Raw genomic sequence first — 57671 nt, forward strand, 5'->3', positions numbered from 1 at the left:
GGAAGTGGGCGTAGTAAAGGGATTAGTTCATAAAAGCAGGGATCTTGCTTTCATAATCCCTGATTTGGTCAACATGTTGCAATGTCAGACCAATACTGTCTAATCCATTCATCATGCAGTGGCGACGGAAACTATCAATATCAAAATGATAGGTTTTATCACCCGCTGTGACTGTTTGGGTTTCTAAATCAACAGTAAACTGGCAACCTTCATGGCTGTTAACATAGTTAAACATCTCATCCACTTCTTGTTCGCTTAATTTGATTGGCAACAATTGGTTATTAAACGAGTTACCATAAAAAATATCAGCGAAACTTGGAGCGATAACCACCCGAATACCAAAGTCCGTCAAGGCCCATGGTGCGTGTTCTCGAGACGAACCGCAACCAAAGTTTTCACGAGCTAATAAAATACTCGCCCCTTTGAAAACAGGCTTGTTCAGCACGAAATCAGGGTTAGGTTGCTGACCATTTTCATCTAAAAAACGCCAGTCATTGAATAAATGTTGCCCAAAACCTGTGCGCGTTACCTTCTGTAAAAATTGCTTGGGAATAATCGCGTCTGTATCCACATTCGCGGCGTCTAAAGGAGCAACAATGCCCACATGGGTAATCAATTTTTCCATTTTTCTCTCCTTTAAATCTGAATATCGCGAACATCAGCAAAATGACCATTAATCGCTGCCGCAGCGGCCATTGCTGGGCTGACCAAATGGGTGCGACCCGCACGGCCTTGGCGTCCTTCAAAATTACGATTACTGGTGGATGCGCAGCGCTCACCTGGGTTTAAACGGTCGTTATTCATGGCTAAACACATGGAGCAGCCGGGTAAACGCCATTCAAAACCGGCATCAATAAAGATTTTATCTAAACCTTCTTGCTCGGCTTGGGCTTTTACTGGACCAGATCCCGGAACGACAATAGCTTGTACACCATCAGCCACTTTTTTGCCTTTAGCAATTGCCGCTGCGGCACGTAAATCTTCAATGCGTGAGTTAGTGCATGAACCGATAAATACTTTATCAATTTTGACATCAGATAATTTAATGCCAGATTTTAACCCCATATAGGCTAAAGCTTTTTCAGCGGATGCGCGTTCAACAGGGTCCGCAAAAGATTCGGGGGCAGGGATTGGCTGATTAATCGCAATGACTTGTCCTGGGTTGGTTCCCCAAGTGACTTGTGGCGCAATGCTACTGGCTTGAATAGTTACAACTTTATCAAACTTAGCATCATCATCCGTTTTCAATGTTTTCCAATACGCAACCGCCTCATCCCACAACTGACCTTTTGGTGCAAATTGGCGACCTTTCATGTAATTAAATGTGGTGTCATCGGGTGCGATAATCCCCGCTTTCGCGCCCAATTCGATAGCCATATTACAGACTGTCATGCGCCCTTCCATGCTCAGGTTTTCAATAGCTTCACCACAGAATTCCACAATATAACCTGTTCCCCCCGCGCTGCCTGTGGTGCCAATGATCGCCAGAACGATATCTTTTGCAGTAATACCGGCAGGGGCTTTACCGACCACTTCAATTTTCATGGTTTTTGCACGAGCTTGTTTTAACGTTTGGGTTGCCATAACATGCTCAACCTCTGATGTACCAATACCAAACGCTAATGCACCGAAAGCACCATGGGTTGCGGTATGTGAGTCCCCACACACAATGGTCATACCGGGTAAAGTAATCCCTTGCTCTGGCCCCATCACGTGGACAATGCCTTGGTATGGGTGATTCAAATCATACAGAGTGACACCAAACTCTTTGCAGTTTTTCATTAACTCTTGCATTTGAATACGGGCCATATCGCCGCAGGCATTGATGTCTTTAGTTTGTGTGGATACGTTATGATCCATGGTGGCAAATGTTTTGCTTGGCTGATGCAATGGGCGTTTTTTGGTTCTTAACCCATCAAACGCTTGTGGAGAAGTGACTTCATGCACTAAATGGCGGTCGATATAAATCAAAGGGATTTCGTTTTCCACTTCACGCACTACGTGAGCATCATATAATTTTTGATATAAAGTCTTGCCCATGTTAAACCCCTTCTGCAATATAGCGAGCGATAATATCGCCCATTTCACTAGTACTGATTGATTTGCCTGTACCCGCTAAATCGGATGTTCTGTGGCCATCTTCTAATGCTTTATTTACCGCGCGCTCAATTGCATCCGCAGCATCGCCTTGGTTTAAGCTAAATCTTAATAACATTGATGCAGATAAAATTTGTGCAATTGGATTTGCAATATTTTTACCTGCGATATCCGGCGCGGAGCCGCCAGCTGGTTCGTATAAACCAAAACCGTCCGCATTTAAGCTTGCAGAAGGTAACATCCCCATGGAGCCAGTGATCATCGCACACTCATCGGAAATAATGTCGCCGAATAAGTTAGAGCATAAAACGACATCAAACTGAGAGGGAGCTTTAATCATTTGCATGGCTGCGTTGTCGATATACATATGATTAACTTCAACATCTGGGTATTCTTTGGCGATTTGGTTCACCACTTCACGCCATAATACCGAACTTTGTAACACGTTCGCTTTATCGATTGAGGTTACTTTATGTGAACGTTTACGGGCAGACTCAAATGCAATACGTGCGATACGCTCAATTTCATAACGGTGATACACTTCGGTATCAAAAGCGTATTCTTCGTTGCCTTCACCTTTGCGACCTTTCGGCTGACCAAAATAAATACCGCCAGTTAATTCACGAACACACAGAATATCAAAGCCTTGAGCTGCAATATCTGCACGTAAGGGACAAAATGCCTCTAATGCTTGGTATAAGCGAGCAGGGCGCAAGTTGCTGAATAATTTAAAATGTTTACGCAATGGTAATAATGCGCCGCGTTCAGGTTGGCTATCAGGTGGTAAATGTTCCCATTTTGGGCCACCTACAGATCCGAACAACACGGCATCCGCTTCTTCACAGCCTGTTACGGTTGCTTGCGGCAGTGGTTCGCCGTGATTATCGATGGCCGCACCGCCGACATCATATTCTTTGGTGTGAATTGTAATGGCAAAGCGTTTGCTCACAGCATCCAATACTTTGTAAGCTTGCGCCATCACTTCTGGGCCGATGCCATCTCCCGGTAATACGGCAATTTGATAACTAGACATGGTTACACTGCTTCCTTTGTGTTTGATTGTGATTCTTGGTTTATTTTTTGTTTTTCGATTTCGACTTGCTCAGCGCGCCAAATGCTATTTAAAACGTGAACCATAGCTTTTGCAGAGGACTCTACGATATCTGTTGCTAAGCCCATACCGTGGAACTTACGGTTATGACATTCCACAACGATATCCACTTGCCCTAAGGCGTTTTCCCCATGGCCTTTTGCAGATAATTGATAAGAAACTAATTTCATTGGATAGTTGGTAATATTGCTAAACGCTTGATAGATGGCATCAACAGGACCATTGCCGGTTGCGGCTTCAGATTTAACCTCATCACCACATTTCATTTTGACAGTTGCCGTTGCCACAATACTTGAACCAGACTGTGTACTAAAATATTCCATCACAAAATGGTCAGTTTCATCTTGCTGCTTCGTAAAGAAAGCCAAGGCTTCTAAATCATAATCAAATACTTGGCCTTTTTTATCCGCTAAATTCAAAAATGCGGTATACAATTCGTCCAATTTGAAGTCTTTACCTTCTTGGTAGCCCATTTCTTCCATACGGTGTTTCACCGCAGCGCGACCAGAACGAGAGGTTAAATTTAATTTCTCTGCTTTCAAACCAATTGACTCAGGGGTCATGATTTCGTAGGTTTCGCGATTTTTCAGTACGCCGTCTTGGTGGATCCCAGAAGAGTGGCAGAACGCATTGCTACCCACCACGGCTTTATTAGCTGGGATTGGAGTATTACATAATTGGCTTACTAATTGGCTGGTACGGTAAATTTCTTTGTGGTTTATATTGGTATGGACATTTAACATTTGCTCGCGCAATTTAATTGCCATGATCACTTCTTCTAATGCCGTATTTCCTGCGCGTTCACCTAATCCGTTGATTGTTCCTTCCACTTGGCGTGCGCCTGCTTGTACGGCACTAATGGAATTAGCCACTGACATGCCTAAGTCATCGTGGCAGTGTACAGAAATAATCGCTTTATCAATATTAGGTACACGGTTAAATAAGTCTTTAATGATCCCACCGAATTGATATGGAGTAGTGTAACCAACGGTATCAGGAATATTCACTGTGGTTGCACCTGCATTAATCGCCGCTTCAACAATGCGACATAAGTTGTCTGGATCGGTACGTCCAGCATCTTCACAAGAAAATTCAACATCATCAGTAAAACGGCGTGCATGTTTGATAGAGCCGACCGCCATATCAACAATATCATCGAATGTTTTACGTAATTTTTGTTCCACATGCAGCGCTGAAGTCGCTAACACCATGTGCAAACGGAAAGCTTCAGCCACTTTTAATGATTCGGCTGCAACATCAATATCATTGATCACGCAACGAGACAGCGCACAAATACGGCTATTTTTAATTTCACGTGCAATAGTTTGCACTGATTCAAAGTCCCCCGGGGAGGAGACAGGGAAACCAGCTTCAATAATATCAACACCTAAACGTTCTAAAGCAAAGGCGATTTGTAATTTTTCTTTGACGGATAAACTTGCCTGTAATGCCTGCTCGCCATCACGTAATGTGGTATCGAAGATAATGACTTGGTCGCTCATATTGTGTTCCTCATATTGAATTTTGTTTTATTGAATCGAGTGTTATGTTCTTCCAAAGCCGCAGGCATAAAAAAACCCGCGGGCTGCGCGGGTTCTTAATGTTTGTGGACAGTACCTTTCTATTTTCCGTCCATAAGCATACCGCGCAAATTTAATGCGAGTAGTAGTAGGCTTAGTAGGCGGATAGAAAATGTCATTTTACACTGTCTCTCATTGGTTTCTAAATTTAACTGTATTTATAGATACGTGATCTTAAAGTTAATGTCAATCATCGATTTCTTACTGTTTTTTACTAATTATGAATTAAGTTGTCGAGCTAGGAAATGTGACTATTTTCACTAATTTTCATGATGTTTTTACCTATATTTTAAGGTTAAATGCAGGGTAAAATTCTTTTGATGAATTTATTAGCTGTTTCTATTTGTGTAACATATTGTTTTTATTTCATTTTTATTTTTCTGCCAATTTATGAAAGGATAACTTGTATTAGATGAATCATTAAAATCAATATTTATTAATTAACTTAGTTATCTAATAAATGAACAGGTAAAAATGAATCTGATAATGAGAAGATTTACGGGTTCAAAATACGATTTATTATGATTTCTTCGGAAATTTGTTTTATTATTTTTGCTGAGAGTAATTGTGATTCTAATAAAAGATAATCACTCATTACTTTGGTGAATATTTGCGTTTGATAATGATCTCTATTCTGTGAATCTAATTAATGAGTAAAGTAATAGAAACGTCGTTTTAATAAATGCAGGGAAAGCGAAATAGCTTACTATCTATAAGTTGTTTCAACAATAATATTTAACGAGTTTATATATCCGTCGGTATTTGAAAGATGAATAAGCCTTTTCGTTAATGAAAAATGATAAATATATTTAGTGGAGAAAAAATGACTGATTTTGATACGATTTTAACAGGTAAAAAAGAAAGCAGTGATATTCACCTACGTAATGTTGATTTAAATTTATTAACTGTGTTTGATGTCGTTATGCAGATGCAAAATGTCACAAAAGCGGCTCAAGTTTTAGGTATGTCACAACCTGCTGTAAGTAATGCGGTATCGCGTTTAAAATCAATGTTTAATGATGAATTATTTGTTCGCTATGGCAGGGGGATCCAGCCTACGTCGCGAGCAAAGCAGCTTTTTGGACCTGTAAGGCAAGCACTGCAATTAGTGCATAATGAGTTACCCGGTGCGGGTTTTGATCCGCAAGATAGTGAGCGGTCATTTAATTTATCGATTTGTTCTCCATTAGATATTCGCTTGGCAGCCATGATCGTTGCGAAGTTTAAAATGGTTTCACCTAATATTAATTTATGCATTCATTCATTTTTAGATAATAACATTGCACATCAATTAAAGTATCAAGAAATAGATTTCTTTATCGGATACAACCAATTCGAAAAAGCCGAATATCAACATCAGGTTTTATTTGATGATGAACTTGTATTAGTCACGGCGAATAATCATCCGCGAATGACTAATTCAATTTCAGAAAATGACCTAATGAATGAACGCCACGCTATTGTATCAATGGATAATATTGGTTCATTTAGTAAGCCTTATTATTATAATACTGAATTATCACATACGATTCGCTATCAAGGAACGGATCTGAGTAGTGTACTCAATATTGTTGCACAAACCGATTTAGTGGCTATTGTGCCTAAATGGTTAGTTAATCATTATTCGGGGCAACTGAAATTACGCATATTGCCGTTGCCTTTAGAAAATCGGTCTCGTCCTTGTTACCTAACATGGCATGAATCGACAGCGAGGGATAAAGGACATCAATGGATGAAATCACAATTTAATCAAATGATTGCTGAACTACTGGAGCCTGCTGTCGCGGCTTAATATCTTCTTTAAGATACATTTTTATGGGGCCTTGAATGAAAAAATTCATGGCTCCAAAACCAGTAAATTAACTCATTATAGTGAGCGCTATGATGAGTTTTGCAGCAGACATAACATTTGCAGAAAATTTACATATAAACGCTTTCCTCTTAGGTTATTAGTCGATACACTGCCGATATTCAGCTAACACTTGTAAGCTGAAATAATGAAATGGTTAAGTTCTTGTGAAGATACCGAGTGACTTATATCTATAATGACCAATAGGGAATTAACTTTGATTACTGAAAATCTATATCCATACCATTTAGTGAATCGCTTACGTAGCAGAATCAACGCACACGGAGCAGCGAGTCGGATAGCTTTCAGTCAATGGAGTAATGGGCAACAAAGCTCATTAACATGGAAAGAAGTGGGTGAGCGAACATCGGCAATCTCTCGTCACCTTTTAGCATTAGAGGTCTCAGTACAGGAAAATATCGGGTTATTTGCCCATAATAGCATGAACTGGTCGTTGATTGACTTAGCGTCATTGCAGATCAGAGCAGTGACGGTTCCGCTTTATGCTACCAGCAGTGTTGAACAAGCCGCTTACATTATTAACGATGCCAACATTAAGGTGTTATTTGTCGGTGAACAAGCGCAATATGACATCGCGTGTCAATTGCCCGCGTTGTGTGCACAATTAAAAATGATTGTTGTCATGGATGAACGTGTTGAGTTGAGTGATAACTCAGTGAAAACTCTGCATCTATCTACATTTATGGCACAAGCACAAACAGAATACCAAATGGAGCTGGATGCACGAATTGCAGCCCATAATCTCAGTGATTTATTTACGATTATCTATACATCAGGAACCACAGGTGAGCCAAAAGGGGTTATGTTGGATTACTACAACATGGCGGCTCAACTGTATTTGCATGACGAACGGCTTCAACTTACTGAGAACGATATTTCGTTAAGTTTCTTACCCCTTTCCCATGTTTTCGAACGTGCTTGGAGTTTCTATGTTATGCACGTGGGGGCACTTAATGTCTATTTAACGGATACCAATTTAGTTCGAGAAGCTCTGGCTGATGTTAAGCCTACCGTGATGTGTGCAGTGCCGCGTTTTTATGAAAAAGTCTATAGTGCGGTGCAAGGTAAAGTCTCTAAAGCATCATGGGCACGCAGAACATTGTTTAAACTAGCAATTTCCCTTGGTAAGCAACGCGTCAAAGCGATGTCAAAAGGTCGTCAACCGTCATTAATCAATCGGGCTCTCTTCCCATTAGCGGATAAACTGGTTTTAAGTCAGATCCGTGCAGGTTTAGGGGGGCGTATCCGCTTTATGCCAGCAGCAGGTGCCCGTTTAGATGATGACGTTATTGCCTTCTTTTTATCTGCGGGGGTCGATATTAAATATGGTTATGGCATGTCAGAAACCTGTGCGACGGTTTCATGTTGGGAAAAGGGGAAATATCCTCTAGGTTCAATTGGAACACCATTACCTTCTGTGGAAGTCCGTATCGGTAAAGATGATGAAATCCAAGTGAAAGGCCCTGTGGTAATGAAGGGGTATTATAATCGCCCGAATGAAACATTGGACACATTTACCGCTGATGGTTGGCTAAAAACTGGCGATGCCGGGAAAATTGACGAGCAAGGTAACTTATATATTACCGATAGGCTGAAGGACTTAATGAAAACGTCCAACGGGAAATATATCGCCCCTCAAATGATTGAAGGGGTGTTAGGGCAAGATAAATTTATTGAGCACATTGCGGTGATTGCCGATGCTCGTAAGTTTGTTTCTGCGCTGATTGTGCCTTGTTATGACAGCTTAGAAGAATATGCTCATTCGATTAACTTAAAATATCGTGATCGCCTTGAGTTACTAAAAGACTCTAATATTGTGGCACTTTTTGAATCAAGGTTAAAAGAGCTACAGAAAAATATAGAGAACTTTCATCAAGTTAAACGTTTCACTTTATTGCCAACCACCTTTTCAATGGAAAAGGGAGAATTAACCCCAACCTTGAAATTACGCCGTAAAATTATTTCTGAGCGCTATCAATTAGAAATTGAATCTATGTACCAAGAGTAATTTTCGTTTTCATTATCAGGCTCATCTCTCTTTATAGGTGAGCCTGATCTTTATCCGAGTCCACTTTATTTATCGCCTCTCTTCTGTCCTTGTGCATACTCGTTATCAGGGAAAAATATTTCAAGTTGCGAGTTGACTGAAAAAAAGTCAATTTTTCTCCCATCTTTTTCATAGGCAGTCATTCACTCTGTCAAGTGCAAAGGTTCAAGACAATGTGAAAGTTTCGCTATTTTTGTGCTGAAATGATGTTTGCTTCGTTTCAGCCGGAGCGATATGTTAATAGCACGCATTAACCTGTTTGAATGATAAAAATAAAGGGGTAATTGATACCTCTTAACTTGCAAATAATGTCTGGGGGCAAACTCATGGAGATGTTGTCGGGAGCTGAAATGGTCGTCAAGTCATTGATTGACCAAGGCGTAAAGCACGTGTTTGGATATCCAGGCGGTGCAGTATTAGATATTTACGATGCACTGCACACCGTTGGTGGTGTTGAACATATCCTTGTGCGTCATGAACAAGCAGCGGTGCATATGGCGGATGGTTATGCTCGCTCAACGGGGGATGTTGGGGTGGTTCTGGTCACGTCTGGTCCAGGAGCAACCAATGCAATTACTGGCATTGCAACGGCATATATGGACTCAGTGCCGATGGTCGTTCTGTCAGGGCAAGTTGCCAGCTCTTTAATTGGTAATGATGCATTCCAAGAATGTGACATGGTGGGGATATCACGCCCGATTGTGAAACACAGTTTCTTGATTAAAAGCGCTGAAGAAATTCCAGAAACCATTAAAAAAGCGTTTTATATTGCGGCGAGTGGTCGACCTGGACCTGTGGTTATTGACTTCCCAAAAGACACGGTGAACCCAGCGCTTAAATTTCCCTATCGTTACCCTGAATCTGTTTCCTTGCGGTCGTACAACCCAACATTGCAAGGGCACAAAGGGCAGATTAAAAAAGCACTTTCTAAATTAATTGCCGCGAAAAAGCCGGTTTTTTATATTGGTGGTGGTGCTATCAATGCCAATTGCTCCGCTGAAATCATCGAATTAGCAGAAGCATTAAAACTCCCTGTCGTTTCTACGTTGATGGGCTTAGGGGCTTTCCCTGAAACCCATCAGCAATCCGTTGGTATGCTAGGCATGCACGGGACTTATGAAGCCAATAAAGTGATGCATAATTCGGATGTGATTTTTGCTGTTGGGGTACGCTTTGATGACCGTACAACCAATAATTTAGAAAAATATTGTCCGAATGCGACAGTGATCCAAATTGATGTTGACCCAACCTCAATTTCAAAAACGGTTAATGCAGATATTCCGATTGTGGGTGATGCAAAATTGACCTTAAAACAGATGTTAGGACAATTAGATCAAGCATCTGCGACACAAGATGAAAATGCGTTAAAAGCGTGGTGGAAAGACATTGAAGAGTGGCGCAAAAAACAGTGTTTACGCTATGAAACCAATCCAACGAAAGTAAAACCACAACAAGCAATTGAAATGATTTACCGCTTAACAAATGGCGAAGCTTACGTCACATCGGATGTGGGTCAACACCAAATGTTTGCTGCACTGTATTACCCTTTTGATAAGCCTCGCCATTGGATTAATTCAGGTGGGCTAGGCACAATGGGCTTTGGTTTACCTGCCGCTTTAGGCGTGAAGTTAGCACATCCAAATGCAACGGTGGTTTGCGTGACAGGTGATGGCAGTATTCAAATGAATATTCAAGAGCTATCAACGGCATTGCAATATGGTCTGCCAGTGTTAGTGCTGAATCTCAATAATGGTTTCTTAGGAATGGTGAAACAGTGGCAGGACATGATTTATCAAGGTCGCCATTCTCAATCCTACATGCAGTCGCTGCCTGATTTTATTAAATTAGCACAGGCGTATGGTCATGTTGGGATTTCTATCGCTTCCCCGGATGAACTGGAAGAAAAACTTAAGCAAGCTCTTGTTGAAGTGAATGAAAACCAACGCTTAGTATTTGTTGATATCAATATTGATGAAACCGAACATGTTTATCCAATGCAAATTCGTGGTGGCGCAATGGACGAAATGTGGTTGAGTAAAACAGAGAGGACCTGATCATGCGTCGTATTTTATCCGTTTTATTAGAAAATGAATCTGGTGCCTTATCCCGTGTCATCGGTCTGTTCTCTCAGCGCGGTTATAATATTGAAAGTTTGACTGTTGCACCGACTGATGATCCTACGCTATCCCGTATGACCATCCAAACCAAAGGTGATGCAAAGGTTCTTGAACAAATTGAGAAACAGTTGCACAAGCTAGTGGATGTTTTACGTGTGAGTGAGCTGACGGCTTCAGCACATATTGAACGTGAGATCATGTTAGTGAAGCTACAAGCTTCTGGTTATGGGCGTGATGAAGTGAAGCGTTGCGCGGATATTTTCCGTGGGCAAATCGTTGATGTTACACCGACGCTTTATACCGTTCAGCTTGCAGGAACAAGCGATAAACTGGATGCTTTTATTGAATCAGTACGTGGTGTTGCTGAAATTGTTGAAGTTGTGCGTTCCGGTATCGTTGGTGTTTCACGTGGCGATAAAATTATGCGATGAAAAATTTATCATCCAAAGGTAGAATACTCGGATATAAGGTCTCGAATGACTCGGGACTATTTCCGAAATTAAAAAGAGGTTAACGTGAAACTGGATGAGATAGCCCGTTTAGCGGGTGTTTCCCGCACAACGGCTAGTTATGTGATCAACGGCAAAGCCAAGCAGTATCGAGTCAGCGATAAAACTGTTGAAAAAGTGATGGCAGTCGTCAGAGAGCACAATTACCATCCAAATGCAGTTGCTGCGGGGCTACGTGCAGGGCGCACCCGTTCCATTGGGTTGGTGATCCCTGATCTGGAAAATACCAGCTATACACGTATAGCGAATTATTTAGAAAGGCAGGCACGTCAACGTGGTTACCAACTGTTAATCGCTTGCTCTGAAGATCAACCCGATAACGAAATTCGTTGTGTTGAACACCTGTTACAGCGCCAAGTTGATGCCATTATTGTGTCTACAGCACTCCCACCAGAACACCCTTTTTACCAACGCTGGGCAAATCGGTCGCTCCCTATCATTGCATTAGATAGAGCGCTTGAAAAAGAGCACTTTATTAGCGTTGTAGGGGACGACCAAGAAGATGCTTTCATGATTTCAGCAGAATTGCGTAAGTTCAAAGCTGAATCGGTATTGTATTTAGGGGCGTTACCTGAACTGTCTGTCAGTTATTTGCGTGAACAAGGTTTTCGCAAAGCATGGAATGGCGATACACGTGAAGTTGACTATTTGTATGCTAATAGCTATGAGCGTGATTCCGCAGCAGAAGTGTTTGCAAATTGGTTAGACAGTGGTAATGAAATGCCTGATGCGTTATTTACGACATCTTTTTCATTACTCCAAGGTGTACTGGATGTGGCATTAAAACGCAGTGGTCGCTTACCTGAGCACATGGTCATCGCCACCTTTGGGGATAACGAATTATTGGATTTCCTCGGTTGCCCTGTGTTGTCACTTGCTCAGCGTCATCGGGATATTGCAGAACGTATTTTAGAGCTCGTATTAGCAAGCCTTGACGAGAAACAAAAACCGGATACCGGTATAACTCGAATTCGTCGTGATCTCTGTCGTCGCGGAAGTTTAGGCCGTAAGCAATAAAAATAGCCTTAACTTTGGGCAATCAGTGTAAAGCCTCGCAATAATGAGTGATGTTGATCACTATTATGAGTAATATAAGGGCCCCTATATACTAGGGGCCCTTTTTTGTAGGCTTAAAATCAGCAAATATTTCACTTTAGGAATTATCCTAATCGGTTTTTTTGCTTATTTTGTAACAAAAGCTAAATGTGGCAAAAATAAAAAAACAGTCACTATTGTGAATAGCGGTATCGACCGAGTCAGTTTTTTCTTGATAAGAGTACTGTTTATTAAAACAGTTATTTAGTTATTTGAAATATAAAGATTTTATTTTGCTAGCGTGGTGTTTTTATTTTGAGTGGCTTCTAACATTATTTTGAGAACAGATTAAAAGTAAAGAATTGGTACGAAATACACTGATGAAAAATGAGATATAGATTGGATTTAGCGTAATTTGTATAATTTCGCAGCAACAAATAACGTTTTTGCGGTTTTGTGTGAAATTTATAAAATATGCTAATTATATCAATTTGTTATTTCTTATTTTCTTTCCAAGTCAGATTTTATCCATCCTTATATTTTCTGAATTGTTCTGTAAATAAACCTAAAGCTGGACGTGACTGGCTTGACAAGGTTTTCATACCATTCGTAAACTTTATATGTGGAGAATTGTGGGGTAAAGTGGGAGACAAGGAAATAAAAGGGGTTTAATCGGGTATGTTTCGTGGGGCAACACTGGTTAATCTCGACAGCAAAGGGCGGCTAACCGTGCCTACTCGTTATCGAGGAATGCTGATTGAGGAAGCGAAAGGGCAAATGGTGTGTACCATTGACCTTCACCAGCCATGTCTGCTGCTTTATACCTTGCCTGAATGGGAGATCATTGAAGAGAAACTTTCGCGCTTATCCACGATGAACGAAGCAGAGCGACGCGTTCAACGGCTTTTACTCGGTCATGCCAGCGAATGCCAGATGGATAATGCAGGACGTCTTTTGTTAGCCAATACATTGCGACAACACGCAGGGCTAACCAAAGAGGTCATGTTGGTTGGCCAAATAAATAAATTTGAACTTTGGGATGAGCAAACTTGGTACAAACAAGTGGAAAATGATATCGCTGCTGAGCGTCTCACCACAGAACCACTCTCAGCCCGTTTACAGGATTTGTCACTATAACAATGACGCAACAGCAATTTAAGCACGTAACCGTATTATTGGATGAAGCCGTTAATGGTTTGAATATTAAGCCAAATGGTATTTATATCGACGGCACATTTGGTCGTGGTGGTCATTCTCGCTTAATTTTAAGTCAACTGGGTGAAAATGGACGTTTAATTGCCATTGACCGCGACCCAGAGGCAATTAAAGCGGCCCAATCCATTGATGATCCGCGTTTTACCATTAAACACGGGCCATTCTCTGAAATAGCAAAGTATGTGGAAGAAGAAGGGCTGGTGGGGCAAATCGATGGTGTTTTACTCGATTTAGGCGTGTCTTCACCGCAATTGGACGACCCAGAAAGAGGGTTTTCGTTTATGCGTGACGGGCCATTAGATATGCGTATGGATCCCACAAAAGGTCAATCGGCACAGCAGTGGTTAATGAATGCCGACGCTGACGATATTGCGTGGGTGCTAAAAACCTTTGGTGAAGAGCGTTTTTCAAAGCGAATCGCAAGGGCGATAGTCGAACGTAATCATAATCCTGAAGAAGAGCCATTAACTCGTACACGTCATCTGGCTGAATTAATTTCAAAAGTCAGCCCGATGAAAGACCGACATAAGCACCCTGCGACTCGGAGCTTTCAGGCGATCCGCATCTATATAAATAGCGAGCTGGAAGAGATTGAGCAAGCCTTGAACGGTGCGATGGCGGTTTTAGCGCCGCAAGGGCGTTTGTCAGTGATCAGTTTTCACTCTTTAGAAGACAGATTAGTGAAACAATTTATTCGTAAAAATAGTAAAGGGCCGAGTGTCCCCGCAGGGATCCCTCTGACGGAAACGCAAATTAAAGCGTTAGGGGCGGCACAGTTACGTGATTTAGGCAAAATGAAGCCTTCCGATAACGAAATTGATGAAAATCCACGGGCACGTAGTTCGGTGCTGCGTTTTGCAGAAAAGGCGACACAATAATGATCCCTGAAAGGCACAGCCTAGCACGCGTGATTGGACGTGACTTATTTCGCTACGGTATCGTTCCTTTGATTTTATTGGCTGCAATTATTATTAGCGCGGTGTTTGTGGTGACGACAGCTCACGAAACGCGTTTATTAACTGCAACAAAAGACAAATTATATGAAGAGAAAGATTCTCTGGATATTGAATGGCGCAATCTGATCCTTGAGGAAAATGCCTTAGGGAGCCATAGCCGGATTGAACGTTTGTCCGTTGATAAATTACAGATGGTTCAAGTTGAGCCATCGCAAGAAAAAATTATTGTTTCTCAACAATAAAAAGGGTTCCAATGAAAGCACCAAAAGCAGCAAGAAATAAGAAACAAGAAGAAAGTACCAGCTTTGTCCGCTGGCGCTTTATTTTGCTGTGCGGGTGCATTGTCTTGGCATTAGTGGGGTTACTAACGCGCGTTGCCTACTTACAAATTATTGCCCCTGAAAAGCTTGTCAAAGAGGGGGACTTGCGCTCTTTACGCGTTCAGGAAGTGGCGACGGCTCGGGGTATGATTAGCGACCGTGAAGGGCGGCAGCTTGCTGTTAGTGTTCCCGTCAATGCGATTTGGGCTGATCCAAAAGAAGTGTTTGAGAAAGGTGGGGTTAGCAACGATGAGCACTGGAAAGCACTTGCAGATGCACTCGAAATTCCACTGGAACAAATTACCAAAAAAATATCGGCCAACCCGCGTGGCCGTTTTGTGTATTTAGCCCGCCAAGTTAACCCGTCTATTGGTGATTATGTTAAAAAATTAAAAATTCCGGGTATTTATCTGCGTAAAGAATCCCGCCGTTATTATCCTTCAGGCCCAGTGACTGCGCATTTACTTGGTGTGACGAATATTGATGGGGAAGGTATTGAAGGCGTTGAAAAAAGCTTTGACCGCTGGCTAAAAGGTTCTCCGGGAGAACGTACTGTTCGTAAAGACCGCAATGGCCGAGTGATTGAAACGATTTCGTCTGTTGATAGCCAAGCGGCGCATAACTTAACGTTGAGTATCGATGAACGTATTCAATCGATCGTTTACCGAGAACTTACTCGCGGCGTGCAAGAAAACAAAGCTGAATCAGGTGTGGCGATTTTGGTGGATGTGCACACAGGTGAAATTTTGGCGATGGCAAACAGCCCATCTTATAACCCAAATAATCTTGCCGGTACCTCTATGGATGCCATGCGTAACCGTGCGATAACCGATATTTTTGAACCGGGCTCAACGGTAAAACCCATGGTGGTAATGAGTGCACTGCACAATAAAATTATTAAAGAAAACTCAGTAATTAATACATATCCGTATCGTATTAGCGGTCATGAAATCAAAGACGTTGCGCGCTATGCGGAATTAACCATTACTGGGATTTTACAGAAGTCGAGTAACGTGGGTGTTTCTAAACTGGCGTTAGCGATGCCTGCTACAGAGCTGGTGGATGTGTATAGCCGCTTTGGGTTTGGCAAGCCGACTAATCTGGGGTTAGTCGGGGAAAGTAGTGGCATCTTTCCAAGTAAAAAAACACGGTGGTCTGATTTAGATAGGGCCACCTTTTCTTTTGGCTACGGGCAAATGGTAACACCGTTACAATTAGCGCGAGCTTACGCAACAATCGGTAGTTTTGGTATCTACAGACCATTATCCATCACAAAAGTGGATCCACCGGTTCCGGGGACGCGAGTTTTCCCAGAGCCAATTATGCGCACCGTGGTACATATGATGGAAAGTGTGGCATTACCCGGCGGTGGTGGTGCTCGAGCCGCTATTAAAGGCTACCGAATCGCAATTAAAACGGGAACGGCGAAAAAAGTCGGTCCTGAAGGGCGCTATGTTGAAAAATACCTCGCTTATGCCGCGGGGGTCGCGCCTGCGAGTAATCCACGCTATGCGCTTGTTGTACTGATCAACGAGCCAAGCGGCGGTAAATATTACGGAGGGGCAGTTTCTGCTCCCGTGTTTGGCTCAATTATGGGTGGTGTTTTACGACTGATGAATGTTGAGCCAGATGCATTACAACCTAACGATAAAAATGAAATTGTGAACAGTCAAAAAGAGGTTAAAAGTGGCAGATCGTAATCTTTGTGATCTCCTCGCACCGTTTGGTGTGAGCACAACTCCTATCTCACTACGTGAGATGACGCTAGACAGCCGAAAGGCTGCCGCGGGCGATCTGTTTATTGCCATAAAAGGCCATCAGTCGGATGGTCGGCACTATATTCCTCAAGCGATTGCACAAGGGGTTAGTGCTGTGATTGCAGAGGCACAAGGTGAAGCCGAAGAAGGCGAAATTCGTTTTGTTCACGGTGTGCCAGTTATTTATCTTAATGACTTAAACAACCGATTATCGGCACTGGCTGGTGAGTTTTATCAGCAGCCTTCTAGCCAAATGAAATTAGTGGGTGTGACAGGAACGAACGGCAAAACCACGACAACTCAACTTATCGCACAGTGGGCTCAAGGTCTTGGTGAGACCAGTGCTGTGATGGGAACTGTTGGGAATGGTTTATTAGGTCAGGTTTCGCCAACGGAAAATACCACGGGATCTGCGGTGGATATTCAGCTCGAATTGACGCAATTATTAAATAAAAAAGCCACGCTGACGGCCATGGAAGTTTCTTCCCACGGTTTAGTACAAGGTCGTGTGGCAGCATTGCAATTTGAAGCGGCGGTATTTACTAACCTAAGTCGCGATCACCTTGATTATCATGGTGATATGGAAAACTACGAAGCGGCTAAGTGGCTATTGTTCTCGACACATCAAACAAAAAATCAAATTATTAATGCCGATGATCAAGTAGGACTGAAATGGTTGCTGCGCTTACCACAAGCGTGTGCCGTGACGATGGAAAACCGGATCCCAGCAAATTGGCAAGGTCCATGGTTAAAAGCCACAAACGTGGAATACCACGACAAAGGTGCCACCATTCATTTTGATTCCTCGTGGGGTAATGGTTCATTTGAAAGCCCATTGATGGGGGCATTCAACGTCAGTAACTTATTAGTTGCGATGGCGACCTTGTTAATGATGGATTATCCACTTGAGAAATTATTAGCATCGACATCTTCCCTTTCCCCAGTGTGTGGTCGAATGGAAGTCTTTAGCGCACCGAACAAACCGACCGTTGTTGTCGACTATGCACATACACCGGATGCCTTAGAAAAAGCCCTCTCGGCGGCTCGTTTACATTGTAAAGGACGCCTTTGGTGTGTGTTTGGTTGCGGTGGGGATCGTGACAAGGGTAAGCGCCCACTGATGGGCGCAGCTGCTGAAGAGTGGGCAGATAAAATTGTGATCACTGACGATAACCCACGTAGTGAAGACCCGAACGATATTATTAACGATATTTTGGCCGGGTTGTTAGATCCTAGCCGCGCTTTAGCGATACCGGGACGCCCAGAAGCGGTTACCAATACGATTTTGCAAGCGTCGCCAGATGATGTGATTGTCCTTGCAGGTAAAGGTCATGAAGATTACCAAATCATTGGCAATCGCAAGTTGGACTACTCAGACCGTTTAACGGTGGCACGGCTATTGGGGGTGATCGCATGATCCCATTAACCCTCACACAACTTGCAAAATTGACCTCTGGAGAGATTGAATTCTCACCTACCAGTGAGTTACTGCTTGAAACTGTCAGTACAGACAGTCGTAAAATTGGCGAAAACAGCCTGTTTATTGCGCTTAAAGGTGAGCGCTTTGATGCCCACGATTTTGCTGAGCAAGTGGTGGCAGACGGTGCGAAAGCATTATTAGTTGAGCGCAAATTGGCGGTCAACTGTCCTCAAGTCATTGTGGAAAATACTCGTATTGCGATGGGGCAATTGGCGGCTTGGGTTCGCCAGCAAGTGAGTGCTCGCATTGTCGGTTTAACAGGGTCATCAGGTAAAACCTCCGTGAAGGAAATGACCGCATCCATTTTGGCTCAACGTGGTAAAACTTTATATACCGCCGGTAACCTAAATAATGATATTGGCGTGCCATTAACGCTATTTCGTTTGACTCCAGAGTATGAGTTCGCTGTGATTGAAATGGGGGCTAACCATCCACATGAAATCGCGTATACCACCAATATTGTGAAGCCCGAAAGCGCATTAGTTAACAATTTATTTGGCGCACATTTAGCGGGGTTTGGGTCTCCTGAAGGTGTTGCTCAAGCCAAGGGTGAAATTTATCAAGGGCTCCCTGAAGAAGGGACCGCGATTGTGAACTTGGATAGCTACAGTGAAAAATGGCAGTTCCAACCACGCCAAACTGTGTGGTATTACTCACTGACACCGCAATCTAAAGCTGATTTTTACCCGACCGATATTCAAATCAATCAGTTGACGACCGATTTTGTATTACATACCCCAGTCGGGCGTGCTGATCTCACATTACCGTTACCGGGCATACACAATATTGCCAACGTACTTGCGGCGAGTGCATTAGCCATTTCGGTTGGGGCGAGCCTTGAAGACATCAAAAATGGCATAGCAAATACGAAAGCGGTACCGGGACGCTTATATCCTATTCGCTTAGCAGAACAGAAAGTGGTGTTAGATGACACTTATAATGCTAATGATGGCTCCATGATTGCGGCCATAAAGGTGCTAGAAAAAATGCCGGGCTACCGCATTTTAGTGGTGGGGGATATGGGGGAACTGGGCGATTACGCACAAGAGTGCCATCAGCGTGTTGGCCTAGCGGCAAAACAGGCTGGTTTAGACAAAGTATTAAGCGTTGGTCAACTGAGTGAGTTGATCAGTGAATTAAGTGAGTGTGGTGAGCACTTCACGGTGAAAACCGATTTATTAACCCGACTAATTCCGCTAGCACAGCAGAATGATGTTGTTTCCATTTTAGTTAAAGGTTCACGCAGCGCCGCGATGGAAGATGTCGTGAATGCATTGAAGGAGTGCTTTGAATGTTAGTCTGGCTTGCCGAAATGTTAGTCCACAAGTTTTCTGTTTTTAACGTCTTTTCGTACCTGACGTTCAGAGCCATTGTCGGTTTGCTGACTGCACTTTCGATTGCGTTATGGATGGGACCGCATCTAATTACTTACCTGCAAAAAATGCAAATTGGGCAAGTGGTACGTAACGAGGGGCCAGAATCACACTTTAGTAAACGCGGCACCCCAACAATGGGGGGATTATTGATCCTATTTTCCATCACCGTGTCTGTTCTACTGTGGGCGCGTTTAGATAATCCGTACGTTTGGTGTGTATTGCTGGTGTTAATCGGTTACGGCATCGTTGGCTTTGTGGATGATTACCGCAAAGTGGTGAGAAAAGACACTCGTGGCTTAATTGCTCGTTGGAAGTATTTCTGGCAGTCCATCATCGCGCTAATCGTTGCATTTTCCATGTATGCCATTGGGAAGGATACGCCAGCGACACAATTGGTTGTGCCATTTTTCAAAGATGTGATGCCACAACTGGGGATGTTGTACATTTTACTGACGTACTTTGTGATTGTCGGTACCAGTAACGCAGTAAATTTGACAGATGGTCTTGATGGTTTGGCTATCATGCCAACGGTATTTGTTGCTGCCGGTTTTGCCTTAGTCGCATGGGCGACAGGTAACGTTAATTTTGCGAGTTACCTACACATTCCGTTTTTACCACATGCGGGTGAATTGGTGATTGTCTGTACTGCCATTGTAGGGGCAGGTTTAGGTTTTCTTTGGTTTAACACTTATCCTGCGCAAGTTTTTATGGGCGATGTTGGTTCACTGGCTCTTGGTGGCGCATTAGGCACTATTGCTGTTTTGTTACGCCAAGAATTCTTATTAGTCGTGATGGGCGGGGTGTTTGTGGTTGAAACCTTGTCCGTTATTTTACAGGTTGGTTCGTTTAAATTACGCGGTCAACGGATCTTCCGCATGGCACCAATTCACCACCATTATGAATTGAAAGGCTGGCCAGAACCTCGAGTGATCGTGCGTTTTTGGATTATTTCCTTGATGCTAGTGCTGATTGGCCTGGCAACGTTAAAGGTGCGTTAATATGGTTGAATATCTGGGTAAGAACGTTGTGATTATCGGTCTGGGGATAACCGGCCTATCTTGCGTTCAATTTTTCATTGAGCGTGGTGTTGTGCCACGAGTGATGGATACCCGAGCAACACCGCCCGGCGTGGATAAATTGCCTGATAATGTGCAGTGCCACAGTGGGAGTTTAAATAATGCATGGCTACAAGAAGCTGATTTGATCGTTGCAAGTCCTGGGATCGCGTTAGCCACACCACAATTACAGCAAGCGGCACAAAATGGGATTGAAATTGTTGGTGATATCGAACTGTTTTGCCGCGAAGCAGATGCACCGATTGTGGCCATTACAGGGTCAAATGGTAAAAGCACAGTGACCTCATTAGTGGGCGAAATGGCAAAAGCGGCGGGAATTTCTGTTGGTGTGGGCGGTAATATCGGTACGCCGGCACTCACTTTGCTTAATTCAGGTCATGAATTGTACGTTTTAGAGTTATCCAGTTTTCAGCTCGAAACCACTTCAAGCTTAAAAGCGGCGGCCGCGACGGTACTGAATATCAGCGAAGATCATATGGATCGATATCCGCTGGGGTTAGCGCAATATCGTCGTGCGAAATTAAAAATTTATCACCAAGCACAACATTGCATTGTAAATAGGCAAGACGCGTTAACACTGCCTGAAGAACAATCCGCTGATGAATGCATTAGTTTTGGGGTGAACAGCGGTGATTATTGTTTTGATACTAAAAATCGTGTGCTGATGGTCAACGGTGAAACACTGTTGGATGTCAATGAGATGCGCCTAACGGGGCAACATAACTATTTGAATGCATTGGCAGCGTTAGCCCTTGCTGATGCGGTGAATATTCCTCGTCAAGCTTGTATTAACGTACTGAAAACCTATGCAGGATTAGCACATCGATTCGAATTGGTATTATTTAACAAAGGGGTACGTTGGATTAATGACTCCAAAGCAACCAATGTAGGCAGCACAGAAGCCGCATTAAATGGGTTACATGTCGATGGTTCCGTGTATTTATTATTAGGTGGTGATGGTAAGTCAGCTGATTTTTCACCGTTAAAACAATATATTGCAGCGGATAACTACCATTTATATTGCTTTGGGCGTGATGGTAAAGTATTGGCATCATTAGCACCTGAAAAATCGGTGTTAACTGACACAATGGAACAAAGTATGCGCCAAATTGCACCGCAGTTAAAAGCTGGGGACATGGTGTTACTATCACCAGCCTGTGCCAGTTTGGATCAGTTTAAAAACTTTGAGCAGCGTGGTGCTATCTTTGCTCAATTAGCGAAGGAGCTTGGGTAATGGGCATACCGGGTGCGATGCGTTTAAAAAATTGGGTCATTGGCGAAAAAAATGGCGTGATTTCAGGCTCAACGCTGTACGACCGTACATTAGTGTGGTTGGCATTCGGTTTAGCGGCGATAGGTTTCATTATGGTGACTTCCGCCTCAATGCCCGTGGGGCAGCGTCTCACCGAAGATCCGTTTTATTTTGCAAAACGCGATATGGTCTATCTCATTATTGCTTTCGCCTTATCATTAGGGGTCATGCGTATCCCGATGGCTTTTTGGGAAAAGTATAATTTCCTATTTTTGATGGGCTCATTGGCCATGTTAGTGGTGGTATTAGTTGCAGGGAGCTCGGTTAACGGAGCTTCCCGCTGGATTGACGTAGGGTTAGTGAAAATTCAGCCTGCTGAAATTTCTAAATTCACCTTATTTTGCTATGTTTCCAGTTACTTAGTTCGTAAGTCCGAAGAGGTTCGCACGCGTTTTCTCGGTTTTATTAAACCGATGTGTATTTTGATTGTGATGGCGTCATTACTGCTTTTACAACCTGACTTAGGTACGGTAATAGTGTTAGTTGTCACCACGTTAGGCTTATTATTTTTAGCAGGTGCAAGGTTAGCGCCATTTATTATCGGTATTGCCGCCTGTGTGGTGGGTGTGCTAGCGCTGATTTGGTTTGAACCTTATCGTTTACGCCGTGTGACGTCATTTTTAAATCCGTGGGATGACCCATTCGGTAGTGGTTATCAGTTAACCCAGTCATTAATGGCGTTTGGCCGAGGGGAAATGTTTGGGCAAGGGTTAGGCAATTCCGTACAGAAACTCGAGTATCTGCCGGAAGCCCATACAGACTTTATTTTCTCTGTCTTAGCGGAAGAGCTTGGCTATGTTGGGGTTGTATTGGTTCTATTAATGGTGTTTATGCTGGCATTTAGGGCGATGATGATTGGTCGCCGTGCATTGATGTCTAACCAGTTATTTAGTGGCTACATGGCTTGCTCCATCGGTATTTGGTTTACTTTCCAAGCCTTGGTTAACGTCGGTGCCGCATCCGGCATGTTACCAACAAAAGGATTAACATTACCTCTTATTAGTTATGGTGGTTCCAGTTTATTGGTGATGGCTGCGGCGATAGCGGTATTACTGCGAATTGATTTTGAAACACGTCTTGAAAAAGCGCAGGCGTTTGTAAGGAGTACCAAATGAGTCAGCAAAAAAAATTACTGGTCATGGCAGGCGGCACTGGAGGACATGTTTTCCCCGGTTTAGCTGTGGCGCATTATTTGCAGGCTCAAGGCTGGGAAATTCGTTGGTTAGGAACTGCGGATAGAATGGAAGCAACTTTAGTGCCTAAACATGGCATTGATATTGAATTTATACAGATTTCTGGTTTAAGAGGCAAAGGAATTGCAGCCCAACTTGGCGCACCATGGCGTATTTATAAAGCGATCCGCCAAGCGAAAGCGATCATTAAACGCTACCAACCTGATGCGGTATTAGGTATGGGGGGATATGTTTCAGGTCCCGGTGGTATTGCGGCTTGGCAGTGTGGTGTACCTGTTGTTTTGCATGAACAAAATGGCATTGCGGGGTTAACAAACAAATGGTTATCGCGCATCGCAAAACGGGTTTTGCAAGCGTTTCCTGGGGCATTTCCAGATGCGCCCGTTGTCGGCAACCCAGTTCGCGAAGACGTTTTGGCGCTTCCTGAGCCAGCGGTGCGTTTAGCGGGGCGTGAAGGTGCAATACGCGTCTTAGTTGTCGGGGGCAGCCAAGGTGCCCGTATTTTGAATCAGGTGATGCCGAAAGTTGCTGCAAAAGTAGGCAAACAGTTAAATATCTGGCATCAAGCAGGAAAAGGCAGTCAGGGATCCACAGAAGCGTTGTATAATGAACAACTGCAAGTTTCAGGCAATTCCGAGTATAAAGTTACTGAATTTATTGACGATATGGCGCAAGCTTATGCATGGGCAGATATTGTTGTCTGTCGTTCAGGTGCATTGACTGTTAGCGAAATTGCAGCCGCAGGCTTACCGGCTATTTTCGTTCCTTTCCAGCATAAAGATCGCCAGCAATATTGGAATGCGCTGCCACTGGAAAAAGCGGGTGCGGCTAAAATTCTCGAACAGCCACAATTTACGGCTGATGCTGTGGCTGAATTGTTAGAGCAATGGGACAGAGCAGAATTATTGTCGATGGCAAAAAAAGCCCATGATTGTGCAATCGGTGATGCAACTGAACGTGTTGCCGCTGTGATTTGCGAAGTGGCTAAATAATTTTAGCCACATTTGATACTGATTTTACAAGAAGCGAAGAAATAGAGTGAATACACAACAATTAGCGAAATTAAGAACATCCGTGCCAGAAATGAGACGAGTTAGGCACATCCATTTTGTCGGCATCGGCGGTGCTGGCATGGGAGGTATCGCTGAAGTGTTGGCAAATGAAGGCTATGAAATTAGTGGTTCAGACTTGGCGCCCAATGCAGTGACTCAACAATTAACCGAATTAGGTGCAACCATTTATTTTAATCACCGTCCGGAAAATGTTGAAAATGCGAGTGTTGTCGTTGTTTCCACCGCGATTTCAAATGAAAACCCTGAAATTCAAGCGGCAAAAGAATTACGTATTCCTGTTATTCGTCGAGCAGAAATGTTAGCTGAATTAATGCGTTATCGTCATGGTATCGCCGTTGCGGGGACACACGGTAAAACCACTACCACCGCAATGATTTCCAGTATTTATGCACAAGCAGGTTTAGATCCCACGTTTGTTAACGGTGGGTTAGTAAAATCAGCGGGAACCCATGCACGTTTAGGTACCAGCCGTTACTTGATAGCGGAAGCCGATGAAAGTGATGCCTCGTTCTTGCATTTGCAACCATTAGTGGCCGTGGTGACAAATATCGAAGCTGATCACATGGATACTTACCAAGGCAACTTTGATAATTTGACGGATACGTTCATTAACTTCCTGCACAACTTACCATTTTATGGTCGTGCAGTGATGTGTATCGATGATCCCGTTATCCGCTCATTATTGCCAAAAATTGGTCGCTACATTACCACTTATGGTTTCAGTGAAGGCGCCGATGTGCGTATCACGAAATATGAACAAAAAGGTAATCAAGGCTTTTTCACGATAGCACGTGAAGGTCTACCAGAATTGACAGTCGTATTAAATGCACCGGGTCGCCATAATGCGTTAAATGCAACGGCTGCGGTTGCAGTTGCAACAGAAGAAGGCATTGATGACTTACACATTTTGTCTGCATTAGTGGAATTCCAAGGTACGGGTCGCCGTTTTGACTTTCTTGGTAATTTTTCATTACGCAATGTGAATGGCAAAGAAGGGGAAGTCATGTTAGTGGATGACTATGGTCACCATCCAACCGAGGTTGATGCCACTATCAAAGCAGCAAGAGCAGGTTGGCCAGACAAACGCATCGTGATGATCTTTCAACCGCATCGCTATACACGTACCCGTGATTTATATGACGATTTTGTCAATGTATTGGGGCAGGTGGATGTGTTGCTGATGTTAGATGTGTATTCAGCGGGTGAAAAACATGTCGCAGGGGCTGATAGTCGCTCGTTATGCAGGACAATTCGTGGTCGTGGTCAAATTGACCCAATTTACGTTGCGGAGCCGGAACAAATTCCACACCTGTTAGCTCAAACTCTTGATGAAAATGATTTAATTTTAGTTCAAGGCGCAGGAAATATTGGTAAAATAGCGAAAACACTCGCGGAAACGAAATTGCAACCGCCGATGGTTGAGGAATAAACATGGCAGAGAAAATTGCGGTGCTATTTGGTGGAACATCAGCTGAACGTGAAGTATCACTTCAGTCAGGAAATGCCGTGCTAGCGGGACTTCGCGCTAGTGGGGTTGATGCACATCCTATTGATACCAAAACTTTCCCTGTGATTACCCTAAAAGAAGCCAGTTTTGATAAAGTTTTCATCGCATTACATGGTCGCGGCGGTGAAGATGGCACTGTCCAAGGGATGCTTGAATACCTTGGCCTGCCATACACGGGGAGTGGTGTAATGGCTTCTGCGCTGAGCATGGATAAGCTTAGAACAAAACAATTATGGCAAGGTGCGGGACTAAGTGTATCTCCTTATATATACTTAACTAAACAGCAACATTTGCAGATGACCTGTGAACAAATCACGGCAAAAGTTAACACGCTGGGTTTGCCATTAATTGTAAAACCAAGTTTAGAAGGCTCAAGTGTTGGCATGAGCAAAGTTGATAGCTTAGACGCGTTACCTGCTGCACTTGAACTCGCGTTTCGTTTTGACGAAACCGTATTAGTTGAGAAGTGGCTCAGTGGTCCTGAATACACCATCGCGGTATTAGGTGATAAAACACTACCGTCGATTCGCATCCAACCACCGGGCATATTTTATGACTACGAAGCAAAGTATTTGTCTGATGAGACACAATATTTTTGCCCAAGTGGTTTAGATGCACAGCGTGAGACTGAGCTTGCTGAGTTAGCCATGAATGCGTATTTAGCCGTTGGTTGTGAGGGTTGGGGGCGTGTTGATGTGATGCAAGATAGCGATGGGCAGTTTTACTTGTTGGAAGTTAACACTTCACCGGGTATGACAAGCCATAGCTTAGTGCCGATGGCAGCACGCCAAGCAGGTTTAGATTTTTCGCAGTTAGTCGTGCGAATTTTGGAATTGGCGCGTTAATATGTCACAAGCAGCGTTAAACGTCAGACATTCTAATCATCACAACGATGATGACCCGCGTTCAGGGCCAAGTAACGGTGCATTTTTAGGTGGGTTGTTCTTCTTTCTCATCGTTGTGGGCACCATCGTTTGGAGTGGCTGGATGGTGATGACATGGATGAAAGACGCGGACAGATTACCGATGTCAAAGTTAGTCTTAACCGGTGAGCGTCATTACACCAAAAACGATGATGTAAGAAAGGCAATTTTATCGTTAGGGCAGCCGGGGACATTTATGACTGTTGATGTCAACGCTATCCAAAACCAAATAAGTATGATGCCATGGATACGCCAAGTTACCGTGCGTAAACAATGGCCAGATGAATTAAAGATCCATATTGTTGAGTACCAACCGTTCGCCAGATGGAATGATCAAAGCATGGTGGATGTGGAGGGTCGGGTGTTTAACTTACCCGCAAGTGAAAATGGTAAAGGTGATTATGTCTTGCTTTATGGTCCGCAAGGCAGCCAAAAAGAAGTACTGAAAGAACTTGCCAATTTTAAAAATACGCTTGCGACTAATAAGTTAAAACTTAAATCGTTATCAATGACAGCCCGCCATGCGTGGCAAATTATTTTGGATAACGATGTCCGAATTGAACTTGGCAAAAAAGATGTTTCAGAGCGGTTAAATCGGTTCCTTGAACTTTATCCGCTTTTGCAGCAAACAACGGACAAACGAGTCGACTATGTCGATTTACGTTATACCAGTGGTGCTGCGGTGGGTTGGGCACCAGTTTTGGTCGATGCACCACCGGGGTTACAATAAATAATATTGCTAATAACTCAAACTAGGCAGAAGAAATGATTAAAGCAACGGACAGAAAATTAGTGGTAGGCCTTGAAATTGGAACTTCCAAGGTATCGGCCCTTGTTGGCGAAATTCTGCCCGATGGTATGGTTAATATTATCGGGGTGGGAAGCTGTCCATCTCGTGGAATGGATAAAGGCGGCGTAAACGACTTAGAGTCTGTCGTAAAATGTGTTCAAAGGGCTATCGACCAAGCAGAACTGATGGCGGATTGCCAAATTTCCTCTGTCTATCTGGCGTTATCAGGTAAGCATGTCAGTTGCCAAAATGAAATTGGCATGGTGCCAATATCTGAAGAAGAAGTGACACAAGAGGATGTTGATAGCGTTGTGCACACGGCGAAATCTGTGCGTGTTCGTGATGAACATCGAATTTTGCACGTGATCCCGCAAGAGTTTGCGATTGACTACCAAGAAGGGATTAAAAACCCGGTTGGTTTGTCTGGTGTACGCATGCAAGCAAAAGTTCATTTGATTACTTGCCATAATGATATGGCGAAAAACATTGTGAAAGCAGTTGAGCGCTGTGGCCTAAAAGTTGACCAGCTCATTTTTGCAGGTCTCGCAGCAAGCTATAGCGTATTAACCGAAGATGAACGTGAATTAGGTGTGTGCGTGGTTGATATCGGTGGTGGTACCATGGATATGGCCGTTTATACGGGTGGCGCGTTACGTCATACCAAAGTTATTCCTTATGCAGGGAATGTTGTTACCAGTGACATCGCTTATGCATTCGGTACACCACCAAGTGATGCAGAAGCAATTAAAGTTCGCCACGGTTGTGCTGTCGGTTCGATAGTGAGTAAAGATGAAACGGTGGAAGTGCCGAGTGTAGGTGGTCGACCACCGAGAAGTTTACAACGTCAAACCTTAGCAGAAGTCATCGAGCCGCGGTATACTGAGCTGTTAAACTTAGTCAATGAAGAAATTTTAAATTTACAGGAACAGTTACGCCAACAAGGTGTCAAACACCATTTAGCGGCGGGTATTGTCTTAACAGGCGGCGCTGCACAAATTGACGGTTTAGTGGAGTGCGCACAAAAAGTGTTCCATACGCAGGTCCGTATTGGTACGCCGCTAAACATTACTGGGTTAACGGATTACGCGCAGGAGCCATATTATTCTACAGCAGTAGGGCTTCTGCATTACGGTAAAGAAAGCCATCTTGGCGATGATACCGAGACAGAAAAGCGTGCCTCAGTCACTGGTTGGTTTAGTAAAATCACCAGTTGGTTGAGAAAGGAATTCTAATTTTAATAAAGAAGCCTATTATTAGCTTCGAAAGTAGTAAGCACAAAACGGAGAGACATTATGTTTGAACCAATGGAGCTGACTAACGATGCGGTGATTAAAGTCATCGGCGTTGGTGGCGGCGGCGGTAATGCCGTTGAACACATGGTGCGTGAACGTATTGAAGGCGTTGAATTTTTCGCCGTTAACACTGACGCACAGGCACTGCGTAAAACCGCAGTCGGACAAACTATCCAGATCGGTACAGGTATTACAAAAGGTCTGGGTGCGGGTGCAAATCCGGAAGTCGGCCGTAATGCCGCAGAAGAAGATCGTGAAGCGCTACGTAATGCTTTAGATGGCGCGGACATGGTCTTTATCGCAGCAGGTATGGGCGGTGGTACAGGCACAGGTGCAGCGCCAGTCGTTGCCGAAGTGGCTAAAGAATTGGGTATTCTGACTGTTGCTGTTGTGACTAAGCCTTTTAATTTTGAAGGCAAAAAGCGCATGGCATTTGCAGAAGCGGGCATCACTGAGTTATCAAAACATGTTGACTCACTGATCACCATCCCAAATGACAAATTATTAAAAGTTCTTGGTCGTGGTATCTCATTACTGGATGCTTTTGGTGCGGCAAACGACGTACTAAAAGGCGCTGTACAAGGTATTGCAGAACTGATTACTCGCCCAGGTTTAATGAACGTGGACTTTGCTGACGTACGCACTGTTATGTCAGAAATGGGCTACGCAATGATGGGTTCTGGTGTGGCACGCGGTGAAGATAGAGCCGAAGAAGCTGCTGAAATGGCAATTTCTAGCCCATTACTGGAAGATATCGACCTGTCAGGCGCTCGTGGTGTGTTAGTCAACATCACTGCTGGTTTCGACCTGCGTTTGGATGAGTTTGAAACGGTAGGTAACACTATTCGTGCATTCGCATCTGATAATGCGACTGTGGTAATTGGTACTTCTCTCGACCCAGAAATGCATGAAGAGCTGCGTGTGACTGTAGTTGCAACGGGTATTGGTATGGACAAACGTCCTGAAATTACTTTAGTTAGCAACAAAATGTCACAGCAAGCGTCAATGGAACAGCGCTATCAGCAAATGCAAAATAGCATGTCTTCATTAACCGAAGAGAAACCAGCAGCGGCTAAAGCGGTCAATGACCAAAATACGCAAACAAATAAAGAACCTGATTATCTTGATATTCCAGCGTTCTTGCGTAAACAGGCCGATTAATTTTATTTATATTGGATTCTCCGCTTTTTGTGCTAAAATTTCCTACTGATTATCTTGTATGATGATCAGTAGGACTTATAACATTGCGAGAAATAAACGATGATCAAACAACGGACATTAAAACGTATTATTACAGCGACTGGTGTTGGTTTACATACCGGCAAAAAAGTTACGCTGACTTTACGTCCAGCGCCGGCAAATACCGGGGTCATCTACCGTCGTACTGACCTTAATCCACCGGTTGATTTTCCGGCAGATGCGAAATCCGTTCGCGATACGATGTTATGTACTTGTTTAGTCAATGAAGATAACGTACGTATTTCGACCGTTGAGCATTTGAATGCTGCTTTAGCAGGGTTAGGTATCGATAACATTGTTATTGAAGTCAATGCGCCTGAAATCCCAATTATGGATGGCAGTGCAGCACCATTTGTTTTCTTACTGCTTGATGGCGGTATTGAAGAATTAAACAGTGCAAAGAAATTTTTACGTATTAAAGAAACTGTTCGTGTTGAAGATGGCGATAAGTGGGCAGAAATGAGACCTTATAATGGCTTCAGTCTGGATTTCACTATCGATTTCCAACACCCGGCGATTGATAGCAGCACTCAGCGCTATTCACTTGATTTCTCAGCGGAATCATTTGTGAACCAAATTAGCCGCGCACGTACTTTTGGTTTTATGCGTGATATTGAATATCTGCAATCCCAAGGCTTATGCTTAGGCGGTAGTTTCGACTGTGCTATCGTTGTTGATGACTATAAAGTCCTCAATGAAGATGGCTTACGTTTTGAAGATGAATTCGTTCGTCACAAAATGTTGGATGCAATTGGTGACCTATTCATGTGTGGGCATAATATTATTGGCGCATTTACTGCGTTCAAATCTGGCCACGCGTTGAATAACAAACTTCTACAAGCCGTTCTTGCGAAAGAATCTGCTTGGGATCTGGTTACCTTTGAGGATGAAGCACAATTGCCAGTGGCATTCAAAGCCCCTTCAGCTGTATACGCATAATTATAATGCGGCTAACCTAAATCAGGGTTAGCGCTTTCTGTTGGTTGCACTAGTACTCTCTCCGGCTAGTGCAGCCAGCCGCTCAAACCTTTCTCTTAATCCTTTCGGGCTATTCTCTGCTAATTTCAATAGTGCTTGCGCTGTTTGTGCGCTTATCTGTCTTTCGTTTGTTTTTTGTACTGACGTGACTGTTCGGTTAGTTAGTGAACTATTTTGCTTTGGTTTTCGCATTAAATCGGGATTGATTCTGATGTCGATAGACGATAATGATGGTAGAATAGTCGTTCTTAATGCAGAAAGCAGATTCGATTTTTCATAATTAAGACGGGTCATCCAACTGGCATTTGCCACTTCAATGACCATAATATTATTACGATAGTTTGCAACACGGCACATTGGTTTAATTTCAGTCGGTAGTAAGCCCTTAACAGCGCGGTTCAGCTTGATAATCGCTTTTGCATTTCGCTGAATGGTTTGTAAAGTATTTGATGAGTTTGCCAATGATCCCTCAAGAACATCGAAAAGTGCTTGTGGATGACTATCTCTCATTTGTGGCTCCGGCTAACAAAGATGAAAACGAATGTGCAGATAATAATATTGTCACTAATTCATTATATAAGAGTTTAATGGGCATTTTAAATTTTTGGCGACAACTTGGTAGAAAATACTTTTGGTCTCACCTGTTATTAGGTGTAGTTGCCACGGGTGTCGGCTTACCTACAATTTTAAATGCGCTTTCTGAATCTCAACTTACGCAAGTCAATTCGTCACCCGCGAATCGCCAAAACCAAGCGATTAATGCATTTGATAACTTATTTGCGCAGCAGAATTCTCAACGTTCTTCTTCCTCTTCATCATACTCGGTTAATTATTGGCAGCAACATGCGGTGCGTAATGTTATTCGCCAACTCACATTTGCTTTTTCTGCAAATGAGGACGATGACGTAAGTAGTGCAAAAGAAGAAGCTGAACAGCTTATTGCACCACAATTGATGTTGGATACGCTATATGCCATGTTGGCACAGCGTTCACTTCAGACACACGAAAGCACGGTGCTACTCACCAGTCATTATATTTATCCTCACTTTATTACCTATCAGCCTGCGATTTGGGTTGCACAGGTCCATGGCATTCGTGCAGGTCCGTTAACTGCTTAATCTCTTATCCGATTTATCAACAAATGTTGGCAAATCCACATCTTGAAATTTTTACAATAGTAAAATAACTTATTGATTTAATGAGATTAAATGTATGTTAACTAAAATTTTGACCAAAGTATTTGGTAGTCGTAATGATCGTACTTTACGTAGACTGCGTAAAGAAGTGGAAAAAATTAATCGCTTAGAACCAGATTTTGAAAAATTGTCGGACGACGAGTTAAAAGCAAAAACCACCGAATTTCGTGAGCGCTTAGCAAAAGGTGAAAGCTTAGAAAGTATTATTCCTGAAGCATTTGCAACCGTACGTGAGGCCAGCCGCCGCGTTTTCGGTATGCGTCACTTTGATGTGCAGCTCATTGGTGGGATGGTACTGAATGAACGTTGCATTGCAGAGATGCGTACTGGTGAAGGTAAAACATTAACAGCAACATTACCTGCATATATCAATGCGTTAAGTGGTAAAGGCGTTCATGTTGTCACTGTGAACGACTACTTAGCAAAACGCGATGCGGAAAATAACCGTCCATTATTTGAATTCTTAGGTTTAACGGTAGGGATCAATTTACCGGGTATGGCTCCACCTGCTAAACGCGAAGCTTATGCCGCAGACATTACTTATGGTACCAACAACGAATTTGGCTTTGACTACTTACGTGACAACATGGCGTTCAGCCCAGAAGAACGCGTACAACGTAAACTTCACTATGCATTAGTGGATGAAGTCGACTCAATCCTAATCGATGAAGCACGTACCCCGCTGATCATTTCAGGCCCAGCAGAAGATAGCTCAGAACTTTATCAAAAAGTGGATAAGCTAATTCCGCACCTGAAACGCCAAGAAAAAGAAGACTCTGATACTTTCCAAGGGGAAGGGCACTTCTCTGTCGATGAGAAATCACGTCAAGTTACCATTACGGAACGTGGTCTGGTATTAATTGAAGAGCTTCTGGCGAAAGAAGGTTTAATGGATGAAGGTGAGTCCTTATATTCTCCATCAAACATTATGTTAATGCACCATGTGATGGCAGGTTTACGCGCACATGCACTGTTCACCTTAGATGTAGATTATATCGTTAAAGATGGCCAAATCGTTATCGTTGACGAACACACGGGTCGTACAATGGAAGGCCGTCGTTGGTCAGATGGCTTACACCAAGCAGTAGAAGCGAAAGAAGGCGTTGAAATTCAAAATGAAAACCAAACCTTAGCTTCAATTACATTCCAGAACTATTTCCGCTTATACGAAAAACTGGCGGGTATGACAGGTACAGCGGATACAGAAGCATTTGAATTTAGCTCAATTTATAAGTTAGATACGATTGTTATCCCAACGAACCGCCCAATGATACGTAAAGATTTACCTGACCTCGTATATATGAATGAAGCAGATAAATTTGCAGCTATTATTGAAGATATCCGTGAAAGAACCTCGAATGGTCAGCCAGTGCTGGTTGGTACAATTTCAATTGAGAAGTCAGAGCTGATTTCTAATGCACTGAAGAAAGCCAAAATTAACCATAATGTACTGAATGCGAAATTCCACGCAATGGAAGCAGATATTATCGCAAATGCGGGGCTTCCAGGTGCAGTCACTATCGCAACCAACATGGCGGGTCGTGGTACCGATATCATGTTAGGGGGAAGCTGGCAGACAGAAGTGGCTGCGTTAGAAAATCCTACACAAGAACAAATTGATGAAATCAAAGCAAATTGGAAAGAACGCCATGATGCTGTTTTAGCATCAGGTGGTTTGCATATCATTGGTACAGAGCGCCATGAATCACGCCGTATTGATAACCAGTTACGTGGTCGTGCAGGGCGTCAAGGGGATGCAGGTTCGTCTCGTTTCTACCTATCAATGGAAGATGCGTTGATGCGCATTTTTGCCTCTGACCGTGTTACAGGCATGATGAAAAAACTGGGTATGAAACCAGGCGAAGCGATTGAACATCCATGGGTGACTAAAGCCATTGCTAATGCACAGCGTAAAGTGGAAAGCCGTAACTTTGATATTCGTAAACAGCTACTTGAATATGATGATGTTGCTAGTGATCAGCGCCGTGCTATTTATACTCAACGCAATGAACTGCTCGACGGTGGCGATATTAAAGAAACCGTTGATAGCATTCGCGAGGATGTGTTTACCAGTACAATGGATGCTTATATTCCGCCTCAATCATTAGAGGAAATGTGGGATATAGAAGGCTTACATCAGCGTTTAGTGAATGATTTTGACCTTGATCTACCAATGAAAGAGTGGCTAGATAAAGAACCTGAATTGCATGAAGAGACGTTACGTGAGCGTGTCTTGCAAAAGGCTGTTGAAATCTATGCGCGCAAAGAGGAAATTGTTGGCGCAGAAGCGATGCGTAACTTTGAAAAAGGTGTTATGTTGCAAACATTAGACACCTTATGGAAAGAGCATTTGGCCTCAATGGATTATTTACGTCAGGGTATTCACTTGCGTGGCTATGCGCAAAAAGATCCAAAACAAGAATACAAACGCGAATCCTTCAGTATGTTTGCCAATATGCTTGAAGCCTTGAAATATGAAGTGATCAGTACCTTATCTAAGGTTCAAGTTCGCTTGCCAGAGGAAGTTGAAGCATTAGAGCAGCAGCGTCGTGAAGAAGCGGAACGTTTAGCGAAGAGACAACAACTGAGCCACGAAGCGGCCGCAGAGTCTTTAATGACTAAAACCGAAGCTAAAATAGCAACAGAAGGTCATAAAATTGGTCGTAATGAGCCATGCCCTTGTGGTTCAGGCAAAAAATATAAACAATGCCATGGTCGTTTAAACTGACAGCACATAATTTAATTGATAACTCTATAATAGGCGGGGTAACCCGCCTGAGGTTGTTGACAAAGTGGGATAAAAGCGTGGTTTTTCCCACTTTGTGTTATCAGGCGAAAATCAATATATTGATTTTCCTTGTTTATTTTCAAAACCTATCCAACCTGCTGCCAAACATGTTATGTTTGTCAGCAGTCTGAAGCGGGGTAACCCGCCTTTTTAACGAAAAAATTATGGAAAAAAAACATCTGCATATTGCTGCTGGAATTATTCGTAATTCACAGCAACATATTTTTATTACTAAACGTCCTAAAGGTACCCATATGGCGGGCTTTTGGGAATTTCCAGGCGGAAAATTAGAACAAGGTGAGTTACCTGAAGCCGCTTTAATCCGTGAACTTGAGGAAGAAGTGGGGATTATCGTTACTGAGTACCAGCGTTTTCACCGCGAAGATCATGAGTTTGAAGATAGAATTATTACACTCTATTTCTTTATTGTTTCTGCTTGGGATAATGAACCGTATGGGAAAGAAGGGCAGGATTCACGTTGGGTAGAACAAAAAACATTAGTTGCGGATGAATTCCCACCGGCAAATCGCATTATTGTTGATATGCTTACGCAATAATAGATGAACTAGTCATTGCTTAAAATAAAGTGGAAAATATAAATATGGTTTTTATTTAACTATTTTCCACTTTATAAAACGTAACGTTAGTTATCGGGCTGCTCACTCCAATCATCACTTTCAGAGATATCACTCTGGCTAGCAATGCGTTTTTCTTCATTTGCCCATTCACCAAGATCGATTAATTGGCAGCGTTTACTGCAAAAAGGCCTAAAAGGGCTGCTTTCATCCCAGATAACCGTTTTTTGACATGTTGGGCAATTAACTTCAATGATTTCACTCATAAGACATTTCTCTATTTAACAGCAAGACAATTCAAAACGGATTATTTCAGGGAGTATACCATTCTCGCTATCTATATGTAGAAAACGTAGAGCAAAGCGTGTTTTGTGACCCGAAATTTGTGGATAAATAAAGTGGTCGGCTGATAATTTGATACGTAAAAGTTCTTTACCTTCAACGCTGTCTTGGTAAAAACCATTATAAGATTCTTTAATTTCAAATTTCCCCGATTGGCGAATTAAAGATAGCACTGTTTTTAAAGCATCATTAAGTGGGTCGAGGCTTTGTAGCCAACCAGAAATAGCTTTGTCACGCTCGATTTGCGGTAAATGCAACCATAATTGTAATGTGGGCAAGTCAAAACTGCAGCAACCGCCAGGTATGCTTAACCGTTGGCGAACCATACTGATAATTTTGTCAGTTCGTAGATGATGACCAAATCGAGGTGCGGACATTAAACGAGATATTTTGTTGGATAAATCAGTTAATAGCGAATTAATCAATTGACTGTCTGCATTTGGATCACCCGCCCAATTAGCTAAACGAGTACGCTGTTTTTCAAGCTCTTTGATCAGATCTGAGCGAACCTCCCCCCTATCAAGAATTTCAATCAGTTCGGAGACTGAACGGAAAAAAGCAATACCTGAGGAATAGGAGGTTATATTGCTAAGTTCATAAATTTGAGACAAAAGAGTTTCAAGGCGCAACCAAGAACGGATTTTTTCGTTCATTGGATATTCATAAGTGATAAAATTTGTCGCTGTGAGTTCGCCCATTTTAATTCCTATGTTTTTATTTTTGCTAATGTCAAATATTGCTTGTGAAGATTGGCTACCTTGTCTTGAATGTCGGTGTCTTTAGTATAATTTGTAATAATATCATCTGCATAAGATAATCGTTTTTCACGACTAGCTTGTGCTTCTAATATATTCCTAATTTGTTCAAGGCTTATATTATCTCTTTTTATTGTGCGTTGAATTTGTTCTTCAGGAGTAACATCAACGACTAACACTCGATTTGCTAAATGAGAATTATTATTTTCAATTAGCAAAGGAACAACCCATAAGACATAAGGATAATTGGCTTGGTTAAGTTGTTTTTGTGTCTCTTGCTGAATTAGCGGGTGAAGGAGTGCGTTTAGCCATTTTTTTTCATCAGGATTTGAAAAAATAATTTCTCTTAGCAGGCCTCTATTCAGCGTGCCATCTAAGGAAATGATTTTGTTGCCAAAGTGCGACCTGATAGCTTCTAAAGCAGGGGTGTTCGGCTCTACGACCTGACGAGATATTACGTCAGCATCAACAAGAGGGACGCCCAATTTAGCAAATTCATTTGCAATGGTTGTTTTCCCGCTACCGATCCCACCTGTTAAAGCAACTATATAAGGCATAAATTTAATCATTCACCTACAGTAAATAAAAATAGATTACACTGAAATTACCCTTTTGTCTTCATTCAAATTAATATTAGTGAATGTAGTTAAAAATACTTATATGACATGATCCTATACGGTTAGACTATGTTAATAATACAAAATAGATATTGCTAAAAAACTTATAATCCAGTGACTACATTACCTAAGTTAAATATTGGTAAGTACATGGCAAGCATAATTATTCCAATAACTAACGAAATAAAAATAAGAAGTATAGGCTCTAAGTTTTTCAACTTTTTTTCCATATAGAGCATATATTGCTCAGTATAATAATTAAATAGGTAGTTTGTAAAATACTGAAGTTGGCCAGATTCTTCAGCAATATAGATTAACTGTATAGATAAACTTGGAAATAAAATCGTCTTTTTCATTGAATTTGATAGGGAATTACCCTTAAGAACAGAAGATAAAATTATTTCACACTCTTTTTTATATTGTTCATTGTTGATTGTCTTAATAGTACAGTTTAAACAGTCGCTTAATGGTAGACCAACTTTATAAGTAGATGATACTGTTAGAAAATATATGCTTAGACTATGAAGTTTGATCAGGTCTTTTAATATTGGTATTTTTAAAAAAACGCTATGCAGGTTTGCGTGGTGATGTTTTTTTATTCGTAATATCAGTAAATAGAGAAAGAAAATTGCCAATAAAAAATACAGAGATTGTGTCGTTACTATATCGGAGATATCGATTATGCTTTGAGTTATTAGAGGGAGTTCTTGTTGGAAATTGTCATAGATACTTTTAAATTGCGGAATAATATATACAAACATAATACAGAGTAAAATGCCAGAAAATAGGCAGAGAGTGAATGGGTAACGTATTGCTTTTTTAAGTAGCAACGCTATTTTTTCATTATGTTCTAACATAAAACTAATAGTATTAAAGTTTTCATCATACTTACCCGTTTTTTCTGCAACGATGACAAGGCTAATGATAGTGTTGCTAAATATCTGAGGGTGTTTTTTTAAAAAATCTGAAAAAAGATCACCTTTTTCAATATGTTGTATTAGGTTTTTAATAAAGATATTCCAAAATGGAAGGTGGCAATTGTCAGATAATATTCTTAAGCTTTGTACGAGTGTTATCCCTGATGATGTTAAGGCGCCTAATTGTTGAAAAAAATGTATTCGGTAGTTAATATTAGTACGGTCTAAATAAAAAAACGATTTCAAATTAATTCTTAGTGGAACTAAGTTATTCTCAGTAATAATAATAAAGGCATTTTTTTTACTTTTTGCTAATAAGGTATCTTTAATTATTTGGTTATTAGTATTCAGAGCAACATATGAATAGATGAACATGCTAAACTCCTTCGTTACCGACAATAGCGCAAACTTCTTGTAGGGTTGTTTCACCTGATTCAATAAGTTTTATACCTGATTGGAAAAGACGCTGAAAGTTCACAATATTGTGGCTTTGATGTTCCTGCACATTTTGAATAATTTGATGGTCAATATACTCATAAATAGCTGTTCTTCCCATAAAGCCAGAAAAACAGTGTTCACACCCTTTTGATTTCCACTCATTAATCGTTAAATTTTTATTTAATTGGGTTCTAAATGGTATAGATATTTTGCATTTAGGGCATAATTTACGCACTAATCTTTGTGCTATCACCATCTTTAAACAAGATATTAGCTGTTTTTTTTCTACGCCTAACTGCACCATCCGTTCTATAGCGCTTACGGTACAATTAGTGTGGAGTGTGGATAAAACTAAATGACCAGTTTGTGCTGCGCGAGTCGCAATTCTGGCTGTTTCTTCATCTCTTATTTCACCAATCATAATAATATCTGGGTCTTGACGTAATAGCGCCCTAAGAATAAATGCGAAGCTAAGTTCATATTTTTCATGAACTTGTATTTGATTAATACCTTGCAAAGGAATTTCAATGGGATCTTCAATTGTTGAAATATTTCGAGACGATTGATTTAAAAACTCTAAAATACTATATAAAGTTACTGTTTTGCCACTTCCTGTGGGTCCTGTGACTAAGATTAATCCTTGAGGTTGGTTTAATATTTTTTTTAACGAGTTAAGAAGGGAAGAGCACATCCCTATGTGCTCTAGTGAATATTTTAATTGAGTATTAAGAATTCTTAATACCAGTTTTTCGCCATACAGTGTGGGAATACTAGAAAGGCGTATGCTGTAATTTTGACCATCAAAATACCAATTCATTTGCCCATCTTGTGGTCGCCTTTTTTCCGCTATATTCATTTTAGAGAGTATTTTAAGTCGCGCGATGATTTCATTATTAATTTCATAAGGTGCAGGGGGAAGAAAGTAAAGCTTCCCATCAACGCGGATCCTAATTTTTAACCCTTGCTTAGAAGGTTCTAGATGAATATCGGATGAACGCTTATGGATCGCTGTTTTAAGCAAGTTCTCCACAAAATCAACGGCGGGAGATGTTACGTTTAATAGCTCAGGCTCCTTTGGTTGATAGGCGACAACCTCTTCCTTTATCTGGTGTATTGCACTATTAAAATAATGATCAATTTTCTCCTTGGGCCAGATATCATAACAAACAGGGACACTGGCAATAAATTTTAACGTTGCCATAAGATTATCATCAGGCTTTTTAACTGTGGCGATTGATAATCTTTTATGATTGTAATCGACGATAATAATATAATTTTTATCACAGAGTTTTTTAAGCTCAGTATATATAAATTGGTTATCTTTCGTTATGCTCATAATTATCCCTAATTAAAAACTAAACGTTTTTTCACACAAAGATTTCAAGCTTGCATTATTTTTTATTTCACAAGTAATACTCCATTTAAACGCTGAATTGTCTGTTGTGGAGACGGGTGTCAACGTTACATTAAGGTCTGATAATATTTTATCGCCACTAAATTTCACAACCCCTGATTTAACATTAATCGTTTTGATATGTTTGCTAGTCACATTATTTGGAATATTATCTTGTCCACTACTACATTGGGACAGATTACCAAAATTAAAGTGGCATATCTCAATGCTATTTTTGTAAGGTAAAATGGTTTGAAGGACTTCAGTCATTGCAGCCTTTTGCATATAACTTTGATAACTTGGGATCGCAATAACACCAAGTATAGATATAATTGCAATAACAACCATTATTTCGATAAGTGAAAATCCTTGTTGACGCATAATAAAACCTCCGTTGTTAAGTGAGGTTCTATCATAAAGCGCTTTTTATATGGATTTTATTCAAGATAATTAATACTACGAGGCGCTTTGTAGATAAATAGACTAAGTTATGTTCTATTACATTTTTTTTCGAGCGGCCTCGCAAAAGATAATTTGTTTTTATGTTTAATTTGTTTTTTTTCTTTAAATTAAAAAATAATCAATGAATATAAGTTCACTCAAATACATTAATAGATATTAGCGGCTAATAATATTAAATCAGTATTCAAGTTGGCTTTTATAATGCTGCCAATCAAAAAAAGGTCCGGGATCTGTTTTACGCAAAGGCGCTATATCACTATGACCTGCAATATTGTGGGCAATTGATGGGTATTGAGTAATAAGTTGTTGGGTTAAAGCTATAAGAGATTGATATTGTTCCTCAGTAAAGGGTTCAAAATCAGTGCCTTCTAACTCAATGCCAATTGAAAAGTCATTACATTTTTCTTTTCCTTGGTAACTGGATTGCCCCGCATGCCAAGCACGTAAATGGAAAGGAACATACTGAATAATAGCGCCATCACGGCGAATTAAACAGTGGGCAGAAACGCGAAGGTGCTTTATTTCATCAAAAAATGGGTGCTCTTGAGGGTTTAGGGTTCCTGTGAAAAGTTGGTTGATATAAGGCCCACCAAATTGACCTGGGGGAAGGCTAATATTATGGATAACAAGAAGAGAAGGTGTAACACCATCAGGCCGCTCATCATGGTGAGGGGAGGGGATATGAGTCACATTATTTAACCAACCATTATGTATTTTCATCTCGTTATCCATAGTATTCTGTTTTCTTTTTGTTAGGGGTCGTTATCTTTGAGTGGAAAGATTAGCATAGATATAATAAGACGAGAGCATATTTTGGAGTAAGAAATGGCGATAAGACGTTATGACGAACAGCAAAGACGTAGCATCCTTTTAGAACGATTAGCGGTTGATATTCCTTTTATGGTGACAGTGGCGTTAAAAGAAGATCTTGGGCAAGTTGTTGACTATAAAAAAGATATTACGGGGCAACTACTCAACGAAAACACCATCGCAACCGCCCGTATTATCACACGAGAAAAGGGGGTTTTCTGCGGCAAACAGTGGCTAGAAGAAGTCTTTCTTCAATTAGGCGGACAAGTCAACATTGATTGGAAAGTGCAAGATGGTGATACTGTTACGCCAAATCAAGTGTTGTGTGAAATGCAGGGGCCTTCGCAAGTTTTATTAACAGGGGAGCGAACTTCGCTGAATTTTATTCAAACACTCTCATCTGTTTCGACAGCAACGGCAATGTATGTTAAAGAGCTTGCAGGAACACGTGCTAAGCTACTTGATACTCGTAAAACGATCCCAGGTTTAAGAACCGCGTTGAAGTATGCGGTTCTTATGGGGGGCGGGTTTAACCATCGTTTGGGGCTTTCAGACGCTCATTTAATTAAAGAAAACCATATTATTTCAGCCGGCTCTGTCGATAAAGCGGTTGAATTAGCCAGACAAGCGCACCCTGAAGTACCAATTGAAATTGAAGTTGAAAGTTTAGACGAATTGCTACTTGCACTTAAAGCGAATGCAGACATTATTATGCTCGACAACTTTACGCCAACAATGATGAAAGAGGCTGTCGTGTTAACGGATGGAAAGGCAGCGCTTGAAGTTTCAGGTAATGTAACGTTAGAAACAATCAAAGAGTTCGCTGAAACAGGAATCGATTTTATTTCAGTGGGGGCTTTAACAAAACACATTCAAGCAATGGACTTATCAATGCGTTTTGTTGATAGCCATTCTTAGGCTAGGGGCTGTCTCTCTTTTGATGGTCAATTTTCATTCGAATTAAAGCCATTTAGGCAAGGGGAGAGGTTCGCCGCCGAGTGAACTTGGCAAGAGCCTCTCAACGCAGTATCAAATGAGTGAAACGTGCTTTAATCGAGCCCGTAGGTCAGCGTTTAAGGATATCGAGTTGGTTCAAATGATCGTTAGTCAGCACGGCGGAGTCATTTATCCATTTTTGGGTTGTTTCTTAACCTTTTTTAGTTTTAGCGGTAAAACTCAGCAGCAAAAATAAACAGCCCTTAGAGCCTCTCCTATTTAAAACTGATATCAGCGCTGTTGAATTATTTTATTTTGCAGTTTTCTTGTATTTCGCTAAGTGCTTTATATCTACATTCGTAAATTTGAAGTATTTGCATGGTATTTTTTAACACATCAACTTTATTCTAAAAACTGACCAATTTTTGCTTGGGGCTGTTTACCTTTAATGGTCAATTTTTATTCGAATTAAAACCATTTTAGGTAAGGCGAGAGGTTCGCCGCCTTGTGAACTCGGCAAGAGCCTCTCAACGCAGCATTAAATGAGTGAAACGTGCTTTAATCGAGTCCGTAGGTCAGCGTTGAGGGATATCGAGTTGATTCAAAGAGTCGTCAGTCAGCACGCGGAGTCATTTATCCAGTTTTTGGTTGTTTCTTAAGCTTTTTAATCGGTAAAAATCAGTAGCAAAGATAAACAGCCCCTAAGCACGTCACTTTTGAATTTAAGATAAGTATAAAATAAGTTGTTAACTTAACATTTTTGAAACAAAAAAACGCGATTATTTAAGTACAATAAGCAGTCACGAAATCATTTGAGTTATAATGTGCTAAATTTGAATATTTATTCATTCATTTATTGTGCTTTTACGTTTCAGCTTGTGTTTTTAAGCTTTGAGTAACGTTTTTTATGTTAAAACTAATTTCGTGAGATTGGTCATTTAGTTATCAAAACATGCTAAATTTTAAAATAAATTGTTAAGATTTGCAGGATTTTATGATTTAGCGCAAGGTCTTTATGGACAGATAGTGAATACTTTGTTACTTTATTAGCCCATAACCAAATTGGTATTACCAATTAACACTGGGTAATACATAATCAATAATTACTCACTTATGAATATGGCAGATTATGACTTACGGTAAAATTCGCCAACCAAAGTTATCAGATGTGATAGAGCAACGGCTTGAGCATCTCATTTTCGAAGGGACATTGCGCCCCGGCGAAAAGCTGCCTCCTGAACGCGAACTTGCAAAGCAGTTTGACGTCTCTAGACCATCAGTGCGTGAAGCAATTCAAACATTAGAAGCGAAAGGGCTTCTATCTCGCCGCCAAGGTGGCGGTACCTTCGTACAAAAACAAATGTGGCAAAGTTTTAGTGATCCTTTAGCGCTGCTACTCGAAGGAAATCCTGAATCTCAATTTGATCTTCTCGAAACTCGCCATGCACTTGAAGGGATTGCGGCTTATTATGCTGCTCTGCGTGGCACAGAAGAAGATCTTGAACGAATTCGTCAAAGTTATGAATTAATCGAAATAGCGCAAAAAAGTGGCGAATTAGCGGCCGAGTCGGATGCCGTACTTCAATACCAACTCATTGTGACGGAAGCCGCGCACAATGTGGTTTTACTGCATTTGTTGCGCTGTATGATCCCGATGTTAGAACAGAACATCCGTCAAAATTTTGAATTTTTGTATACCCGTAAAGAGATGTATAACGCCGTAAGCTCCCATAGAGCGCAAATTTTTGCGGCAATCATGGCAAGAGAACCTGAAAAAGCGCGTGAAGCATCTCACCGTCATCTGTCTTTTATTGAAGATTTGCTATTAGACATTAGCAGAGAACAAACTCGCAGGGAACGTTCTTTACGGCGGTTACAGCAACATCCTGATTTAACTTAATAATATAGATCCTGACTGCTGCGTCTATATTATTGTGAATACGCTTAAGGGCGTTAAAGCGGCAACTACATCAGGGCCTATCTTCCCGCTGTTTTAACAACATTGGGAAAATAGCAGGAAGATAGGCTCCACATAACCATATAAAATAGATAACAGATAAGGAATACACCATGTCAGATATGTTAAAAAATGACGTGGATCCGATTGAAACTCGCGACTGGCTACAGGCGATTGAATCGGTCATCCGTGAAGAAGGTGTTGATCGTGCTCAGTTTATTATCGAACAGGTATTAAATGAAGCACGTAAAGGCGGCGTGAGTATCGCGGCTGGTGCATCTGGTCGTTCTGATTACATCAACACAATTCCTGTTGAAGATGAGCCTGCATACCCTGGCAACATGGATTTAGAGCGCCGTATTCGCTCCGCAATTCGCTGGAACGCTGTAATGACTGTTCTGCGTGCGTCTAAAAAAGACTTGGAACTGGGTGGCCATATGGCTTCTTTCCAGTCATCAGCAACCTTGTATGAAGTCTGCTTTAACCACTTCTTCCGTGCTCACAATGATAATGATGGCGGAGACTTAGTCTTCTTCCAAGGTCACATCTCTCCAGGTATTTATGCACGTGCCTTCTTAGAAGGTCGTTTAACTGAAGAGCAAATGAATAACTTCCGTCAAGAAATTGGTGGAAATGGCCTGTCTTCATATCCGCACCCTAAATTAATGCCTGATTTCTGGCAGTTCCCAACTGTATCAATGGGGCTGGGCCCAATCAATGCTATCTATCAAGCTAAGTTCCTGAAATATCTTGATAACCGTGGTCTGAAAGATACGTCTGCACAGCGCGTATACGCATTCTTAGGCGATGGTGAGATGGACGAGCCAGAATCTAAAGGTGCGATTACTATCGCAACTCGCGATAAATTAGATAACCTAGTGTTTGTTATTAACTGTAACTTGCAACGTTTGGATGGTCCAGTAACCGGTAACGGCAAAATTGTTAACGAATTAGAAGGCATCTTTAGCGGTGCTGGCTGGCAAGTTATCAAAGTGATGTGGGGCGATCGTTGGGATGAGCTGCTGCGCAAAGATACCAGCGGTAAACTTGTTCAATTAATGAACGAAACCTTAGACGGTGACTACCAAACCTTTAAATCACGCAACGGTGCATATGTTCGTGAGCACTTCTTTAATCGTTACCCAGAGACCGCGGCATTAGTTAAAGATATGACTGATGATGAGATTTGGGCTCTAAACCGTGGTGGTCACGATCCGAAGAAAGTGTATGCTGCATTTAAAAAAGCACAAGAAACCAAAGGCAAACCAACGGTTATTTTAGCGCAAACCATTAAAGGTTATGGTATGGGCGAAACCGCAGAAGGTAAAAACATTGCGCACCAAGTGAAGAAAATGAACATGGACGGCGTTCGCCATTTCCGTGATCAATTCAACGTGCCAGTGGCGGATGATCAACTGGAAAAACTGCCATACATCACTTTCGAAAAAGATTCAGAAGAGTACAAATACCTGCACGAGCGTCGTCAAGCGCTGGGCGGTTATTTACCTGCTCGTCGTTCAACTTTTGATGAGAAACTGGAAATCCCTACACTGGCAGATTTCAGTCAATTACTAGAAGAACAATCGAAAGAAATTTCCACAACTATCGCTTTCGTTCGTGCATTGAACGTGATGTTGAAAAACAACTCTATCAAAGAGCGTTTAGTGCCAATTATCGCTGATGAAGCGCGTACTTTTGGTATGGAAGGTCTGTTCCGTCAAATCGGTATTTATAGCCCGAAAGGCCAGCAATACACTCCACAAGACAGAGAGCAAGTTGCATACTATAAAGAAGATGCAAAAGGTCAAATCCTGCAAGAAGGTATCAATGAACTGGGCGCAGGTTCTTCTTGGTTAGCGGCTGCAACGTCTTACAGCACTAACAATCTGCCGATGATCCCATTCTATATCTACTACTCAATGTTTGGTTTCCAACGTATTGGTGACTTAATGTGGGCAGCAGGTGACCAACAAGCACGCGGCTTCCTGATCGGTGGTACTTCAGGTCGTACAACGCTTAATGGTGAAGGGTTACAGCACGAAGATGGCCATAGCCATATTCAATCGCTGACTATTCCTAACTGTATTTCTTATGATCCTGCATACGCTTATGAAGTTGCGGTGATTATGCAAGATGGTTTAGAGCGTATGTATGGTGAAAAACAAGAGAACGTGTACTACTACATCACAACGCTGAACGAAAACTATCATATGCCTGCAATGCCAGAAGGTGCAGAAGAAGGCATCCGTAAAGGTATTTACAAACTGGCTTCTGTTGAAGGTAGCAAAGGTAAAGTACAGTTATTAGGCTCAGGTTCAATGATGCGTCACGTTCGTGAAGCGGCAGATATTCTGTCTGCTGAGTATGGCATCGGTTCTGATGTTTATAGCGTAACATCATTCACTGAATTGGCTCGTGATGGCCAAGATTGTGAGCGTTGGAACATGCTACATCCATCCGCAACGCCACGCATTCCTTATATTGCACAAGTGATGAATGACGCACCAGCAGTTGCATCAACTGACTATATGAAACTGTTCGCTGAACAAGTTCGTACTTATGTACCTGCAAGTGATTACCGTGTTCTGGGTACTGATGGTTTCGGTCGTTCTGACAGCCGTGAAAACCTGCGTCACCACTTTGAAGTGGATACCAGCTATGTCATCGTAGCAGCGTTAGGTGAATTGGCTAAACGTGGTGAAGTTGATGTTAATGTCGTTGAAGAAGCGATTAAAAAATACAACATCAACCCAGAAAAAGTTAACCCACGTTTGGCGTAAGAGGTAAATATCAATGTCTATTGAAATCCAAGTGCCAGATATCGGTGCTGATGAAGTTGAAGTCACCGAAGTGATGGTTAAAGTTGGCGATAAAGTAGAAGCAGAGCAATCACTTATTACCGTGGAAGGTGATAAAGCTTCTATGGAAGTCCCATCACCACAAGCGGGTGTGGTAAAAGAAATTAAAATCGCAACGGGCGATAAAGTAAAAACGGGCTCACTGATCATGGTCTTTGAAGCAGAAGCAGAAGCAGGTGCAGCCGCGCCGGCTCCAGCTCAAGCACCAGCAGCCCCAGCGGCAGCGCCAAGTGCAGCAGTATCAAAAGATGTTGCTGTACCTGATATCGGTGGTGATGAAGTTGAAGTCACTGAAATCATGGTTAAAGTCGGCGACACTGTGACTGCGGAACAATCTTTAATTACGGTTGAAGGTGATAAAGCTTCAATGGAAGTTCCAGCCCCCTTTGCTGGCACAGTGAAAGAAATCAAGATTGCGACTGGCGACAAAGTGAAAACAGGCTCGCTGATCATGGTCTTTGAAGTGGCAGGGGCAGCGCCAGCTGCGGCTCCAGCAGCACAAGCTGCAGCACCAGCGGCTCCTACAGCCTCTGCAATTAAAGATGTTAACGTTCCTGATATCGGTGGTGATGAAGTTGAAGTCACTGAAGTGATGGTTAAAGTGGGTGACACCGTTTCTGCTGAGCAATCAATCATTACGGTTGAAGGCGATAAAGCATCAATGGAAGTCCCAGCGCCCTTTGCGGGAACAGTTAAAGAAATCAAAATTGCGACTGGCGATAAAGTGAAAACAGGCTCGCTGATCATGACCTTTGAAGTGGCCGGTGCAGCACCTGCTGCGGCGCCTGTTGCTCAAGCCAGCGCTCCTGCTCCAGCAGCAACGCCAACTGCGGCGGCTTCTGCGCCAACGAAAGCGGCTGATAGCAAAAATGAGTTTGTTGAGAACGACGCATACATTCATGCAACACCGGTTATTCGCCGCTTAGCGCGTGAATTTGGTGTGAACTTAGCAAAAGTGAAAGGTACAGGTCGTAAAGGCCGTATCTTGCGTGAAGACGTTCAAGCTTACGTTAAAGAGGCCGTGAAGCGTGCTGAGTCTCCAGCAGCGGCAGGTGGCGGGTTACCGGGTATGCTGCCATGGCCGAAAGTGGATTACAGCAAGTTCGGCGAAGTAGAAGAGGTTGAACTGGGCCGCATCCAAAAAATCTCGGGTGCTAACCTGAGCCGCAACTGGGTGATGATCCCGCACGTTACGCTGATGGAAGAAGTGGATACCACTGAAGTTGAAGAATTCCGTAAGCAGCAAAATAAAGAAGCAGAGAAGAAAAAACTGGACGTGAAAATCACGCCACTGGTTTTTGTTATGAAAGCCGTTGCTCGTGCTTTGGAAGAAATGCCGCGCTTTAACAGTTCGATTTCTGAAGATGCACAGCGTCTGTTCCTGAAAAAATATATCAACATTGGTATCGCGGTTGATACGCCAAATGGCTTAGTTGTTCCTGTCTTCAAGGACGTGAACAAAAAAGGCATTTTAGAGTTATCTCGCGAACTGATGGAAGTTTCTAAGAAAGCGCGTGCAGGTAAACTGACTGCGGCTGATATGCAAGGCGGCTGTTTCACTATCTCTAGCCTTGGTGGTATCGGTACAACCGGTTTTGCACCAATCGTGAACGCACCAGAAGTGGCTATTATGGGGCTGTCACGTTCTTCAATGAAACCTGTTTGGAATGGTAGCGAGTTTGTTCCTCGCCTGATGCTGCCTATGTCACTGTCCTTTGACCATCGTGTTATCGATGGGGCTGATGGAGCACGCTTCATCACCTTAGTAGGGCAATTAATGAGCGATATTCGCCGTTTAGTGATGTAATTAATAGGACCGGCTGATAGGCCGGTCTGTTTTATTTAGGCTGAGGCAGAATTTTTTGCTGCTGCTACAAAAGGTTGGGAGTTACATCACGAAATGAGCCTTTTCAGGGTGTTAACAATTCTGTAAACTGCTCTCGGTGTGTACTTTTCCAGTGGAAGATCGTTTATTCAGCAGTACCGCTGGACAAAACAAAAAGAGGTCATGATGAGTACTGAAATTAAAGCCCAAGTCGTTGTGCTTGGTGCAGGCCCAGCAGGCTATTCTGCGGCTTTCCGTTGCGCTGACTTAGGTTTAGAAACTGTTTTAGTAGAACGTTATTCAACCCTTGGTGGTGTTTGTTTAAACGTTGGTTGTATCCCTTCTAAAGCTTTACTCCATGTTGCAAAAGTAATCGAAGAAGCAAAAGCTTTAGCAGAACACGGTATCGTTTTTGGTGAGCCAAAAACCGACATTTCCAAAGTTCGCTTATGGAAAGAGAAAGTGATTAATCAGCTGACTGGTGGTCTGGCTGGTATGGCGAAAGGCCGTAAAGTTAACGTAGTTAACGGCTTCGGTAAATTCACTGGTGCTAATACGCTGGTTGTTGAAGGTGAAAATGGTAGTACAACTATCAATTTCGATAACGCAATCATTGCAGCGGGTTCACGTCCAATTCAATTACCATTTATTCCTCATGAAGACCCACGTATTTGGGATTCAACTGATGCGTTAGAATTGAAAGAAGTTCCTGAGCGCCTTCTGGTTATGGGGGGGGGGATCATCGGTTTAGAAATGGGAACTGTGTATCATGCTCTGGGTTCTCAAATCGATGTGGTTGAAATGTTTGACCAAGTCATCCCTGCGGCGGATAAAGACGTGGTTAAAGTCTTCACCAAACAAATCAGTAAAAAATTCAATCTGCTGTTAGAAACAAAAGTCACCGCAGTTGAAGCAAAAGAAGACGGTATCTACGTTTCTATGGAAGGCAAAAAAGCGTCCGCAGAACCACAACGTTACGATGCTGTCTTAGTGGCTATTGGTCGTGTCCCTAACGGTAAAAATTTAGATGCTGGGAAAGCCGGCGTTGAAGTTGACGATCGCGGCTTTATCCATGTGGATAAACAAATGCGTACTAACGTGCCGCATATCTTCGCAATTGGTGATATCGTTGGTCAACCAATGTTGGCTCACAAAGGTGTTCACGAAGGTCACGTTGCCGCAGAGGTTATCTCTGGTCTGAAACACTACTTTGACCCGAAAGTTATTCCATCTATCGCTTATACTGAGCCAGAAGTTGCTTGGGTTGGTTTAACTGAGAAAGAAGCGAAAGAGAAAAATATTAGCTACGAAGTGGCAACTTTCCCATGGGCGGCATCAGGTCGTGCGATCGCCTCTGACTGCTCTGAAGGTATGACTAAACTGATTTTCGACAAACAATCTAACCGTGTTATTGGTGGTGCGGTTGTCGGCGTGAACGGTGGCGAATTACTGGGTGAAATCGGCCTAGCAATCGAAATGGGTTGTGATGCAGAAGATTTAGCATTAACTATCCATGCTCACCCAACACTGTATGAATCAATTGGTATGGCAGCAGAGATCTACGAAGGTAGCATCACTGACTTACCAAACGCGAAAGCGAAAAAGAAAAAGTAATTTTCTTTTTTAGCAAGTAACGGATGAATTGAAGGCTAAAGCAGAAATGTTTTGGCCTTTTTTATTTTAATTAGTAAAACAGTATCAACTTATTTTCTTAATTATATAAATATTATGATTGCTATAATTTTGATATTCACACTTAGTTGGCTATAAAAAATTTTGAATTTAATTTCTTTGCTGTTTTTAAATGACAACAAGGATGTTAATTATGCTTTAGATAGATACAATGATTATTACAGTTTCACCTTTACCTCCTTGAGCTCGATGAACAAAGAGTTAAGCAATATTCAATTCAAGTTTCTAATAGAAAAATGAAATTAAAGAGTTAGTTGAATATGATAATAGTCGATCTGGCATTCAAATAGGAAATAAGACGTTAATTGAAATACCTGCGGTTCTATGGAAAGATGAATCCGGAAAATATGTAGCTTGCTAAATTTTCTGTTTAATTAGTTTTAGGTCAATAAAAAATTCCTTAGATTAACCTGTAAATAGTTCTGCATATTTACAGGTTCAATATATCAGCTATTCTTCGCTATTTATCTGAAAAAATATAATATAATCTGACTTGATGACGTTAATGGTGTAAGTAATGGCAGATCTGTTCATTGTTTAAACTTCATCTGTATCTACTAGCTTCGCTCATTCGTGTAAACTAAACAGAATAATTCATCTAAACATATCAATAAGAAAGTTCAATGAAACTAAAACCGACTGCAATTTTAATTCACGTACCTGATGTTCAAGCAGGTTTGGCTTGGTACCAACAAGCTTTTCCACAAGCTAGAGCAGAATATCTACCGGAATTCGATTTCACCTTATTACATGTCGAGGACTTCACGATTGAGGTGGTGCAAGCGGATGAAAAAGTCAGTGAAGGTAAAAAAGGGACTGTATTGTATTGGCAAGTCGATAATTTTGATTTAGCTTTTGAGCATTTCACTCAGTTAGGGGCTAAGTGCTATCGCGGACCGATGTTAATCGATTGTAGCAACCGCATGTGCCAGTTTGTTGATCCCTTCGGAAACTTGCTTGGAATTAAAGGTTAATAAAATCAATTAAATCCTTTAAAAAAATTTAAACCAATCGCAATGATTTACCTTATCAATTAATAATATAAATAAAATAGCGATAGAAAATATAATTTGTGATTGCTGATGAAAAAAGGCACTAATTAGGGTGCGTTAAATTCGAAAATGCATTATAAAAAGTATGGTTTTCTCAGCGTTTTATGATGATAAATAGTATCTTAAGCTGAAAACTAACCCGTAATTAAGCGTTAAGGCGTAAAGTTAGCAGATAAATGTTACTTTCTTGTGAATGAATTAACATTACGGTTAAATTCTGCTATGCTGAGAGCCCGAAGCTGGGCATAATTTTACTGCCATTGAGATTATGCGAGCAAATTCCTCTGACCTGGCACCGGATGATAATTTTGTCAGTTTGGTGCAGACAGCCGGGTATATAAATAACAAAGAAGCGAGGAGAACGTCGTGCTAGAAGAATACCGTAAGCACGTAGCCGAGCGTGCCGCTCAAGGGATTGTCCCTAAGCCATTAGATGCGTCACAAGTAGCTGCACTGGTAGAGTTACTGAAAAACCCACCCAAAGGTGAAGAAGATTTCTTGTTAGACCTGCTGACCAACCGCGTTCCCCCTGGTGTTGATGAAGCAGCGTACGTAAAAGCTGGATTTTTAGCCGCTATCGCAAAAGGCGAAACTTCCTCCCCTCTGATCTCCCCTGAAAAAGCCATTGAACTGTTAGGTACTATGCAGGGTGGATATAATATCCATGCACTGATTGAAGCGCTGGATGATGCTAAATTAGCACCTATCGCCGCAAAAGCCCTTTCCCACACTTTATTAATGTTTGATAACTTCTATGATGTAGAAGAAAAAGCGAAGGCGGGAAATGTACACGCGAAGCAAGTTATTGAATCATGGGCTAACGCTGATTGGTTCAAAGAACGTCCTGAATTAGCAGAAAAAATGACCGTTACGGTCTTTAAAGTGACCGGTGAAACGAATACTGATGACTTATCACCTGCGCCAGATGCATGGTCACGTCCAGATATTCCTCTGCATGCGCTAGCAATGTTGAAAAACCCGCGTGACGGTATCGTGCCGGATGAGGCGGGCAGTATCGGTCCAATCAAACAAATCGAAGCATTGAGTAAAAAAGGCTTCCCACTGGCTTATGTTGGTGATGTGGTGGGGACTGGTTCTTCGCGTAAATCTGCGACTAACTCCGTGTTGTGGTTTATGGGTGATGATATCCCATTTGTACCTAATAAACGCGGCGGCGGTGTGGTATTAGGCGGTAAAATCGCGCCTATCTTCTTTAATACTATGGAAGATGCGGGGGCACTGCCAATCGAAGTGGATGTGTCTAAACTGAATATGGGTGATGTGATTGATATCTATCCATTTAAAGGTGAAGTCCGTAACCACGAAACCAATGAATTACTCGAAACGTTTGAATTAAAAACAGATGTATTGATTGATGAAGTACGTGCAGGCGGTCGTATTCCATTGATTATCGGTCGTGGTTTAACCAGCAAAGCGCGTGAATCATTAGGTTTAGAAGCGACAGATGTGTTCCGTCATGCGAAATCCGTTGCACAAAGCAATCGTGGCTTCTCATTGGCACAAAAAATAGTTGGTCGCGCTTGTGGTCGCCCAGGTATTCGTCCTGGCGAGTATTGTGAGCCGAAAATGACTTCAGTCGGTTCGCAAGATACGACTGGGCCAATGACACGTGATGAGTTAAAAGACTTAGCGTGCTTAGGCTTCTCTGCAGATTTAGTAATGCAGTCATTCTGCCATACAGCAGCCTATCCAAAACCCGTTGACGTAACCACTCACCACACATTGCCAGACTTTATTATGAATCGCGGTGGTGTTTCTCTGCGTCCGGGTGATGGGATTATCCACTCTTGGTTAAACCGTATGTTGCTACCGGATACCGTTGGTACTGGCGGTGACTCTCATACGCGTTTCCCAATTGGTATTTCATTCCCTGCGGGTTCAGGTCTGGTTGCATTCGCTGCGGCTACAGGGGTTATGCCTCTGGATATGCCTGAATCTGTACTAGTTCGCTTTAAAGGCGAAATGCAGCCGGGTATCACATTACGTGATCTTGTCCATGCCATCCCACTGTATGCAATTAAAGATGGTCTGCTGACAGTTGAGAAAAAAGGTAAGAAAAATATTTTCTCTGGCCGTATTTTAGAAATTGAAGGTTTGCCTGAGCTAAAAGTAGAACAAGCGTTTGAACTGGCAGATGCCTCTGCTGAGCGTTCAGCGGCAGGTTGCACGATCAAACTGGATAAAGCCCCTATCATTGAATATCTGCAATCGAATATCGTCCTGTTAAAATGGATGATCGCAGAAGGCTACGGTGATCGTCGTACTATCGAACGTCGTATTAAGGGCATGGAAAATTGGTTAGCGGATCCTCAACTGCTTGAAGGTGATGCAGATGCGGAATACGCGGCAGTGATTGAAATTGACCTCAATGAAATCAAAGAGCCCATTTTATGTGCACCAAATGACCCTGATGATGCGCGTTTGCTGTCTGATGTGCAAAACGAGAAAATCGATGAAGTGTTTATCGGTTCTTGTATGACTAACATCGGCCATTTCCGTGCCGCAGGTAAGCTGTTGGATTCTCATAAAGGCCAGTTACCAACACGTTTATGGGTTGCGCCACCAACCAAGATGGATGCAGCACAATTAACCGAAGAGGGTTATTACAGCGTATTTGGTAAGAGTGGGGCGCGAATTGAAGTGCCGGGCTGTTCGCTCTGTATGGGTAACCAAGCTCGCGTCGCTGATGGTGCAACGGTTGTTTCAACGTCAACGCGTAACTTCCCTAACCGTTTAGGTACAGGGGCGAATGTGTATCTGGCATCGGCAGAGTTAGCTGCTGTTGCATCACTATTAGGTCGTTTACCTACGCCTGCTGAATACCTGCAATATATGGATAAAGTGGACGAAACCGCGGCAGATACCTACCGCTATCTGAACTTTGACCAGTTATCACAATATACCGAAAAAGCGGATGGCGTGATTTTCCAAACCGCAGTATAAAGCTTAACTAACAGCGAGTTTTATGTGTATACAACCCCAGTAATGATGTTATTGCTGGGGTTTTTTACGTATTTTAGTTTATGATTTAACCCGCGTTTATTTAATATAAATTTTTAACTATTTAAAGATTTAGGGAGTAAGCGGTAAGATATGCGAGCTTCTATATCGGGTAACGAAACGGGTGTTCCATCTTCATAAGTAAAGCCTAACCCTGCAACAGCTCGGGTAAATGAATCTAGGTTAAGGCTTGGTAAATCCATTTCCCAATTTTCTTGAGTGGTTGGGAAGCGCTCATCCGCCAAGATTTCTTTAATTTTATCAGCAAAGTCCTGCTGATCTTCCGTCCAAGTCGTATCCGTTGCAGCCCAAAACCAGCGAGTATTGACAAAGCTCATCCAAAAATCGTCCCAGCTACTATAGATACGCTTGATCATTGATGTTGTGATCAATGACCAATCTTGAGCTTCTTGCTTAGTGATATAACCTGCCCGGCAGCCATCGAGGCATAATTTACTAAAGCGGGTAAAGTCCCACGCGATATATTTTACGTCGCGGATCCCATTGATATTATTAATCATCATTTCAACTTGCCACAGTTGTTCCCGCTTATTTTCTTCACTATCTTCTGAATTTTTTATCTCTTGAGTGAGTACCTCTAACTCATATTCATCGGCATATGCCACACGATCGCGAAGAGTATAGTAAGCGTCTGTATGACCAGAGGTGATGAGTATATATAATTGATAAATTAAGTCGTAACGATTAGTGATCCCCCATGCTTGTTTTAAACCACCATCATGCGGGCCAGGTTCATAATCATTGTAGGCGTGCCCATTAAAGCAGGAATAGGGTAAATTTAAAAATAGCCCCCATTCTTCGGGTTGTAGTGGTTTCACCTCTAATGAATCGAGTTCGCTGGTTGAGTATAGGGAAGGAGGGCTTTGTTCTCGTTTCTTTCTCGTTTTTTTATTGCTAAATACAGCCCAAGTTAGACCGAGAACAGCACCTACGGCGATAGTGATGACTGACATATGACTCTCATTAATTTTTCAAATTCAAATATAGAAATCTTTCAAATAATTATCTGAATAACTATTTTTCATTTGAGTTGTAATTTACATCTTAAGTGAAATAAAAGCGAATATATCGGAAGTATTTTGTTTTTTGTCGCTTTAATAAAGCCATCATTGACTCTATTTACTATCAGATTCAAGGTACTGGGAAATTTCTATTAAAGTTAAGTCGAAATCTCGTAGATAAATTGACACGATTGAGCCAGTAGCCCATGTCCACTTAACAGGTCCTTCGATAATTTCTATGCTCGGTAGCTGAATATGTGCTTGGATTTCAACAAGCGGTTTTTCGCTAATAAAGCATAAATCCAGCGATCTGGGTACAGGCAAATGCGCTTTAGGTTCGAATTCTTTATCATATTGATGAATATTGATTTTTTTGTCCAAATTACAGGGCAAAACGCTGTTCCCCAAAAGTCACTACCGACATTTTTAAAACGCGTTGGTAGAAACCAAGGCAAGCATCAAGATGAGTTGTGGTGAGGACTAAATGGTTTAAGGGATTGATCATTGGCACTCTTATTCAAACGTTCATATTATTTGTCTTAATTTTAAGCGAACTTAATTAATGCTGCTTTGAATCTCATACCTTTATTGAAATATCGCGCAATAGCCGTTAATACCTCTCAACAAACTTAATTATCTCGCGTTATACTGAACCGTAACGACGCAAAGAGTAGAGGTATTGCATATGGACTACCAATTTTTCCAAGATATTACCGGAGTCATCTCCGCAAAATTCTCGATGGATCATGAGGCGATTGGATATTGGCTGAATGAAGAGGTCAAAAATGACCTTAGTCTGCTTGATACTATCGAAGAGAACTATGAAAAAATAAAGGGCAGTGAAAAACAGTGGGAACTGATTGGGCATGAATATACACTGCTGCTTGATGATGAAGAGGTGATGATTAGAGCGAATCAATTGTCATTTGAAACAGAGGGTCTCGAAGAGGGGATGAGTTACTACGATAATGAAAGCGTTGCTTTTTGTGGTATTGATGACTTCCTATTAATGTTAAAGGACTATCGTCAATTTGTTATCGAAAATCGATAAATTAATTTTTTTTAGTGATAAGTTTTGTGTTTTAACAAATTATCGCTATTATTTGCAGTGAATGGCTTGCTAATTGCCGTTTTAGTGCATCAATGGCGAGTAGAGTATATTTTTGATAACAAAAGCAAAAGGGATAATTATATGAATGCTGATGATGTTACAGGTGCGTTGAATGATGCAACGAATTGGTTTGTCACAAACCAAGATCTGTTAGTTCAGTATGTTGTGAATATCGTTTCGGCTATCATCATCCTGATTGTGGGTATGATGATTGCTAAATGGGTCGGTCGTGGCTTGCATCGTGTGATGACCATGAAAGGCATCGACACAACAGTAAGTGACTTTTTATCAGCGATTGCCCGTTATACTATTGTTGCGTTTACCTTAATTGCTGTTTTAGGCAAAATTGGTGTTCAAACGGCTTCCGTGATTGCCGTTATGGGGGCCGCAGGTTTAGCCGTTGGTTTAGCATTACAAAATTCACTGGGTAACTTTGCCGCAGGTGTACTGCTGGTGGTATTTAGACCTCTGAAAGCTGGGGAATATGTGTCTATCGGTGCGGTTGAAGGCACAGTGCAAAATGTACAAATTTTTTCTACTACACTAAAAACGGCGGATGACCGGATCATTGTTATCCCGAATGGTAAGATAATAGCGGATAACATTATCAATACAACGCGCGAGCCAAACCGCCGTCAGGATATAATTGTGGGTGTGGCTTATGATTCTGATATCGATGTGGTAAAAAAAGTATTAGGGGACATTGTTGCTGCGGATAGCCGTATTCAGCATAGTAAAGGAGTTATTATTCGTTTGCATGATATGGCACCTTCCTCATTAAACTACTTAGTGCGTTTTTGGACAACGAATGGCGATGCATGGCCAGTATATTGGGATCTGTTAGAAGCCTTTAAACGTGCATTAGATAAGCACAATATTGGTATCCCATTCCCACAAATGGATGTACATTTACATCAACAGGGTTCACAGACCAATAAAATTCAATAGATGTATTGTTAGTTAGACATGAAAAATGGCGCAATTTATAGCGCCATTTGAGGTTGTTGACAAAGTGGGATAAAAGCGTGGTTTTTCCCACTTTGTGTTATTA

At 41.9% G+C, this 57671-nt stretch carries 46 protein-coding genes and 1 pseudogene; 33 read left to right on the forward strand and 14 right to left on the reverse strand.

Features of this window, described 5'->3' with window-relative positions:
• Positions 1 to 22: 22 nt before the first annotated feature.
• From leuD to leuA, 4 genes are read right to left on the reverse strand one after another with little or no spacing between them, the layout of a single operon-like run.
• Positions 23 to 625 carry a 3-isopropylmalate dehydratase small subunit gene (gene leuD / locus AB6N04_RS02810; RefSeq protein ID WP_369310414.1) on the reverse strand — a complete coding sequence of 201 codons (603 nt, stop codon included), beginning with the start codon at positions 623 to 625 and terminating at the stop codon, positions 23 to 25.
• An 11-nt stretch (positions 626 to 636) separates the two neighbouring features.
• A complete protein-coding gene (gene leuC, locus AB6N04_RS02815) occupies positions 637 to 2040 on the reverse strand; it encodes a 3-isopropylmalate dehydratase large subunit (RefSeq protein WP_369310415.1) in 1404 nt (467 codons plus the stop codon).
• 1 nt (position 2041) lies between these two features.
• Positions 2042 to 3130 carry a 3-isopropylmalate dehydrogenase gene (gene leuB, locus AB6N04_RS02820; protein ID WP_369310416.1) on the reverse strand — a complete coding sequence of 363 codons (1089 nt, stop codon included), beginning with the start codon at positions 3128 to 3130 and terminating at the stop codon, positions 2042 to 2044.
• A gap of 2 nt (positions 3131 to 3132) precedes the next feature.
• Positions 3133 to 4710, reverse strand: a complete 1578-nt coding sequence (leuA, locus tag AB6N04_RS02825) for a 2-isopropylmalate synthase (protein ID WP_369310417.1) — start codon at positions 4708 to 4710, stop codon at positions 3133 to 3135.
• Between the two features lie 901 nt (positions 4711 to 5611).
• Here leuA and leuO point away from each other — a divergent pair.
• The 21 genes from leuO to lpxC all read left to right on the forward strand — a co-directional run bounded on the left by leuO (position 5612) and on the right by lpxC (position 30814).
• Positions 5612 to 6580, forward strand: a complete 969-nt coding sequence (gene leuO / locus AB6N04_RS02830) for a transcriptional regulator LeuO (RefSeq protein ID WP_369310419.1) — start codon at positions 5612 to 5614, stop codon at positions 6578 to 6580.
• Between the two features lie 253 nt (positions 6581 to 6833).
• Entirely contained in the window at positions 6834 to 8666 is a 1833-nt protein-coding gene (locus tag AB6N04_RS02835; RefSeq protein ID WP_369310420.1) for a long-chain fatty acid--CoA ligase, read from the forward strand.
• Positions 8667 to 9031: 365 nt separating this feature from the next.
• On the forward strand, positions 9032 to 10759 hold the full coding sequence (ilvI, locus tag AB6N04_RS02840) for an acetolactate synthase 3 large subunit (RefSeq protein ID WP_369310422.1): 1728 nt from the start codon (positions 9032 to 9034) through the stop codon (positions 10757 to 10759).
• Positions 10760 to 10761: 2 nt separating this feature from the next.
• Positions 10762 to 11253 carry an acetolactate synthase small subunit gene (gene ilvN / locus AB6N04_RS02845; RefSeq protein WP_206082710.1) on the forward strand — a complete coding sequence of 164 codons (492 nt, stop codon included), beginning with the start codon at positions 10762 to 10764 and terminating at the stop codon, positions 11251 to 11253.
• An 84-nt stretch (positions 11254 to 11337) separates the two neighbouring features.
• Positions 11338 to 12348 carry a catabolite repressor/activator gene (gene cra / locus AB6N04_RS02850; RefSeq protein ID WP_369310423.1) on the forward strand — a complete coding sequence of 337 codons (1011 nt, stop codon included), beginning with the start codon at positions 11338 to 11340 and terminating at the stop codon, positions 12346 to 12348.
• Positions 12349 to 13044: 696 nt separating this feature from the next.
• On the forward strand, positions 13045 to 13503 hold the full coding sequence (mraZ, locus tag AB6N04_RS02855; protein ID WP_369310424.1) for a division/cell wall cluster transcriptional repressor MraZ: 459 nt from the start codon (positions 13045 to 13047) through the stop codon (positions 13501 to 13503).
• Positions 13504 to 13505: 2 nt separating this feature from the next.
• Complete coding sequence (gene rsmH / locus AB6N04_RS02860) at positions 13506 to 14459, forward strand: 16S rRNA (cytosine(1402)-N(4))-methyltransferase RsmH (RefSeq protein ID WP_369310425.1); 954 nt, start codon at positions 13506 to 13508, stop codon at positions 14457 to 14459.
• The gene (gene ftsL, locus AB6N04_RS02865) at positions 14459 to 14779 is read left to right on the forward strand and encodes a cell division protein FtsL (protein WP_369310426.1); all 321 of its coding nucleotides are present in this window, start codon (positions 14459 to 14461) and stop codon (positions 14777 to 14779) included. Before rsmH ends, ftsL begins: the two co-directional genes overlap by 1 nt.
• Before the next feature lie 11 nt (positions 14780 to 14790).
• On the forward strand, positions 14791 to 16557 hold the full coding sequence (gene ftsI / locus AB6N04_RS02870; RefSeq protein WP_369310427.1) for a peptidoglycan glycosyltransferase FtsI: 1767 nt from the start codon (positions 14791 to 14793) through the stop codon (positions 16555 to 16557).
• A complete protein-coding gene (murE, locus tag AB6N04_RS02875; protein WP_369310428.1) occupies positions 16544 to 18031 on the forward strand; it encodes a UDP-N-acetylmuramoyl-L-alanyl-D-glutamate--2,6-diaminopimelate ligase in 1488 nt (495 codons plus the stop codon). The genes ftsI and murE overlap by 14 nt, the downstream gene beginning before the upstream one ends.
• Positions 18028 to 19392 carry a UDP-N-acetylmuramoyl-tripeptide--D-alanyl-D-alanine ligase gene (murF, locus tag AB6N04_RS02880; protein ID WP_369310429.1) on the forward strand — a complete coding sequence of 455 codons (1365 nt, stop codon included), beginning with the start codon at positions 18028 to 18030 and terminating at the stop codon, positions 19390 to 19392. Before murE ends, murF begins: the two co-directional genes overlap by 4 nt.
• The gene (gene mraY, locus AB6N04_RS02885) at positions 19386 to 20468 is read left to right on the forward strand and encodes a phospho-N-acetylmuramoyl-pentapeptide-transferase (RefSeq protein ID WP_369310430.1); all 1083 of its coding nucleotides are present in this window, start codon (positions 19386 to 19388) and stop codon (positions 20466 to 20468) included. The genes murF and mraY overlap by 7 nt, the downstream gene beginning before the upstream one ends.
• A 1-nt stretch (position 20469) precedes the next feature.
• Positions 20470 to 21780: a UDP-N-acetylmuramoyl-L-alanine--D-glutamate ligase gene (murD, locus tag AB6N04_RS02890; protein ID WP_369310431.1), complete on the forward strand. Its 1311-nt coding sequence runs from the start codon at positions 20470 to 20472 to the stop codon at positions 21778 to 21780.
• Positions 21780 to 22973: a cell division protein FtsW gene (ftsW, locus tag AB6N04_RS02895; RefSeq protein WP_369310432.1), complete on the forward strand. Its 1194-nt coding sequence runs from the start codon at positions 21780 to 21782 to the stop codon at positions 22971 to 22973. The genes murD and ftsW overlap by 1 nt, the downstream gene beginning before the upstream one ends.
• Positions 22970 to 24043 (forward strand): undecaprenyldiphospho-muramoylpentapeptide beta-N-acetylglucosaminyltransferase, encoded by a 1074-nt coding sequence (gene murG / locus AB6N04_RS02900; protein ID WP_369310433.1) that lies wholly within the window; start codon positions 22970 to 22972, stop codon positions 24041 to 24043. Before ftsW ends, murG begins: the two co-directional genes overlap by 4 nt.
• A 91-nt stretch (positions 24044 to 24134) precedes the next feature.
• Positions 24135 to 25553, forward strand: a complete 1419-nt coding sequence (gene murC, locus AB6N04_RS02905) for a UDP-N-acetylmuramate--L-alanine ligase (protein ID WP_369311936.1) — start codon at positions 24135 to 24137, stop codon at positions 25551 to 25553.
• A 2-nt stretch (positions 25554 to 25555) separates the two neighbouring features.
• Positions 25556 to 26476, forward strand: coding sequence for a D-alanine--D-alanine ligase (locus AB6N04_RS02910; protein ID WP_369310434.1), 921 nt, complete (start codon positions 25556 to 25558; stop codon positions 26474 to 26476).
• Position 26477: 1 nt separating this feature from the next.
• Positions 26478 to 27284, forward strand: a complete 807-nt coding sequence (gene ftsQ, locus AB6N04_RS02915) for a cell division protein FtsQ (RefSeq protein WP_369310435.1) — start codon at positions 26478 to 26480, stop codon at positions 27282 to 27284.
• Positions 27285 to 27319: 35 nt separating this feature from the next.
• Complete coding sequence (ftsA, locus tag AB6N04_RS02920; protein WP_369310436.1) at positions 27320 to 28576, forward strand: cell division protein FtsA; 1257 nt, start codon at positions 27320 to 27322, stop codon at positions 28574 to 28576.
• Positions 28577 to 28636: 60 nt separating this feature from the next.
• Positions 28637 to 29797, forward strand: a complete 1161-nt coding sequence (gene ftsZ, locus AB6N04_RS02925) for a cell division protein FtsZ (RefSeq protein ID WP_206082694.1) — start codon at positions 28637 to 28639, stop codon at positions 29795 to 29797.
• Positions 29798 to 29896: 99 nt separating this feature from the next.
• Positions 29897 to 30814, forward strand: a complete 918-nt coding sequence (gene lpxC / locus AB6N04_RS02930) for a UDP-3-O-acyl-N-acetylglucosamine deacetylase (protein WP_369310438.1) — start codon at positions 29897 to 29899, stop codon at positions 30812 to 30814.
• A 27-nt stretch (positions 30815 to 30841) separates the two neighbouring features.
• Here the strand turns inward: lpxC and AB6N04_RS02935 are convergent, their stop codons facing one another.
• Positions 30842 to 31363 carry a DUF721 domain-containing protein gene (locus AB6N04_RS02935; RefSeq protein ID WP_369310440.1) on the reverse strand — a complete coding sequence of 174 codons (522 nt, stop codon included), beginning with the start codon at positions 31361 to 31363 and terminating at the stop codon, positions 30842 to 30844.
• Positions 31364 to 31440: 77 nt separating this feature from the next.
• On the opposite strand from AB6N04_RS02935, the gene secM reads away from it, so the two are divergent.
• The 3 genes from secM (at position 31441) to mutT (ending at position 35394) form a co-directional block, all read left to right on the forward strand.
• Positions 31441 to 31971, forward strand: a complete 531-nt coding sequence (gene secM / locus AB6N04_RS02940; protein ID WP_369311938.1) for a secA translation cis-regulator SecM — start codon at positions 31441 to 31443, stop codon at positions 31969 to 31971.
• A 94-nt stretch (positions 31972 to 32065) separates the two neighbouring features.
• The gene (gene secA / locus AB6N04_RS02945) at positions 32066 to 34777 is read left to right on the forward strand and encodes a preprotein translocase subunit SecA (protein WP_369310441.1); all 2712 of its coding nucleotides are present in this window, start codon (positions 32066 to 32068) and stop codon (positions 34775 to 34777) included.
• Between the two features lie 224 nt (positions 34778 to 35001).
• Complete coding sequence (gene mutT / locus AB6N04_RS02950) at positions 35002 to 35394, forward strand: 8-oxo-dGTP diphosphatase MutT (protein ID WP_369310442.1); 393 nt, start codon at positions 35002 to 35004, stop codon at positions 35392 to 35394.
• 86 nt (positions 35395 to 35480) lie between these two features.
• Here the strand turns inward: mutT and yacG are convergent, their stop codons facing one another.
• The 7 genes from yacG to ampD form a co-directional block, all read right to left on the reverse strand.
• Positions 35481 to 35678: a DNA gyrase inhibitor YacG gene (yacG, locus tag AB6N04_RS02955; protein ID WP_369310444.1), complete on the reverse strand. Its 198-nt coding sequence runs from the start codon at positions 35676 to 35678 to the stop codon at positions 35481 to 35483.
• Positions 35679 to 35693: 15 nt separating this feature from the next.
• Positions 35694 to 36452, reverse strand: coding sequence for a cell division protein ZapD (gene zapD, locus AB6N04_RS02960; RefSeq protein ID WP_369310445.1), 759 nt, complete (start codon positions 36450 to 36452; stop codon positions 35694 to 35696).
• Between the two features lie 8 nt (positions 36453 to 36460).
• Positions 36461 to 37066 carry a dephospho-CoA kinase gene (coaE, locus tag AB6N04_RS02965; protein ID WP_369311940.1) on the reverse strand — a complete coding sequence of 202 codons (606 nt, stop codon included), beginning with the start codon at positions 37064 to 37066 and terminating at the stop codon, positions 36461 to 36463.
• Between the two features lie 164 nt (positions 37067 to 37230).
• Positions 37231 to 38418 (reverse strand): type II secretion system F family protein, encoded by a 1188-nt coding sequence (locus tag AB6N04_RS02970; RefSeq protein ID WP_369310446.1) that lies wholly within the window; start codon positions 38416 to 38418, stop codon positions 37231 to 37233.
• 1 nt (position 38419) lies between these two features.
• Positions 38420 to 39817, reverse strand: coding sequence for an ATPase, T2SS/T4P/T4SS family (locus tag AB6N04_RS02975; RefSeq protein WP_369310447.1), 1398 nt, complete (start codon positions 39815 to 39817; stop codon positions 38420 to 38422).
• A gap of 12 nt (positions 39818 to 39829) precedes the next feature.
• A complete protein-coding gene (gene ppdD / locus AB6N04_RS02980) occupies positions 39830 to 40255 on the reverse strand; it encodes a prepilin peptidase-dependent pilin (RefSeq protein ID WP_369310448.1) in 426 nt (141 codons plus the stop codon).
• Positions 40256 to 40513: 258 nt separating this feature from the next.
• Entirely contained in the window at positions 40514 to 41056 is a 543-nt protein-coding gene (ampD, locus tag AB6N04_RS02985; RefSeq protein ID WP_369310449.1) for a 1,6-anhydro-N-acetylmuramyl-L-alanine amidase AmpD, read from the reverse strand.
• A 105-nt stretch (positions 41057 to 41161) separates the two neighbouring features.
• On the opposite strand from ampD, the gene nadC reads away from it, so the two are divergent.
• From nadC to acnB, 7 genes are all read left to right on the forward strand, one after another.
• Positions 41162 to 42064 (forward strand): carboxylating nicotinate-nucleotide diphosphorylase, encoded by a 903-nt coding sequence (nadC, locus tag AB6N04_RS02990; RefSeq protein WP_369310450.1) that lies wholly within the window; start codon positions 41162 to 41164, stop codon positions 42062 to 42064.
• Positions 42065 to 43211: 1147 nt separating this feature from the next.
• A complete protein-coding gene (gene pdhR / locus AB6N04_RS02995) occupies positions 43212 to 43982 on the forward strand; it encodes a pyruvate dehydrogenase complex transcriptional repressor PdhR (RefSeq protein WP_369310451.1) in 771 nt (256 codons plus the stop codon).
• A 170-nt stretch (positions 43983 to 44152) separates the two neighbouring features.
• Positions 44153 to 46819 carry a pyruvate dehydrogenase (acetyl-transferring), homodimeric type gene (aceE, locus tag AB6N04_RS03000; RefSeq protein ID WP_369310452.1) on the forward strand — a complete coding sequence of 889 codons (2667 nt, stop codon included), beginning with the start codon at positions 44153 to 44155 and terminating at the stop codon, positions 46817 to 46819.
• A 13-nt stretch (positions 46820 to 46832) separates the two neighbouring features.
• Positions 46833 to 48704 (forward strand): pyruvate dehydrogenase complex dihydrolipoyllysine-residue acetyltransferase, encoded by a 1872-nt coding sequence (aceF, locus tag AB6N04_RS03005; RefSeq protein WP_369310453.1) that lies wholly within the window; start codon positions 46833 to 46835, stop codon positions 48702 to 48704.
• 204 nt (positions 48705 to 48908) lie between these two features.
• The gene (gene lpdA / locus AB6N04_RS03010; protein ID WP_369311942.1) at positions 48909 to 50336 is read left to right on the forward strand and encodes a dihydrolipoyl dehydrogenase; all 1428 of its coding nucleotides are present in this window, start codon (positions 48909 to 48911) and stop codon (positions 50334 to 50336) included.
• Between the two features lie 701 nt (positions 50337 to 51037).
• The gene (locus AB6N04_RS03015) at positions 51038 to 51388 is read left to right on the forward strand and encodes a VOC family protein (RefSeq protein WP_369310454.1); all 351 of its coding nucleotides are present in this window, start codon (positions 51038 to 51040) and stop codon (positions 51386 to 51388) included.
• A 444-nt stretch (positions 51389 to 51832) separates the two neighbouring features.
• Positions 51833 to 54430 (forward strand): bifunctional aconitate hydratase 2/2-methylisocitrate dehydratase, encoded by a 2598-nt coding sequence (gene acnB / locus AB6N04_RS03020; RefSeq protein ID WP_369310455.1) that lies wholly within the window; start codon positions 51833 to 51835, stop codon positions 54428 to 54430.
• Positions 54431 to 54543: 113 nt separating this feature from the next.
• Here acnB and AB6N04_RS03025 read toward each other — a convergent pair whose 3' ends face one another.
• On the reverse strand, positions 54544 to 55461 hold the full coding sequence (locus AB6N04_RS03025; protein WP_369310456.1) for a DUF1266 domain-containing protein: 918 nt from the start codon (positions 55459 to 55461) through the stop codon (positions 54544 to 54546).
• Positions 55462 to 55623: 162 nt separating this feature from the next.
• A pseudogene (locus AB6N04_RS03030) lies at positions 55624 to 56014 on the reverse strand (VOC family protein).
• Positions 56015 to 56194: 180 nt separating this feature from the next.
• On the opposite strand from AB6N04_RS03030, the gene AB6N04_RS03035 reads away from it, so the two are divergent.
• Both AB6N04_RS03035 and mscS read left to right on the forward strand, forming a co-directional pair.
• Positions 56195 to 56560, forward strand: coding sequence for a YacL family protein (locus AB6N04_RS03035; protein WP_369310457.1), 366 nt, complete (start codon positions 56195 to 56197; stop codon positions 56558 to 56560).
• Between the two features lie 141 nt (positions 56561 to 56701).
• Positions 56702 to 57568, forward strand: a complete 867-nt coding sequence (gene mscS / locus AB6N04_RS03040) for a small-conductance mechanosensitive channel MscS (RefSeq protein ID WP_369310458.1) — start codon at positions 56702 to 56704, stop codon at positions 57566 to 57568.
• Positions 57569 to 57671: the final 103 nt, after the last annotated feature.

Source organism: Providencia rettgeri (assembly GCF_041075285.1).
Lineage (GTDB): Bacteria > Pseudomonadota > Gammaproteobacteria > Enterobacterales > Enterobacteriaceae > Providencia > Providencia rettgeri_G.

Excerpts from the sequence above, each read along its gene's own strand:
- leuD (WP_369310414.1), bottom strand. The coding sequence starts at position 625 with ATGGAAAAATTGATTACCCATGTGGGCATTGTTGCTCCTTTAGACGCC.
- leuC (WP_369310415.1), bottom strand. The coding sequence starts at position 2,040 with ATGGGCAAGACTTTATATCAAAAATTATATGATGCTCACGTAGTGCGT.
- leuB (WP_369310416.1), bottom strand. The coding sequence starts at position 3,130 with ATGTCTAGTTATCAAATTGCCGTATTACCGGGAGATGGCATCGGCCCA.
- leuA (WP_369310417.1), bottom strand. The coding sequence starts at position 4,710 with ATGAGCGACCAAGTCATTATCTTCGATACCACATTACGTGATGGCGAG.
- leuO (WP_369310419.1), top strand. The coding sequence starts at position 5,612 with ATGACTGATTTTGATACGATTTTAACAGGTAAAAAAGAAAGCAGTGAT.
- AB6N04_RS02835 (WP_369310420.1), top strand. The coding sequence starts at position 6,834 with ATGACCAATAGGGAATTAACTTTGATTACTGAAAATCTATATCCATAC.
- ilvI (WP_369310422.1), top strand. The coding sequence starts at position 9,032 with ATGGAGATGTTGTCGGGAGCTGAAATGGTCGTCAAGTCATTGATTGAC.
- ilvN (WP_206082710.1), top strand. The coding sequence starts at position 10,762 with ATGCGTCGTATTTTATCCGTTTTATTAGAAAATGAATCTGGTGCCTTA.
- mraZ (WP_369310424.1), top strand. The coding sequence starts at position 13,045 with ATGTTTCGTGGGGCAACACTGGTTAATCTCGACAGCAAAGGGCGGCTA.
- rsmH (WP_369310425.1), top strand. The coding sequence starts at position 13,506 with ATGACGCAACAGCAATTTAAGCACGTAACCGTATTATTGGATGAAGCC.
- ftsL (WP_369310426.1), top strand. The coding sequence starts at position 14,459 with ATGATCCCTGAAAGGCACAGCCTAGCACGCGTGATTGGACGTGACTTA.
- ftsI (WP_369310427.1), top strand. The coding sequence starts at position 14,791 with ATGAAAGCACCAAAAGCAGCAAGAAATAAGAAACAAGAAGAAAGTACC.
- murF (WP_369310429.1), top strand. The coding sequence starts at position 18,028 with ATGATCCCATTAACCCTCACACAACTTGCAAAATTGACCTCTGGAGAG.
- mraY (WP_369310430.1), top strand. The coding sequence starts at position 19,386 with ATGTTAGTCTGGCTTGCCGAAATGTTAGTCCACAAGTTTTCTGTTTTT.
- murD (WP_369310431.1), top strand. The coding sequence starts at position 20,470 with ATGGTTGAATATCTGGGTAAGAACGTTGTGATTATCGGTCTGGGGATA.
- ftsW (WP_369310432.1), top strand. The coding sequence starts at position 21,780 with ATGGGCATACCGGGTGCGATGCGTTTAAAAAATTGGGTCATTGGCGAA.
- murG (WP_369310433.1), top strand. The coding sequence starts at position 22,970 with ATGAGTCAGCAAAAAAAATTACTGGTCATGGCAGGCGGCACTGGAGGA.
- murC (WP_369311936.1), top strand. The coding sequence starts at position 24,135 with ATGAGACGAGTTAGGCACATCCATTTTGTCGGCATCGGCGGTGCTGGC.
- AB6N04_RS02910 (WP_369310434.1), top strand. The coding sequence starts at position 25,556 with ATGGCAGAGAAAATTGCGGTGCTATTTGGTGGAACATCAGCTGAACGT.
- ftsQ (WP_369310435.1), top strand. The coding sequence starts at position 26,478 with ATGTCACAAGCAGCGTTAAACGTCAGACATTCTAATCATCACAACGAT.
- ftsA (WP_369310436.1), top strand. The coding sequence starts at position 27,320 with ATGATTAAAGCAACGGACAGAAAATTAGTGGTAGGCCTTGAAATTGGA.
- ftsZ (WP_206082694.1), top strand. The coding sequence starts at position 28,637 with ATGTTTGAACCAATGGAGCTGACTAACGATGCGGTGATTAAAGTCATC.
- lpxC (WP_369310438.1), top strand. The coding sequence starts at position 29,897 with ATGATCAAACAACGGACATTAAAACGTATTATTACAGCGACTGGTGTT.
- AB6N04_RS02935 (WP_369310440.1), bottom strand. The coding sequence starts at position 31,363 with ATGAGAGATAGTCATCCACAAGCACTTTTCGATGTTCTTGAGGGATCA.
- secM (WP_369311938.1), top strand. The coding sequence starts at position 31,441 with ATGGGCATTTTAAATTTTTGGCGACAACTTGGTAGAAAATACTTTTGG.
- secA (WP_369310441.1), top strand. The coding sequence starts at position 32,066 with ATGTTAACTAAAATTTTGACCAAAGTATTTGGTAGTCGTAATGATCGT.
- mutT (WP_369310442.1), top strand. The coding sequence starts at position 35,002 with ATGGAAAAAAAACATCTGCATATTGCTGCTGGAATTATTCGTAATTCA.
- yacG (WP_369310444.1), bottom strand. The coding sequence starts at position 35,678 with ATGAGTGAAATCATTGAAGTTAATTGCCCAACATGTCAAAAAACGGTT.
- zapD (WP_369310445.1), bottom strand. The coding sequence starts at position 36,452 with ATGGGCGAACTCACAGCGACAAATTTTATCACTTATGAATATCCAATG.
- coaE (WP_369311940.1), bottom strand. The coding sequence starts at position 37,066 with ATGCCTTATATAGTTGCTTTAACAGGTGGGATCGGTAGCGGGAAAACA.
- AB6N04_RS02970 (WP_369310446.1), bottom strand. The coding sequence starts at position 38,418 with ATGTTCATCTATTCATATGTTGCTCTGAATACTAATAACCAAATAATT.
- AB6N04_RS02975 (WP_369310447.1), bottom strand. The coding sequence starts at position 39,817 with ATGAGCATAACGAAAGATAACCAATTTATATATACTGAGCTTAAAAAA.
- ppdD (WP_369310448.1), bottom strand. The coding sequence starts at position 40,255 with ATGCGTCAACAAGGATTTTCACTTATCGAAATAATGGTTGTTATTGCA.
- ampD (WP_369310449.1), bottom strand. The coding sequence starts at position 41,056 with ATGAAAATACATAATGGTTGGTTAAATAATGTGACTCATATCCCCTCC.
- nadC (WP_369310450.1), top strand. The coding sequence starts at position 41,162 with ATGGCGATAAGACGTTATGACGAACAGCAAAGACGTAGCATCCTTTTA.
- pdhR (WP_369310451.1), top strand. The coding sequence starts at position 43,212 with ATGACTTACGGTAAAATTCGCCAACCAAAGTTATCAGATGTGATAGAG.
- aceE (WP_369310452.1), top strand. The coding sequence starts at position 44,153 with ATGTCAGATATGTTAAAAAATGACGTGGATCCGATTGAAACTCGCGAC.
- aceF (WP_369310453.1), top strand. The coding sequence starts at position 46,833 with ATGTCTATTGAAATCCAAGTGCCAGATATCGGTGCTGATGAAGTTGAA.
- lpdA (WP_369311942.1), top strand. The coding sequence starts at position 48,909 with ATGAGTACTGAAATTAAAGCCCAAGTCGTTGTGCTTGGTGCAGGCCCA.
- AB6N04_RS03015 (WP_369310454.1), top strand. The coding sequence starts at position 51,038 with ATGAAACTAAAACCGACTGCAATTTTAATTCACGTACCTGATGTTCAA.
- AB6N04_RS03025 (WP_369310456.1), bottom strand. The coding sequence starts at position 55,461 with ATGTCAGTCATCACTATCGCCGTAGGTGCTGTTCTCGGTCTAACTTGG.
- AB6N04_RS03035 (WP_369310457.1), top strand. The coding sequence starts at position 56,195 with ATGGACTACCAATTTTTCCAAGATATTACCGGAGTCATCTCCGCAAAA.
- mscS (WP_369310458.1), top strand. The coding sequence starts at position 56,702 with ATGAATGCTGATGATGTTACAGGTGCGTTGAATGATGCAACGAATTGG.